40 protein-coding genes (2 of these 40 running past the window's edge) are annotated in these 57,671 nt (G+C 37.7%); 26 read left to right on the top strand and 14 right to left on the bottom strand.

Translation table 11 applies throughout. The features are described 5' to 3' along the window. The 7 genes from KEM10_RS07325 to KEM10_RS07355 form a co-directional block, all read right to left on the bottom strand. Positions 1 to 372, bottom strand: partial view of a RagB/SusD family nutrient uptake outer membrane protein gene (locus tag KEM10_RS07325; RefSeq protein ID WP_212215326.1) — the start only. The gene continues 1,374 nt to the left of window position 1, outside the view; the window shows 372 of its 1,746 coding nt (coding positions 1-372); it begins with the start codon at positions 370 to 372; its stop codon lies off the left edge, out of view. 21 nt (positions 373 to 393) lie between these two features. Further along, positions 394 to 3,579, bottom strand: a complete 3,186-nt coding sequence (locus KEM10_RS07330; RefSeq protein ID WP_212215327.1) for a SusC/RagA family TonB-linked outer membrane protein — start codon at positions 3,577 to 3,579, stop codon at positions 394 to 396. Between the two features lie 7 nt (positions 3,580 to 3,586). Further along, complete coding sequence (locus KEM10_RS07335) at positions 3,587 to 5,122, bottom strand: fasciclin domain-containing protein (protein WP_212215328.1); 1,536 nt, start codon at positions 5,120 to 5,122, stop codon at positions 3,587 to 3,589. A 34-nt stretch (positions 5,123 to 5,156) separates the two neighbouring features. After that, complete coding sequence (locus KEM10_RS07340; RefSeq protein WP_212215329.1) at positions 5,157 to 6,908, bottom strand: fasciclin domain-containing protein; 1,752 nt, start codon at positions 6,906 to 6,908, stop codon at positions 5,157 to 5,159. Positions 6,909 to 7,035: 127 nt separating this feature from the next. Beyond that, on the bottom strand, positions 7,036 to 8,550 hold the full coding sequence (locus KEM10_RS07345; protein WP_212215330.1) for a RagB/SusD family nutrient uptake outer membrane protein: 1,515 nt from the start codon (positions 8,548 to 8,550) through the stop codon (positions 7,036 to 7,038). 12 nt (positions 8,551 to 8,562) lie between these two features. Next, positions 8,563 to 11,838, bottom strand: coding sequence for a SusC/RagA family TonB-linked outer membrane protein (locus KEM10_RS07350; protein ID WP_212215331.1), 3,276 nt, complete (start codon positions 11,836 to 11,838; stop codon positions 8,563 to 8,565). A 6-nt stretch (positions 11,839 to 11,844) separates the two neighbouring features. Further along, the gene (locus tag KEM10_RS07355) at positions 11,845 to 14,115 is read right to left on the bottom strand and encodes a fasciclin domain-containing protein (protein ID WP_212215332.1); all 2,271 of its coding nucleotides are present in this window, start codon (positions 14,113 to 14,115) and stop codon (positions 11,845 to 11,847) included. 544 nt (positions 14,116 to 14,659) lie between these two features. Here KEM10_RS07355 and KEM10_RS07360 point away from each other — a divergent pair. The 6 genes from KEM10_RS07360 (at position 14,660) to KEM10_RS07385 (ending at position 22,924) form a co-directional block, all read left to right on the top strand. Further along, a complete protein-coding gene (locus tag KEM10_RS07360) occupies positions 14,660 to 15,805 on the top strand; it encodes a glycoside hydrolase family 88/105 protein (protein WP_244825619.1) in 1,146 nt (381 codons plus the stop codon). Positions 15,806 to 15,808: 3 nt separating this feature from the next. Next, positions 15,809 to 17,017, top strand: a complete 1,209-nt coding sequence (locus KEM10_RS07365) for a rhamnogalacturonan acetylesterase (RefSeq protein ID WP_212215333.1) — start codon at positions 15,809 to 15,811, stop codon at positions 17,015 to 17,017. 49 nt (positions 17,018 to 17,066) lie between these two features. Continuing rightward, a complete protein-coding gene (locus KEM10_RS07370) occupies positions 17,067 to 17,756 on the top strand; it encodes a DUF4450 domain-containing protein (RefSeq protein ID WP_212215334.1) in 690 nt (229 codons plus the stop codon). 89 nt (positions 17,757 to 17,845) lie between these two features. Continuing rightward, positions 17,846 to 19,303 (top strand): rhamnogalacturonidase, encoded by a 1,458-nt coding sequence (locus KEM10_RS07375; RefSeq protein WP_212215335.1) that lies wholly within the window; start codon positions 17,846 to 17,848, stop codon positions 19,301 to 19,303. Positions 19,304 to 19,307: 4 nt separating this feature from the next. Then, on the top strand, positions 19,308 to 21,533 hold the full coding sequence (locus KEM10_RS07380; protein WP_212215336.1) for a rhamnogalacturonan lyase: 2,226 nt from the start codon (positions 19,308 to 19,310) through the stop codon (positions 21,531 to 21,533). Positions 21,534 to 21,589: 56 nt separating this feature from the next. Next, the gene (locus KEM10_RS07385) at positions 21,590 to 22,924 is read left to right on the top strand and encodes a rhamnogalacturonidase (protein WP_212215337.1); all 1,335 of its coding nucleotides are present in this window, start codon (positions 21,590 to 21,592) and stop codon (positions 22,922 to 22,924) included. Between the two features lie 77 nt (positions 22,925 to 23,001). Here the strand turns inward: KEM10_RS07385 and KEM10_RS07390 are convergent, their stop codons facing one another. The 4 genes from KEM10_RS07390 to KEM10_RS07405 form a co-directional block, all read right to left on the bottom strand. Continuing rightward, positions 23,002 to 23,736, bottom strand: a complete 735-nt coding sequence (locus KEM10_RS07390) for a hypothetical protein (protein WP_212215338.1) — start codon at positions 23,734 to 23,736, stop codon at positions 23,002 to 23,004. Between the two features lie 55 nt (positions 23,737 to 23,791). Beyond that, positions 23,792 to 25,342: a DUF6770 family protein gene (locus KEM10_RS07395; RefSeq protein ID WP_212215339.1), complete on the bottom strand. Its 1,551-nt coding sequence runs from the start codon at positions 25,340 to 25,342 to the stop codon at positions 23,792 to 23,794. A 317-nt stretch (positions 25,343 to 25,659) separates the two neighbouring features. After that, positions 25,660 to 26,496 (bottom strand): class I SAM-dependent methyltransferase, encoded by an 837-nt coding sequence (locus KEM10_RS07400; protein WP_212215340.1) that lies wholly within the window; start codon positions 26,494 to 26,496, stop codon positions 25,660 to 25,662. A gap of 16 nt (positions 26,497 to 26,512) precedes the next feature. Beyond that, on the bottom strand, positions 26,513 to 27,004 hold the full coding sequence (locus KEM10_RS07405; protein ID WP_212215341.1) for a hypothetical protein: 492 nt from the start codon (positions 27,002 to 27,004) through the stop codon (positions 26,513 to 26,515). 365 nt (positions 27,005 to 27,369) lie between these two features. Here KEM10_RS07405 and KEM10_RS07410 point away from each other — a divergent pair, with 365 nt between their 5' ends. Beyond that, positions 27,370 to 27,642 (top strand): DUF2089 family protein, encoded by a 273-nt coding sequence (locus tag KEM10_RS07410; protein ID WP_212215342.1) that lies wholly within the window; start codon positions 27,370 to 27,372, stop codon positions 27,640 to 27,642. 114 nt (positions 27,643 to 27,756) lie between these two features. Here KEM10_RS07410 and KEM10_RS07415 read toward each other — a convergent pair whose 3' ends face one another. Next, positions 27,757 to 28,644, bottom strand: coding sequence for an AraC family transcriptional regulator (locus KEM10_RS07415; RefSeq protein ID WP_212215343.1), 888 nt, complete (start codon positions 28,642 to 28,644; stop codon positions 27,757 to 27,759). Between the two features lie 142 nt (positions 28,645 to 28,786). Here KEM10_RS07415 and KEM10_RS07420 point away from each other — a divergent pair, with 142 nt between their 5' ends. The 10 genes from KEM10_RS07420 to KEM10_RS07465 all read left to right on the top strand — a co-directional run bounded on the left by KEM10_RS07420 (position 28,787) and on the right by KEM10_RS07465 (position 44,087). Beyond that, positions 28,787 to 29,887 (top strand): L-rhamnose/proton symporter RhaT, encoded by a 1,101-nt coding sequence (locus tag KEM10_RS07420; protein WP_212215344.1) that lies wholly within the window; start codon positions 28,787 to 28,789, stop codon positions 29,885 to 29,887. 10 nt (positions 29,888 to 29,897) lie between these two features. Continuing rightward, entirely contained in the window at positions 29,898 to 30,212 is a 315-nt protein-coding gene (gene rhaM, locus KEM10_RS07425) for an L-rhamnose mutarotase (protein WP_212215345.1), read from the top strand. 465 nt (positions 30,213 to 30,677) lie between these two features. Then, on the top strand, positions 30,678 to 31,943 hold the full coding sequence (locus tag KEM10_RS07430) for an L-rhamnose isomerase (RefSeq protein WP_212215346.1): 1,266 nt from the start codon (positions 30,678 to 30,680) through the stop codon (positions 31,941 to 31,943). A gap of 295 nt (positions 31,944 to 32,238) precedes the next feature. Beyond that, positions 32,239 to 33,342, top strand: a complete 1,104-nt coding sequence (locus KEM10_RS07435; RefSeq protein ID WP_212215347.1) for a class II aldolase/adducin family protein — start codon at positions 32,239 to 32,241, stop codon at positions 33,340 to 33,342. Between the two features lie 261 nt (positions 33,343 to 33,603). Beyond that, a complete protein-coding gene (locus tag KEM10_RS07440; protein WP_244825621.1) occupies positions 33,604 to 35,013 on the top strand; it encodes an FGGY-family carbohydrate kinase in 1,410 nt (469 codons plus the stop codon). Between the two features lie 112 nt (positions 35,014 to 35,125). Beyond that, entirely contained in the window at positions 35,126 to 36,424 is a 1,299-nt protein-coding gene (locus tag KEM10_RS07445; protein WP_212215348.1) for a class II aldolase/adducin family protein, read from the top strand. A gap of 255 nt (positions 36,425 to 36,679) precedes the next feature. Beyond that, complete coding sequence (locus KEM10_RS07450; RefSeq protein WP_212215349.1) at positions 36,680 to 37,294, top strand: RNA polymerase sigma-70 factor; 615 nt, start codon at positions 36,680 to 36,682, stop codon at positions 37,292 to 37,294. A 76-nt stretch (positions 37,295 to 37,370) separates the two neighbouring features. Beyond that, positions 37,371 to 38,381, top strand: coding sequence for a FecR family protein (locus KEM10_RS07455; RefSeq protein WP_212215350.1), 1,011 nt, complete (start codon positions 37,371 to 37,373; stop codon positions 38,379 to 38,381). Between the two features lie 97 nt (positions 38,382 to 38,478). Then, positions 38,479 to 42,162: a SusC/RagA family TonB-linked outer membrane protein gene (locus tag KEM10_RS07460; RefSeq protein WP_212215351.1), complete on the top strand. Its 3,684-nt coding sequence runs from the start codon at positions 38,479 to 38,481 to the stop codon at positions 42,160 to 42,162. Positions 42,163 to 42,188: 26 nt separating this feature from the next. Next, a complete protein-coding gene (locus KEM10_RS07465; RefSeq protein ID WP_212215352.1) occupies positions 42,189 to 44,087 on the top strand; it encodes a SusD/RagB family nutrient-binding outer membrane lipoprotein in 1,899 nt (632 codons plus the stop codon). Positions 44,088 to 44,148: 61 nt separating this feature from the next. Here the strand turns inward: KEM10_RS07465 and KEM10_RS07470 are convergent, their stop codons facing one another. Then, a complete protein-coding gene (locus KEM10_RS07470) occupies positions 44,149 to 44,304 on the bottom strand; it encodes a hypothetical protein (protein WP_212215353.1) in 156 nt (51 codons plus the stop codon). Positions 44,305 to 44,468: 164 nt separating this feature from the next. Here KEM10_RS07470 and KEM10_RS07475 point away from each other — a divergent pair, with 164 nt between their 5' ends. After that, positions 44,469 to 44,702, top strand: a complete 234-nt coding sequence (locus KEM10_RS07475; RefSeq protein ID WP_212215354.1) for a hypothetical protein — start codon at positions 44,469 to 44,471, stop codon at positions 44,700 to 44,702. A gap of 321 nt (positions 44,703 to 45,023) precedes the next feature. Here the strand turns inward: KEM10_RS07475 and KEM10_RS07480 are convergent, their stop codons facing one another. Next, the gene (locus KEM10_RS07480; RefSeq protein ID WP_212215355.1) at positions 45,024 to 45,740 is read right to left on the bottom strand and encodes a GntR family transcriptional regulator; all 717 of its coding nucleotides are present in this window, start codon (positions 45,738 to 45,740) and stop codon (positions 45,024 to 45,026) included. A 161-nt stretch (positions 45,741 to 45,901) separates the two neighbouring features. Here KEM10_RS07480 and KEM10_RS07485 point away from each other — a divergent pair, with 161 nt between their 5' ends. From KEM10_RS07485 to KEM10_RS07520, 8 genes are all read left to right on the top strand, one after another. After that, positions 45,902 to 47,218, top strand: a complete 1,317-nt coding sequence (locus KEM10_RS07485; protein ID WP_244825624.1) for a dihydrolipoamide acetyltransferase family protein — start codon at positions 45,902 to 45,904, stop codon at positions 47,216 to 47,218. A 10-nt stretch (positions 47,219 to 47,228) separates the two neighbouring features. Beyond that, positions 47,229 to 48,587 carry a dihydrolipoyl dehydrogenase gene (lpdA, locus tag KEM10_RS07490; protein ID WP_212215356.1) on the top strand — a complete coding sequence of 453 codons (1,359 nt, stop codon included), beginning with the start codon at positions 47,229 to 47,231 and terminating at the stop codon, positions 48,585 to 48,587. Between the two features lie 30 nt (positions 48,588 to 48,617). After that, positions 48,618 to 51,086 carry an alpha-ketoacid dehydrogenase subunit alpha/beta gene (locus tag KEM10_RS07495; RefSeq protein WP_212215357.1) on the top strand — a complete coding sequence of 823 codons (2,469 nt, stop codon included), beginning with the start codon at positions 48,618 to 48,620 and terminating at the stop codon, positions 51,084 to 51,086. A 307-nt stretch (positions 51,087 to 51,393) separates the two neighbouring features. Next, on the top strand, positions 51,394 to 52,611 hold the full coding sequence (locus KEM10_RS07500; protein ID WP_212215358.1) for a hypothetical protein: 1,218 nt from the start codon (positions 51,394 to 51,396) through the stop codon (positions 52,609 to 52,611). Positions 52,612 to 52,614: 3 nt separating this feature from the next. Continuing rightward, on the top strand, positions 52,615 to 53,718 hold the full coding sequence (locus KEM10_RS07505) for an SDR family NAD(P)-dependent oxidoreductase (protein ID WP_212215359.1): 1,104 nt from the start codon (positions 52,615 to 52,617) through the stop codon (positions 53,716 to 53,718). A gap of 190 nt (positions 53,719 to 53,908) precedes the next feature. After that, a complete protein-coding gene (locus tag KEM10_RS07510) occupies positions 53,909 to 55,186 on the top strand; it encodes a zinc-binding dehydrogenase (protein WP_212215360.1) in 1,278 nt (425 codons plus the stop codon). A 9-nt stretch (positions 55,187 to 55,195) separates the two neighbouring features. Beyond that, positions 55,196 to 55,861, top strand: a complete 666-nt coding sequence (locus KEM10_RS07515) for a transaldolase family protein (protein WP_212215361.1) — start codon at positions 55,196 to 55,198, stop codon at positions 55,859 to 55,861. A 410-nt stretch (positions 55,862 to 56,271) separates the two neighbouring features. Further along, positions 56,272 to 57,671: the 5' portion of a T9SS type A sorting domain-containing protein gene (locus tag KEM10_RS07520; protein WP_212215362.1), read on the top strand. Its footprint extends 757 nt past the window's final position; 1,400 of the gene's 2,157 nt are visible here — the first part of the coding sequence; it begins with the start codon at positions 56,272 to 56,274; the stop codon falls past the right edge of the window.

The following is a 57,671-nucleotide window of genomic DNA, read 5'->3' on the forward strand; positions in this document are numbered from 1 at the left end:
TCCTTCATACATAATAGTCAGGTTCTTCATTACATCGTTACAGTTGTTTATAACCTTGTAAAAGGGTCTGGGATCGGTCCATGGATTATCTAATGCTGTTGTATGTTTACTTACATCTTCCAAGAAGTGATCAGCATTGAAAGTGATGTCCATTAAATCGGCTCTTAACTCATTCAATACAACTAATTGCGGAGATAGTTCCTGAAACAGAGCATAGGCCCCAAAAACAGCACTATTAGCGTCAGCAATGGTTTTATAATGCTCACTGTCTTTCAACACATCCATGTCCTCCACTTCCAATATGTCGTTACATGCAGAAAAAAGTGCGATGAATGCTAAAAAGAGGACTATTATAGGTGAATTCTTTTTCATAATCTTGACTGTTTCTGTTGATTAAAGTTTTAGTTTAAGACCCAGTAAAATAGATTGACTCTGAGGAACTAGACCAACATCAATACCTTTAGTTAAAGTGCTATTGCCAGCGCTGAAGTCAGGATCTAAGCCTTTGTATTTGGTAAATGTTAGTAAGTTGTTGCCTGTCACATAAATCTCAGGACGCTCCATGAAACCAGTTTTGATAGGCAGTTTATAACTCAGGGTAACATTTCTTAGTCTGATGTATGAACCATCTTCGATCCAACGGTCAGAAAAACGATTGTTCATCATTGGATCATCATAGGTGGCTTTAGGCATAGTTGTTACTTGTCCTTCATAACGCCATCTGTTTCTAACTGCCTTGGTTTGATTGTTGTATGAATCCATGTTTTCAAGTTGCGAACGCATGTAGTTAAATACATCATTACCATAAGAAAAACCAACGTTGGCAACCAGTGTGATGTCCTTGTAATTAACACGTGTATTTATTTCTCCAAAAAAGTCTGGAGTTGGATCTCCAATAACAACTCTATCATTTTCATCAATAATACTTGTGTATTCTTCTCCCTCTATATTATCCTTATGGTGGTCAACAAAAATTACATCACCAGCTTCAAAAGGAACAATAGATGTGTTTGGTAATAGGTTCCCCAAATTTGCATTTGATGCTGCTTCTGTGGTTGCATACACACCATTTGTTTCGTATCCGTAAAAAACACCAATCGGTTTACCTACTTCTGTTAAGATGGTTGCACCATACATCTCCGTTTCAAGTCTGTTATCATTTAGAGCTGTAACTTCTGTAGTGTACTTACCAATAGCAAGACCTAAGTCCCAATTGACTGTTCCGCTTATAATTTTACCTGTAATACCCAAATCAATTCCCTGAGTGGTGAAACTACCGTTATTGAAAAAGTAATTTGCTTCACCCGAATAAATTGAAGCAACTTTGTTTTCAACTAGGTTATCGGTTGTATTTTGATAAATATCAGCAGAAATGATTAGTCGACTTCTAAGCAACTCCATATCCATTCCTACATTTACTTTAGTGTTTGTTTCCCATTGTATAGCCGGATTTGGAATATTACCCCTAATAATACCTTGTTGTCCCAGGTAATTAATGGCAGAATAGTATTTGTAACGATGGTACAAACTGTAATCATCATTGCCGGTTAATCCATAGCTAGCCCTTAATTTAAGCAGGTTGACAAAAGATAAATTGGATAAAAAGTTTTCAGAAGATAGCAACCAGGCTCCGGATATCGAAGGAAAAACTCCATAGACAAAGTCTCCAATTTTTAAACCATCAGCTTCGGATCCAAAATGAGAAGCTCCATCTAAAGCTAAGCTGGCTGATAGGAAGTACTTTTTGCTAAAACCATAGTTTGCCATAGCGTAATAGGTAATAGAACTCCAATCGCTTAAGAAACCACCTGATTGATTAAAAATCGCGTTTCCTTGTCCTACTGTAGTATATTGATCACTAGGAGTGTTTGCTCCGGTAGCTCGGTCTTCTTCAATACGATTCATGTTAATACGCGCTCCTGCTACAGCATTAAAATCATGCACCCTATTAAATGTTTTGTCGTAATTAACTCTAAAATCGTTGTTGATAGTGAATTGTTTAACAGTTCGGAATCCATTTCGGTTATAAATAACTCCTAAATCGGTTGTGTCCGGAACAATCCCGTAAGAAGGAATAAAAAATGTTTCGCGGTCTTTATCAAATACAACACCAATAAGGTTATGCACTGTCAGATTTTTATTCACTTTAGCGTTAAAGTTGAATGATCCTACAAAACGATAGTTACGCACTTGTTGTTCAAGTGGATTATTACTTTGCATGATAGATGCTGGATTGGAATTACCAAAAACATCATAATCTTCATATACCGGGCTGTAAACACCAGTTGAAGTGCGGTTAAACATGGTAAGAAGAGGTGATTTTACCATGGTTTGGTAATATGGATTATCAAGGCTGGTTAAACCAGTACCACTCATATGGTTTTGTTGACCTTGCATAAAGCTGATATTAGAGTTAAGGCTAAAAACCTTACTTATATTAATATCAGAATTAAAGCGCATATTAAACTTGCTATAGTCGGTGCCAGTAACAGTACCTTCATTTTTCAGGTAACCAACAGATAAGGCATATAGAGCTACATCGTCACCACCCGTAATGCGAAATCCAACGTTAGTATTATAGCTCTGGGCAAATAATTCTTTTTGCCAATCAGTATTATTGTGATATCGATAATACTCTTCATAACCAGGAGTATTAATCATGTAAGGTAAACGTCTAATAGAATCGGTTGACAAACCTTGACTTTGCAACATCTCACTTAAGAATAGAGAAAAATCATCAGCTTCCATTAATGGATAACCCTGAGGGGCTAAGTTGATTCCACCTGACATATTAAATTCAATCTTATTCGATTGTTCTGTAGCATGATTAGTTCTAATATAAACTACTCCATTTGCAGCCTTCGATCCAAAAATGGATACTGCATCTTTTACAACAGATATATTCTCAATATCGGTAATGTCAATGGCTGTAAACTGATTCTTACGTTGCCCATTAATGATGCTTGTACCATATTCTCTATCATCATAAATCATCCCATCCACCACAATTAATGGTCGATTATTACCATAAAGAGATGAAAAACCTCTTAGGAAGATATCAGATCCAACACCCGGAACTCCAGAACGGCTTAAAACTTCCATTCCGGGAACACGACCTTTGAAAGTGCTTTCTCCAGATTCAGCTCCGGTAAGGGCTGCATTGTCGTATGGTGTATTTACCTGCAAATTTGTAACAGCCTGTGTTGAGTAGGCCTGTTTGGTAGAATAAAAGCCAGTATGGTAATCTCGTTGAAAAGAAGAGTAGCCAAGAGGTGCCATGTAAATGTTGATCTCTGATCTACCTGCGATAACAATGTCTTGTGAGATATAGCCAAATGCAGATACCTTTAAAACTCCCTGATATGAAATAACTCCTATTTCAAATTTTCCTTCAATATCAGAAAAGGTAGAAGCAATTGAGTCATTATCGATAGCAACGAATTCAACAGGCTCATTTGTTTGTATGTCAAAGACTGTACCTGTAATCTTTTGGAGTTCGCTCTCCTGCACCTGGGCAATGGCTGCAGAACCTCCAATAAAGACAAAGATGAGTAAGTATATAAATTTAATTTTCGTCATGGTGCTTTTAATTTTCAGATTGTTCGAAAACAGGTACTAGTTTTATGTAATCGGCTGTTACAGCTTTGTCGCCTTCGTTTTGAAGCCAGACATAGAGATCTCGCATATAGGTAAAGCTTCTCATTCCAACTTCTTCCTCCACTGCCTCGTCGTACGATAAGGCTGTTACATCTGTAAAGTCAGATACACCAGTCATCGGGTTGAAATTAAAGACCTCGTTTGTTTCGTCTATTAAGGTGGTATAACCTAGTCTTTGTCTTAATACAAAATCTTCCGAAGTATCGGGTAGTCTGTATGATCCATTAAAGTCATTTACCGCCTTCCAATAGAACTTATACTTAGTTGCTGCAACTGTTCCGGCATGAAGAATTAAACCTGATGCCTGAACTCCTGAAGACCAATTATCCAATACATAATCAAAACCACCAGATGCTTGAGGGCGGATTCTCAGATGACCGCCCGGTGATCCGGCTATATCATTACCATTTATTTTGTAATTGTCGATAAAACGATTAATAGATTCCGTTTCAACAATAATGGGTAGTATCTTATTCTCTAAAGGTACCGGGCAAGCTGAAATATGATGAACCCACCCGTTGCTTGCATAAAAAGATTCAGTAATCAAGTTCTTATCAATTGGTACCATAATTGAATCCACTGAAAGTACTAGAGAAGGAATATCAGAAGCAGTATAACTAGTGCTAAATGCGTAGTCTTTAGTTATTTTGGATAAACACATTGCAGTATCTAGTTTAAGGGCTTCTTCAGTGACACTTGGACTTACCTTGTAATAAGGCAGATACTTATTAAATTCAGTGTCGAATGCACTATCATCAATAATTAATAAGGTGAATGTTGAGTCTTCTGCTCTTAAATCAGCAACCTCATCCAGAAAAGCATTCTTCCAAACCATTCCTGATAGAGTATCATAAATGGCTTGTCCATCATTAGTATAACCAATAATTTCAGCTACTTCAGGATCAAATACTTCTCCTGAAAGAGAGTTAAGATATTCAATATGCTTGCTGGTGCCTGAATAATTTTCTACATACTCCCAAATATTCATTCTGGGTTCAAGTGTATTGTCAACTAACTGAAGAAAACCATTTTTAGCAGGTATATCTACTGTACTAATGGTAACTTGATCTACCTTATTACCTGAGCCATCGACTTCAACATATTTACCATTAACCATTGATAGCTTTTGTATCTCGGTTAACTGTTTAACCTGCACCGCACCATAATTAATATGGTTTCCAACCAGAATTTTTAACTCCTCTTTGTCATCCGGTATATTGGTAAAAGCTTCGTTGTCAGGAGCCCATACTGTTAGCATTATAGGCTGATTAATGATGCTATCTAACCCACTTGTTTTAATGGCTGAGACAAAATTACTGTATTCAGATCTGGATTCCAGTAATTCCATAAGTGTGGCAGAAGCAGTATTGTCGGCTATGTCGGCATGGTCCTCCCAAGCGTCCTGACACCCCATGGTGAAAAGAACCAGTAATATAGCAGTAATTAGATTAATATATTTTTTCATACTTGTGTTTTTTCTATCCATTAGTTTCGTTAGGTTATTCAGGTACAGTCATTGGAGGTAATCCCTCTTTGTAGATTCTGGAATTATCAACAACATTACTTTTGGGCCATATCTGATCCATATCAGTTGGAATAAAATGGATTTGGTCTAACCATAAATGTCTTCCGGCAAAGGCAGTAATTCCAACAAATCGTACTTTATGACGGCCGGTTGTTTCCACGTTAATTGTACCTGCTAACTGTCCGGTAAATCGTCCGGAACCAGAGCCATCCACGTAACGATAGGCAGTTGAATCGCGCTCAGGCCAGAATGAATACCATTTTAAACCTTGCAGTTCATACTCTTCTTCACTAACATCGCGGCTTAATGTTGTATTGGTATCAATAATAACAGGTAATACTTCATCATTGAAATACACAAAGAAGATCGGATTTCGATATCCGGAAGAAGGATAAACGTTACGAGTACAAGTCCATAGTTTGTATTGTCCTTTAACTAAAACGGGAGTTGTGAATTCAATCCATGGAGTTACTTCCGGACGTAAATACACATTTAAATAATCACCTAAAACATAAGGATAAGGTGAGTTGGATGTACCAACGGTATATTCAATATCTGTACCATCAGGCCATACAATATCTTCTAATTGCCCTGGAGAAAGAGTTACACTCTGTTTTCTGTATATTCCAGGCATCTTTCTAATCTCCAATTGGTCTGTTACCTCCCAATAAACAGGGAATGGTTGGCGTACTTTAATTCCATAGTCACTATCTACCACATGTAAAACTCCATTATTGGCAGTTACGTCTGATAAATCACGATTGATAGGATAACCGGGTTCGATTTCACCGTTAAAGACATCTTCGTTGATTAATACTTCACCATCTGCATTTTTAATAGTGATAACTTCAAGAGGAGCGTAGGTTAAATGAGCTGCCTGCTCCTGAAGGTCTGAAACGTACTTAAGCTGGTGGTCAAGTATATGATAAGCCATGTACAGATATAAGCTGTCGGTAGCGAGTGTTGGATCTCCGGTATCAGAATATTTCTCAACAAGATCATTATAACTTAAAATCTCATCTTTTGCATATGCTTCATCAGGAATAGCAACAACTGTGAAATGACGAGGGTTTTCATCCTCTCTGCTTACTTTTAAACTAAGTGTATCGGCAAGTGTTGTCTGTACTAGCGCCTCATGGAAAATGCTATAATTTTCATCATCGGCTATTATTTCAGTCAGAGTTCTGGTTTCTGGTCTTAAAACATCATTAACTGAATAGAAAACTCCATTTAATAAACGTTTGTCTTTAATATCTATTTCTGCATACTTATTAATTAGATATTGTAAGTCATCACCATTATTGATTGCTTGAGTGGTAAGATATTGTCCATACATGGAAGGAGTCTGCATTCTGCCATCTATAAACAGGGTAGAGGCAATGGTATCTCTTATGGTATGAAACCTTACCAGATCTTTCAATTCTTCTTCTGTGAAGTCATTAACTCCACTTTTTCCTTGTTCTTCAAAATACCTGCTAAAGGCTTCGTTGTTTGGAGCAAATACAGTGTAAGCACCGTAAGCCTTAAGGAATGAAATAGAGTTGCTTTGTTCAAGAACTTCAACGTAGGTTGAGAATTGATCAGGATTTGTCTCCAGATATTCACCAATTAATTGTTCGTAATTGGTTCTCTCTGTATATTCTTCATTTTGGCAGTTAGTAAACATCATGGATACAACAACTGTCAAAATAAGTGAGCTCTGCTTAAATAAATATGATTTTTTCATGATTCTTAGATTTTCAAAAACATTTTTAGCAAACCAAACAGATGAAAGTAAGTGACATAAAAACTGGCCTCTTATTTTTTGAGATATGTCTTTAGTGGTAGTCATCTGTTATAGGTATTAACTCAATTTAATTTCTGTAAAAAGGATTCTGCTCCAATATAGGATAGCCTGCATTTATATCATCTTGATTTATTGGAAAGTAATGACTCAAGGTATCCTGATATTTACTCAAAATAGTTTGCGTACGGTTGCTGGGTGAACCCAGCAGTACCATGGTTCTTATTAAATCCATGCGTTCGTAATTGTTACGACGAGCATTTCTCAGAACATCTAACCAACGTTTACCTTCGAATGCAAATTCGCGAGCTCTCTCGTTAACTATGTAGGATATTAATCCATAGGTAGTTGGGGATTCATTGTCTGATATCTCCTGTGTTTCTTTAGCAGCCTTGGATCTGTTTCTAATGACATTGATAAGTCTAAGAGATTCTTCTAAATCACCTTCATTAGCTCTCATTGCTAATGCTTCAGCTTTTAATAAAAGAACATCGGCGTATCTATAAACTATAAAGTTTGATGTGGATTGATCATCTGTTTTAGCAACACTGCGATTCACTCCAATATACTTCCACAATTTATATTGACGAGAAGAACGGTAAGAACCGCGATCACCTCTAATATCCAAACTATCCGGATCGAGATAAATATCAATTGGGAAATAGTTTTCAATAATGTCTGCATTAGCAGTGAATAGTGGATTGTTGTTAAACATGCTATAAAACGGATTCAGATACTGATCTGTATATTGCAACTCAAAAATTCCTTCTATCGAATTGGTTTCGTGAAACAAAGTGGTAAGCCAAAGTTGACCAAAAGGTACTAATCCAAATTTACCGGTATTAATAACCTTATCGGCTGCTTCAATACTTTTGTTATAGTCGTTGGTCCATAAATATAAATTGGCTTGCATTGCATTAATGGCTGCTTTGGTTATTCGGCCTTTATCGCTTTCAATGTCATCAAAATTAACTACTGCAGTTTGTTCAGCCCGGATAAAATCGGCTTCTATCTGAGCTAATACTTCAGACATTGGACTCTTTGGTATTCTTAATTCCTGATCATCAGATAAAGTAGCCTCTAACACAAGCGGTACTTCTCCAAAAAAGCGAACCAAATAAAAATACATCAGTCCTCTAATAGCATAGGCCTCTGATAAATATACATCCAACATTTCTCTTGTAAACGAATCATCAATATCCAGTACCGAAGGGGCTTTTTCTATAAAGTTGTTGCAGAAGTTAATGGTTCTGTATAATGGAGCCCATCGCACTAAACCAAGAGTTGGTAAGATATCACCGTTGTTCACAAAAATATAGTCTCCATAATTAAGGGAGGTAACCATTTCAGCTCTAACCTCACCCCATCTAATAAATAATGAAGGGTGGTCCTGTAGCATAGATGAATACATTCCCATAGCGGCACTGTGAACTTCTTCTTTTGATTGCCAATAGTCTTTTACTGTAATACTGTTCTGAGGCTCCAGGTGCAACCAGTCATCACATGACAGGCTCACAAGAGAGACAAGCAGAGCCATTGCAACTACTTTTATTGATTTAGTTTTATATTGAAATTTATATAACATGGCTACTTACTTTTAAAATTGAACACTTAAGTTAAAGGTGACATTTCTGGTAACCGGGGTTTGAGAGTTATCATAACCTACGGTATACATGGTTCCATCTTGAGACTTAATACTGATTTCAGGGTCTTGACCGCTATAATTGGTAAATGTCAAAAGGTTATTTACAGTGGCTGACAAACGTGCTGATTGCATGCCAAGTTTTCTACAGAAGGTCCTAGGTATGCGATAGGCCAGTGTAATATACTTAAGGCGTAAGAAGCTACCATCTTCAATAAAACGATCAGAACCCAGGTAGTTATATCCATAAAAAGTAGCACGAGGCATATCTGTAATATCTCCCTCTTTTCTCCATCTTTTTAGAACTGCTTTGGTCTGATTGTCGTACCCGTCCATACTCTCACCATTCATTTTGGTACTATTAATAATGTCATTGCCAACACTGTAATAGAAATAGTAGTTAAATGAAACATTTTTGTAGGTGATATTTTGACCAAATCCTCCTGTGAAAGTCGGGTTGGCATTTCCCAGATAAACGACATCGGCAGCGTTTATATTACCATCGTTATTGACATCCTCGTACATGGCATCACCCATCTGAAATTCATAACCAATATTTCCATAGTCGTAAATCATGTAAACAGGTAAGCCATTTGGATCGGTGATAATGTTGCCTGCTGCATCGCGTGCTATTAACTGATCAGGATTAGTGTAAACTCCTTTATACTTATAACCATAGAACGATCCGGCCGGATTATCTATCTGTGCAAATCTTATGTATTCTCCATTAGTAGGAGCTTGATCCATAACTCCTGAAAAATCATCAGCAATCTCGCGAATGATGTTATAATTTCGTGCTATATTAAAGTCGAAGGAAACTTTCCAGGTTTTATTTCTAACCGGCCAGGTTCTTACTTGTAAGTCCCATCCGTAATTGTCTAATGTACCAATGTTTTTAACTGATTGAGATCCATAACCTGATGTTGATTGTGTGGCAACTCTGTATGATAATAAATCCTCAGTTCGGGTTTTATAGAAGTCAATATCTGTGCTAAGGCGTCCGTCGAACATTTCAGCTGTAATACCCGCATTGGTTGATTGTATGCTTTCCCACTTTAGGTTTTGTAATTGCATATTACCTGGGTAAACACCTGTAGTTCCCAAATAAGAAAAATCATACGTATAATAGTTACTGTAGAACATAGACTCGTTACGTGGAGGGTGTCCGTTTTCACCATAACTGAATCGTAGTCGTACATCATCTAAAAATGTAAACTGCTGCATAAATGGTTCGCCGGATATACGCCATGCAGCTGATACACTTGGGAAATTACCCCAACGATACTTTTTATCAAATCTTGAGTTACCGTCACGTCTGATTCCGGCAGAAAGGATGTATCGATCAAGCAAGCTATAATGGAACATTGCCATAGCACCCACTGATCTGCCGTTGCCTTGTACCGTTCTACCTCCATATCCCGAGATATTGTCACGACCACTTCCTGATGCATCCGGAAGGGAAGATGAAATACCATTCGCTTTCGTTAAATAAGAACCATAACCTATGTATTCGTTGGTTTGGAAATTTAAGGTTGCCGTTAACTTATGTTTTTCTTCATCAAAGGTTTTGAAATAAGTTAATCGGTTATTTGTGTAAATGTTATATGAATCATCATCTCTGTCAATCATTCTGTTGGCTAAGGTGCTTGTCATAGCAACTCCGGTAGCTTCCTGAGGTAGAAACTGCTTAAGTTTATTAGAGTTAACGTCCAGAGATAAATCAAGTGCATACCTAAGGTCATTAGTGATGTTATATTGCAGGTTGAACTTTGAATTAACACGATCGTTAATGGTGTTTTGGACTCCAAGTTCTGCCAAGGCTACCGGGTTATACATTATTGGAAAAATACCTTGAGCATTACTTTCAGGAGCAAAATAGTTACCTGTTAATTCTCCAAATGCGTTGTACTCATATATCGACATGTTAGGCATCATGCGATAAGCCGTACTTCTGATACTGGTAGAATTTCGGATTAAACCATTTTCTGTATAATTACCATAGGTATCACCATGTGCATAAGAGAAATCGGCGCGTAGCTTCAGTCGTTCAGATATATAATAATCAAGATTCAGACGGGCTGATAATCTGTCCAGGCCACTTCCAATGGTCACACCTTGTTGGTCTTGATAGTTAAGCGAGAAACGATAGGTTGCTTTGTCTCCACCACCATCAATCGAAAGGTCGTGGTTATGGATGTAACCTGTTTGTGAAATGGCATCCATCCAATTGGTATTCTGACCGTAATTATAGAAATAATAAGGTTCAGTAGGAAGGTATAAAAACTCTTTTCTGATGCTAGTATTTAAAGGTCTGTTATAGGTATTTTGGTAAGCTTCTAAAATAAGAGTAGAATATTCATCTCCATTTAATACGGGTAGCGCTTCCGGTTTTTCAGTAAAAGTACCTCTGTAAGTATAGGTAACTCTTGGCGCACGTCCTCTTACACCACGCTTGGTTGTAACCATTAGCACACCGTTAGAAGCTTTTGGTCCCCACATAGCTGTAGAAGCAGCATCTTTTAGTACAGTAATTTCTTTGATATCACTAACCGAAATATTCAGCATCTGCGAATATCCTTCTTCGTTGGCTGTTGCAAAATCAAAGTCAGCTGAAATATTTGTTTCGTAAGGTACGTTATCAACAACAATCATAGGACGAGCGTCAGCTGAAAAGGAACTAACACCCCTGATTCGTATTGACATACCAGCTCCCGGGTCACCCGAGTTGGCTGCAATGTTTACACCAGCTAATCTACCTTGTAGGGCTTCATCAATAGAAGAGGCCTGAACATCATCAAACTCTTCAGCTGATATTTTAGAAACAGCTACTGCCATATCTCTGGCATCCAAATTCATAAAGCCGGTATTGGTTTTTTGAATCGCAGTTACCTGTACGCCTTCAATTTCAACTACTTCCTCTTTTAAAACAATATTATATTGTGTTTTCTCTGCAGAAAAAGGAACGATTTGCTCTTTAAAGCCGATAAAGGAAAATTTCAGTGTAGCTGTACTTTTGGGAACATCTATAACAAAGTCACCATTTAGGTTGGTTATGGTACCATGAAGCATACGGTCGCTTTTGTCTAGAGCAATAACTCCTACTCCTGGAAGGGGACCTTGACTAATTTCATCTGTAACACGTCCGCTTACCGTTATCCGGTCTTGCGCAAAAGAGACAGTGCTTATTAACGTAAACACATATAATGTGAATATTGTGAGTATCTTATTCATGAATGGTTAATTTTTTGGGAAGCGTAAAAAATCATCTGCCTGATGAAGGACAGCTCGGTTAGCTAATACATTACTTCTTGAATTAACTATGTTTACAGGAGCGTCACGACCTTCTACATAAATTTGCATTTCTCCGCCCTGGCATATTACTGAAACATAAGTGTCACCATCTACAGTTTTATAAAGCGTTTTTACCGGAGCACCAAAGTCATTACTTGGAACAATAATATTATTGGTAAGAACATGGTATTTTACAAAGTTGTAAACCATCTGTTGCTCATCCTGAGTGAAATTTGCAACTGTTATTTCAGGTAAATAACCTTCATCTACCGCTCTTTGCATAGCAGCATCATTAGGAATGATAATAGTGTTAGGTACCGATACTTTTACGTCTGTTATAGCTTGTGTTAGTATGCTGTAAATAAACCCATCGTTTGATTCACCTTCGGAGTTAGGGCTAGTTGCCGACTTATATAGGTACTGATAAAACATACCAAAGCTGGCAAGATTCTTAGTAATGTGATAGCCCACATTCTCGGTTGAAAATAAAATTGGTTCTGCTACGGTGTATGATTGTCCATTAGATGCTTCGTCTTCGATAGGACCTAAATATTCAGGACCACTGTTAAATCGTTCATTACCTGACGAAGTAAGGAAGTATCTGCCGCGGTATGTTGCCAATCTAACATATTCACCATTTTCGAATAAACCTGATTTATAGATGCCGGGAACAGCAAAGTCGATATCTTTATTTAAGAAGATATGTAAACTTAGTAAGCGTTCTAATGCTACCAGTGCGTTATTTCCTAATGGGTTATTGTCTGATATCTCCCATGAAGCCCTTCCATAATTATACCTAATTCCGGTTGCATCCATTTGATCGTTATCTAAAAGAATCATCTGAATGTTAATATCCGGACTGCTGTTTTTAAGCAGAGTTTTTATGGTAGGAAAGGTGTTGATAGCATTAAGCATATTAGAGTATTTGGGATTTAATGATACATCGCCAAAAACAGTATAATATAAGTCTGATCCCTGAACCACATTAGTGCCATAGAATAGCCCGTTGCTACACATGGTTTTATCATCAATTTCTGTATCAGGATCAAAACGAGCCTCTTCACCATGAATATTTTTGTACAAATTGAATTTACTTGGCCACATGGTATTTTTCCAAAGGTGAGCATTAACAAAGTCCGCAATCTGGTCTGTTGTCATTTGCTCAATTGACTCGTAGTATTTTAAGAATTTCTCGTTAAAGAAAGTTTCAATAGCTGCATTATTAGGAGCAAACATGGTAAAACCTTCCTTCTGGTCATCATACCACTCGCCTCCGCCTGTACCTTTTAGGTAGTTCTCAACATTAGGAGAAAAGTAAGCTTGAGGATAGCCTTTAATAAAAACATCTTCATAAACGCCGGTAACTTCTTCATTCCTGATTAAAAAGTAATCATCAGCTAATCCATATTGTAATAAATAATCGTTTAATATGTTTTTGAAAGTACTGTATTGGTCTTTCTCTGCTAATGCCTCTTCTATATTGGGTAAAGGTAAAATAACCTTATCAACCACGTGGATAATTCCATTTTCAGCATATAAATCCGATTCTGTTACCTGTGCATCCGCAACATTAAATTCTCCTAAAGTGGTGTTTGGGAAGAAGTAGTTGTAATCATATGAAGATAAGTTCAGGGATTGAAGAAATGGAGCCGTGAAATAGGGTATATTCTTAAAATTATTATCATCGTATGATATATCTGCACCGGTGTATTCCATTGGACCAACACGGTTAACATCTATAACCTTTTGACTTCCCAGTCCTTCAATTTCTTCGTCATAAGTCCATTTGTAATAAGCAGTTTTTCTTTTGAATGCCACGTCTGGCATTTCAATCTCTTCATTTGTAGTTTGATAGTCGTCTATCTCACTAACAGAATATCTGTTTTGAACCAATGCATAGGAAACAATATCATTTGCCAATTCTGCGGATATATCATTCACTGAAGATAGACCTTGTTCTTGCAGAAATGTTGTAAAAGCTTGATCGGTGGGAGCAAATAAAGTATAGAAACCGGCTCCGTTCAGAGTCTTAGAATAACCCGCTTTTTCAATGCATGTTAAAAAAGAGTTGAAATTTCCTTTTTCCTGAAGTTGAACAAGTATGTTTGACTCCAGCCAATCGGGTCTGTCGTAGTAGGTGTCTTTTTCATTTTCGCAACTCCATAAAAGAAGTACGGTAATGAAAAAACTCAAATGAAAGATTGATATTTTTTTCATAAAAATGTGATTTGTTCAGCTGTTGTTTAATCCTCTATTTATATTTGGGTTAACAAGTGTTAAGAAGATTAATCGAATGTAAAATTATAAGAAGGCTGTGCAAATAAAATGGAGAAATATACAAAGGCCTGTAATATAGTACTTCAAGGTGTTATCGGTTTGATAATCAATGTTTAAAAGATGTGAGAATGAGGATTGTGAAGTGAATATTTTTGTTGGTTAAAAATTAAAAAAGATTAAAATAATCATGAGTGAGTAAAGTTGCTATCGGAAATGTGGGCGGAAATACAGGTGGAGAATGTTCAATAAAAAGGTTGGATTAGTCGCAAAATATATTTGATGTTTTACTGTTTAATAAAATAGTAAGTTGTGATAAAGTATTTGTGTAAAAGCAGTAGCTGTAGTAGTTATTAAATCAGTTTTATAGAGTACTTTGGTTAAGTATGTCAAGTACAAACTTCTATGTCTTATGGAGAATTTTACAGGGGATGAATCTAATTACTGAACTATATTCGCAATATTTCATTGATTTAATTTCAACATTATGATACAAGCAATAGGAAAACAAACTTTACGCATACTATTACTAGCAGTAATATTGATCTCGCATGATGGATTAACTGCCCAAACAATACCCAACCGCGAAGAAACATTAAAGACCGTTGTTTCGGTTAATAATTATTTCATGACCAAATTTGAGGACTACAAGGCTCCTTCAAATGTTGGACGATTACGACCTAGTAATATATGGACACGCGGAGTGTATTACGAAGGGCTGATGGCTTTGTATTCTGTATTGCCTGAAGAAAAATACTATGCATACGCTTACGATTGGGCCGAATTTCACAAATGGGATTACCGTAATGGTCCGTCAACACGTAATGCTGATGACTATTGTGCAGGTCAGACTTATATTGATTTATACAGATTAAATCCCGAACCTCACATGATCAGAAAGGTAATTGCTAACCTGGATATGTTGGTAAATACACCTCAGAATGATGATTGGTGGTGGATTGACGCAATTCAGATGGGAATGCCGGTGTTTGCAAAATTGGGAACAACCTTGGGTGAGCCTAAGTACTACGATAAGATGTGGGATATGTATGAATACTGTCGTAACCAAATGGCAGGAGGTCTTTTTAATCCGGAAGATAACCTTTGGTGGCGCGATGGTGATTTTATCCCTCCTTATAAAGAACCAAACGGTGAAGATTGTTATTGGTCTCGCGGAAATGGTTGGGTGTATGCTGCCTTGGTGCGTGTGATGGATGAAATTCCATTGGATGAAAAACATTACAAAGATTATCAGAAAGACTTTTTGGCAATGACCGAAGCTTTAGTAAAATGTCAGCGTAAGGATGGTTTATGGAATGTGAGTTTACACGATCCTAAAAACTTTGGAGGCAAAGAAGTAACCGGAACATCATTATTTGTATACGGAATGGCTTGGGGAGTGAACAATGGAATTCTTGATAAGAAAACGTATTTGCCCATTATTAAAAAAGCATGGGATGCTATGGTAAAAGACGCCGTTCATGATAATGGATATTTAGGATATGTTCAAGGTACAGGTAAAGAGCCGAAAGATGGTCAGCCAGTAAAATACGATAGCGTACCAGATTTTGAGGATTATGGAGTAGGATGTTTCTTATTGGCCGGAGTTGAAGTATATAAGTTGGAGGAATAACAAATGAATATAAGATTAAAAGCCTACCTTAATTATATTGCTATTGTAAGTTTGCTTCTCTTGAGTATGTCGTGTACGTCTGAGAAGAAAGCTACTTACCGAATTGATAATCCATTGTCGGTTGCTGATAATGGATTTGTTACATTTAAAAATGTACCGGATGGAAACTATCGGGTTCATGTAAAAGTTGGATCAAAAAGTACAAATGGACATACTGTAATCAGAGGAGAATCGCGCAGGTTATTTTTTAATGGTATTGAAACCGAACCCGAAGAATTCAAAGACATTTCTTTTGTAATTAATAAACGCAATCTTCAAATTGATTCAACCAAGCAAGTACGCATAAAGAAACGAGAGATTGGTAAGTTGAATTGGGATGATGATATCACTTTTGAGTTTAATGGTGATTCTCCACAGGTTGAATATATTGAGATGGAACCTGCACCTGATGCCATTACAGTTTTCTTATGTGCTAATTCTACCGTGGTTGATCAGGACCATGAACCTTGGATTGGATGGGGGCAAATGTTTCCTTGCTTCTTTAATGATAAAGTAGCAGTTGCTAATTATGCCGAATCGGGTGAAACAGCTACCGGATTTATTGCTCGTGGTAGATTAGAGAAATTATTAACTCAGGCGAAAGAAGGTGATTATATCTTTGTTGAATTTGGTCATAACGATCAAAAAGAGAAAGGAGAAGGTCGTGGACCTTATCTTAATTTTACCGATCGCTTAAACGAATTTGTTGATAAAGCAAAAGCCAAGGGAATGCACTTGGTGTTTGTAACTCCAACGCAACGTCGTAGCTTCAATGGTGAGGGTAAAATTATGGATACCCATGGTGATTATCCGGATGCCATGAAGAAAGTGGCCGAAGCGGCTAATGTTCCATTGATTGACTTACATAGTTATACGCGAACATTGTACGAGGCAATGGGTGTTGATGAATCAAAAAAGGCTTTTGTACATTATCCGGCTAATACCTTTCCAAATCAACCAAAGGCACTGGCAGACAATACGCATTTTAATCCTTATGGCGGGTTTCAGATTGTGCAGTGCGTGGTGTATGGTATGAAACAAATTGATTTACCCCTTGTGAAATATTTAAGAAGCGATGTTCCTGATTTCACCCCGGAGCAACCCAATAATTTTGAATCATTCAAATGGTATCCAACACCATTTTTTGAAATAGAAAAACCAGATGGTAACTAAAATAAAATATCTAATTCTTAGTTTAATCTTCTCTATAAATGGACTGCTTTTGAAAGCGCAGCAACCTGATGTTACTTTTTTAACACCCAAATTGGCCGGCACTTTACGATTAGGCATTGAGGTGAATGGAGAAAGCAAATGGCTGGCTGATTTTTCGTCGGTTAAGAAGAAGGAAAAGAAAGAGGAAACTTATTATATTTTAAAAGATGCTTTTATCGGTAAAGGAGAGATTACATGGATGGTAAAATCACTGGTTGATAGTGAAGGAGCTGTTATGAAATGGTTCTCTGAAAAAATGCCGGATGGAGCAAAATTGATATGGGCATATGGTGGTGCTTCCAATGAAGAAAATGTGCTTCAGCCTAAAAAGAATATGTTGTTACCTGAATATTGTTATCAAAACGTGTTCAGTATAGAAGGGCATTCGTTCACTTTATATTACGGTACAAGCCGATCGTTAAGAATTCTGGAAGTTGAAACGCCACCTGGAGATAAACTAAGGTTGTGTGATGCTAACAAACAGGCAAATCCTTTGCAATTACTTAATTCAGGAAAGGATAATAATGCGCATGTGGTGGGGGCAAGTGTTCCTTTAAATACAACTGACGAGTTGTATTTCTGTGTTTATCATCTGAACCCTAAAGCTGATTATAATTATTTTATGCTTCCTCAGCTGTTTGAGGATGGATATTACAGGGTGAATGAAGAAACCGAATGGATGAAATCTACCCCAGATTAGATTTTAGTTTATTAGTTATTAGGCAGTAGTCAGAAGTAGATTATACCACAATGTAAGATTAAATTGAAACCAATTGAAGTCACATTCTCATGATAAAAAATAAACCATACTATATACTTTCTTTATTGGTAATCCTTGTGATAACACAGGGTGCTTTTGCTGAAACCTATAATATTCGTGATTTCGGAGCTGTGGGGGACGGAAAAACAATAGATTCTCCTGCTATAAATGCAGCTATTGATAAGGCGGTGGAGAATGGTGGTGGTCGAATATATGTTCCTGCCGGTACATATGCCTGCTATTCCATTCGATTGAAAAGTAACATTACTCTTTATCTCGAATCAGGAGCTACTATCCTGGCTGCTTTCCCAACGCAAAATGATGGTTACGATGCTGCTGAACCCAATCCGGATAATCCTTACCAGGATTTTGGTCACAGTCATTGGAAAAATTCATTGATGTGGGCCATTGGTGAAAGAAATATCACCATTGAGGGGCATGGTTTGATACATGGAGAAGGTTTAACCCGCGAGGAAAGTCGCTTGGCCGGGGTGGGTAACAAAGCAATCGCATTTAAGGAATGTCATAATATCACTCTTAAAGATTTCTCGATGCTGCATTGTGGTCATTTTGCATTGATTGCTACAGGTGTTGATAATTTACATGTTCTGAATTTAAAGGTGGATACCAATCGCGATGGTTTTGATATTGACTGTTGCAGAAATGTCCGCATCACCGATTGTTCGGTTAACTGTCCCTGGGATGATGCCATTGTGTTGAAATCGAGTTATGGACTGGGGTATTTTAAAGATACAGAAAATGTAACCATCAGTGGGTGTTTTGTATCGGGGTACGATAAAGGAACCGCTTTAGGAGCAACGTGGGAGACCTATGAAGATGTGGCACCTGATCATGGAACCAATACAGGCCGCATTAAGTTGGGAACAGAGAGTAGCGGAGGTTTTAAAAATATAGCCATCACCAATTGTATTTTCGAACGTAGCCGTGGTTTGGCAATCGAGGCTGTTGATGGCGGACATCTGGAAGATATTGTTATCTCTAATATTACCATGCGTGAAGTGGGTAACTCACCTTTTTTCTTCCGTTTGGGAGCCCGTCAGCGCAGTCCTAAAGGAACACCGGTTGGCAAAATGCAGCGTATTCTGGTGCAGAATGTAAATGTATATGATGCCGAATCGCAATTCTCGAATATCATTAGTGGTATTCCCGGTCATGCTATTCAATCATTAACATTCAATAATATCAATATTTATTTCAAAGGAGGACATCCGGCAGAGGATGGCTTGATTTCGCCTCCGGAGAATGAGCGAACTTATCCCGAGCCGTGGATGTTTGGAATTATTCCGGCTTCTGGTTTTTACGTCCGTCATGCCAGGGATGTAGTATTCGATAATATTCGTTTTTATTTTGAGGAACCTGATGGTCGTCCACTTTTTAAGTTGGATGATGCTGAAAAGATTTATATCGATCGTGTTTATGTAGAAGGAGAACTGGTTAAAGATCCCTATTCTGCAACTGAAAAATAAAATCATGAAGAGAAAACTTCTGACAATAGCACTTATTTTGACTTTTGGTTGGATAGGTGCTTTTGCACAAAATAATAGTCAGCTTAAAGGATCGGCTTATTCGTCAAGTATTCAAAAAGAAAAATTAGGTAGAGGCCTGATGGCGATTCGGCAAGCCGATGAAAAAGTAGCTGTAGGCTGGCGTTTTTTGCCTGAAGATGATGTGAAAATGAGTTTTGATCTTTACCGTCAGGATGGGAATAAAAAGCCAAAGAAGCTGAATGAAGATGGACTTTTTAAGAGTACCTATTTTATCGATTCTTCTGCTTCCAATTCTAATGATATCACCTATATACTGAAGGAGGCAGGTAAGAAAGAAGTATTGGCACAATACAAGTTAGATGCAAAGGCTGTAAAACCTTATTTGACTATTTCAATGAAAGAAATACCAGGTGATCCTGATTTTCGCTACTCGCCCAATGATGCCTGTATTGGTGATCTAACTGGGGATGGAGAGATGGAGATTATCATAAAACGCTCAAATAGCGGTAAAGATAACTCGCACCGGGGTGTTTGTAACGGTGGTCCAATCATTGAAGCTTACAAGATGGATGGTACTTTTTTGTGGCGTGTTGATTTGGGTGTGAATATCCGTCAAGGTGCGCATTATACGCAGATGATGGTGTATGATTTTAATGGTGATGGAAAAGCGGAACTGGCTGTTAAAACAGCAGAAGGAACCGTGTTTGGCGACGGAACAAACATAGGAGATATTAATAATGATGGAATTACCGATTATGTTGATAGAGATGAAAACTCCAGAACATACGGTAAGATAATGTCGGGCCCTGAGTTTTTATCAGTAATAGAAGGGGCTTCGGGTAGAGAATTGGCCCGCGCTGATTATATCGAACGTGGAGCACCGGATAGTTATGGTGATCGTCATGGTAACCGGGTAGATCGTTACTTAGGTGGAGTTGGTTATTTCGATGGTGAGCGCCCCAGTATATTAATTTGCAGAGGATATTATGCACGAACCGTGTTGGAAGCCTGGGATTATCGGGATGGAAAACTGACCAAACGCTGGCGTTTCGATTCGCATAGTGGCGATCCAAAAGACAGAGAATACGCCGGGCAGGGAAATCATAATCTGAGTATAGGAGATGTTGATGGTGATGGGAAGGATGAAGTGACTTACGGTGCTTGTTTAATCAATAATGATGGAACTCGTGGCTATAATACAAAATTAGGTCATGGTGATGCCATTCACTTAACAGATATCGATATTGATCGTCCGGGACTGGAAGTGTGGGATTGTCATGAAGAAGTACCCACCCGTGCCGGAAGTGAATTGCGCGATGCAGCAACCGGTGAGTTGCTTTGGGGTATTCCGTCATATGAAGATGTGGGGCGTGCTTTGGCAGCCGATATCGATCCTCGTTTCAGAGGGTGCGAGGTTTGGACAACTCATTCGCACGGCGTATATACTGCCAATGGTCGTTTGATAACCGAGCGCACTCCATCTATTAATATGGCCATCTGGTGGGATGGTGATTTAAATCGTGAGTTGCTGAATGGTTCCGGTGTGCCTCGTCGCCCGTTTGTGCGCATTGAAAAATGGAATGGCGATGGAGTTGACCGATTGTCTCTTCCTGATGAAGAGGATTTAATTGCCAACAATTGGACCAAGGGAAATCCGTGTATCAGTGCTGATATTTTTGGTGACTGGCGCGAAGAGTTAGTGGTTCGAACCAAAGACAATAAAGAAGTTCGAATTTATATGACACCTTATGAAACAGAGCATCGTTTTTATTCACTTTTGAGCGATGTGATTTACAGAAATAGTGTGATCACTCAAAATATAGCCTATAACCAACCAACGCAGGCCGGCTTTTATCTGGGGTCTGATCTAGGGCGTTTCTGGCCTGAATATTATACCAGAGGTAGTCAGGTTCATTCTAAATCCGGTCATGGAGAAGGTGGTCGTCCCAACGGGATGCATATGCGATTACAAGGCTCAGAACGAAAAGTAGTAAAAGAATTTACTTGTGATGATGAAGTGTTTGAATTAGATGCACGATACGACTATGATAGTTATAGCTGGAAGGTAAACGGAAATGAAGTAAGTAATCAGCGAGTTTTGAAACTCAACGCAGCAGATTATCCAAAAGGAGAGTCTTTAAAACTGGAGTTGGAAACGGTAATTCACGGAGGTGTGTTTAAGGATGAGGCTAGATTGGTTTTTAAGTAATAAGTATGAAAAGCCTCTGCGGCTTGAGCGGTGAACTCGAATAAAAAAAAGTGAGCATGAAAAAACATAAATCTTTATTCATGATATTGGCAGTGATGTTATTATCATCCTGCGCTGTAGAAAAGAAACAAAATGTAGATACCTTCCCCGATGGAACTGAAATTCCTGCATGGTTCTCCGATGCTTCAAAAATTAAACTCGATGATCAGGGTAAGCAATATAATATTCTGGATTATGGAGCTATAGCAGATAGCTCTGCACTACAAACTGAAATCATTCAGAAAACAATTGATGAAGCTTCTGCAAATGGAGGAGGAGTAATTGTAATTCCAGAAGGCACTTTTTTAAGTGGAGCTTTGTTCTTTAAGCCTAAAACTCATCTGTACCTAGCAGAAGGAGCTACATTAAAAGGTTCTGATGAAATTGAAAATTATCCTTTTGTAAACTCTCGTATGGAAGGGCAGAGCATTGATTATTTTGCTGCTTTGGTGAATGCATACGAGGTGGATGGTTTTTCTATCTCGGGTAAAGGAACCATCAACGGTAATGGATTAAAGTATTGGGAGGCATTCTGGCAACGAAGAAAAGAGAATCCTAAATGTACCAATTTGGAGGTGTCACGACCTCGCTTGGTATTTATATGGAATTGCGACAGTGTGCAGGTGCAGGATGTAAAGTTGGTGAATGCAGGATTTTGGTCGAGCCATTATTATCAGTGCAACTTTGTAAAGATATTAGATCTTCATATTTTCTCGCCTCATCAACCGGTTAAGGCTCCTAGTACCGACGCTATTGATTTGGATGTATGCTCCAATGTGCTGGTAAAAGGTTGCTATATGTCGGTGAATGATGATGCCATTGCCTTGAAAGGCGGTAAAGGTCCCTGGGCTGATCAGGCGGATGAGAATGGTGAAAACACCAATATCATTATCGAAGATTGTGAATTTGGTTTTTGTCATTCTGCTCTGACTTGCGGTAGCGAATCTATTCACAACAAAAACATAGTGATGCGCAACTGTAAGGTTGATGAGGCAAAACGTTTGTTATGGTTGAAGATGCGCCCCGATACTCCACAGAAATATGAATACATAACAGTTGAGAATATCAAAGGACAGGCTCATAGTATGATTTTTGTAAAGCCCTGGCGTCAGTTTTTTGATTTAAAAGGGCGGGAAGAAGTGCCGCTTTCTTATTCCGATCATATTACCATGAAAAACATAGAGCTGGATTGCGAGATATTCTTCGATATCAATATTACAGAGTACGACAAGCTTTCGAATTTTACTTTTGAAGACCTGGCCATCACAGCCGCTAAAGCCGATTATGAGAAAGGGCTTATCGATGGAGTTACTATCTCGAATGTGTTGGTTAATGGTAAGGAGATTGAGTAATAGACTGATTTATAATTTAAAAAATAAACCTGGGTAGTTATTCTCTATCCAGGATTTTTTTGAAAGAATTTTTCTTATTAGAAGATGGATCGGAAATCAGAATCGATAAACATTTGGTCTTGTGCTTCTTTGATGGCTTTTTTCATGGTTTTAGCCATTAACTCGCCCACTACAATACCCTTTGTTTTATTAACTTCTGCCATGTAGGCTCCATTAGTGGTTTTTCGAAATGCAATTGTGTTATTTTTAATATCCAAAAGTGTCCATCTGATTTGAATGGATGCGGCAACAAATCTAGGCTTGGTATAAACCGATCTGATTTGATTGCTATTTAAAATTTCAGCAGCCAGTTTGTATCTTATGTCTTCTTTTTCAGAAATATCCACCTGGAATAAATTCAGATCTTGTCCAATGATGAAATTATTATTTCTGAAATTCGTGTTCATTACTTCCACTAATTCTTTTCGGGTGAAGTTGGTTACAGTTTTAGTAATAACCAAAGTGTCAGGAATCAGGAATTGTTCCTTTTCTTGTTTGGTGTTTGAATCGATGGGTTTTAGATCAATGTTTAATGATGCATATGGTCGGTCTGAATCAACTATTACTGTTTGACTGTAATAACCTCTTTTTATAAAGTACAGAACCTTATTGACATCAAAATTGATTTTGACATCGCTTGGGTTACTTTTTAGATACGTGTTATCTAAAATCACAGAAACATCATCTTGTTTATAATTTACTTTTACTTTAGTTGTTTGTGCGATTGTGCTAATTGAACAAATTAATAATGTAACGAGTAAATATTTTTTCATTTGTACCAGATATTGAAGAACCCACCCTAAATTAAAGGGTGGGTATATTATTGTTCTATATAGATTCGAGGGTTAAAGTGATTTTATTCAGCTTACGTTGATAATAGACATTGACCATCTTACCTTGATCATTTTTCATCACATCAAAATAACTCACCTTTCCTTTTTCTAAATTAAGTTTTGACTGATGTTTGAGGTCAATTGTATTCTTAAGGTAGTTTTGGGTCAGGTTGAAAGAATAAACAACAGGCTTATCTCCACTGGAATTATCTTTACAAATTAGAATTACCTCGCCATTATCATCCAGAGTGTTAAATGCATAGTCAAACCATCCTGCCGAGTGTAGTTGTTTTGCTAATACCATTCCAGGCAGATTAACGTAAGGATACCAACAGGTTATTTTATTGTTATCCTCTTTTAAGCCAGGTTGTATTTCCTCCAGTTCTCCTTCCTTATTAAAAACAAAGAAGATGTAATCCCTGATATCCATAACTACTTTCCCTTTTTCGCTGGGTTGAGATCCACCACCGGCATAACCAACGTATTTACCTGTTATTAGATCCCTGGTAGCTTGCACTGCAGCTGGTGTAATATTTGTGTTTTTTCTGAACATTTCAGAAACTACTATTATTTTGTCATCTTTTAGAATCAAATCTTCCACCAGTACTTTATCCTTGCTTCCTAAAGAAAAGCTGGTGTTGGTCTTTTTTAGTACCTCTTGAATGTTTTCTTTGTTATTAACTTTTGTGTATAAGCCTTCTTTTCCAGTGTTTGTCAATTTTAATAAGTAAACTCCTTCGTTATTAACACCGTTTATCTTTTCTCCTTTTACATAGGCACCCCCGGCAAAGACATTGCCCTCCTCATCCAGTCTGATATTGTTATATAATAGAGTGTTTGTTCCATCATAACATTCATATTCAAATCTTTTGTCGCCATTGGATGGATCGAAGGAGATAATTGTTGGCTTAACTTTGTTTCCATTTTCAAAGTTTTCCCAAACCACCAATTGATTTTTAGTGCTAATAATGTCGCTTACTGTTTTGAGTCCTTTGGGAACTGTTTGTTCTATTCGCCAGATATTTTCCAGTTTGTTATCTACCTTCGAAAGTGTATAGCCATTTTTCTTTTTTTCATCAATTGGACTTACCACATAAAATCCTTCTCCTGTTCTGTCTGCAAAAACCGTACTGGCTGCCAATCGTTTTTTGTCCGTTTCAATTGTTTTTTCGGTTACAATTTTGCCCGCCTTATCAAGGATGTATAATTTAATTTGTTTGTTTTTTCTGTCGTCCACCGATACCAGTGAATATTGTCCGTTAAAAATAACATTGTTGACCTCTGCATTTTTATGAATAGAGATGCTGGTTTGGTTGCTGGAAGATAGGTCTTTACTTATGATGTTAAATTCAAATAAGCGGTTCCCCTTGGATTCTTTTTCAAGCATGTAAAAAGCACAGTAGCCTTCTACTTCTCCGTCAATGCCACTTAAAATTGGGTTGATGTCTGTAAATCGCGAAGTAACAATGTCGTTTATTTCAATTGTTTGAGAATAAACACAGTGATAGCATAAAAGCAATGAAATTGCTAAGACAATTTTTTTCATAGTTGTTTTCAAATATTAATTATGAGTCTTGTTTAAACAGGTTGTTAAATTGTTTAAATCGAAGTTCAAAATAAGTAATTAATATTTTTATTTACTAATGATAATGATAGTACATGTTATATGTGTGTTGGTTAAATAATTGTCTTAGAGTAATTAAATATGTAATATAAATGTTTTAAAATATTATATTCTGTATTATAAATAGGTAATTTTAAAAATGTGATTTCAGTTTAATGTAAAATAAGAATAGATTATTAGGTTGTCTGCAACCTTTTGAAATATATTAAGATGATGTGAGTACTATACTGGAAGGTATTCTATTTTCTTCTGCTATCAATCACAACAAAAGGTACACTTAATTTTAAAACGCCCTCTTGTTCTGCTTTTTTATTGAGAGCTTCTTCAACTTTAGAAAACACCTGCTCGTATTGCTCTGGTGGAACCAACTCCTTCCATGAATCAATAAAGGCAAGACGGATAAAGAAATGGTTAAACATAGCAGTGGCATCGGCAAAATGGTAATTGAACTGATCGTGGGTGACTGATTCAACTGTAAAACCAGCATTTTCAATCATCTTTAAATACTTATCCAGCGGTTTGCGCTTTTTGTAGATGTGTTGATGCATCTGTTCAATAGAGTCTGTCAGATTCAGTTGGTTAAAAACTTTTTCCAGGGCTGAATAAAACTCCATCATTGTTTCATGCAGGTTAACCGTCTGAATAAACTGAGCACCCGGCTTGCTGATGCGAGCACATTCCATCAATGATTGCTCCAGATCTTCCACATTGTTTAATCCGTTATTGCTAACCACTAAATCGATGCTATTGGATTCGAGTGGAATATTTTCGATATCACCATGTATGATTTCAATATTGCTGATGCCAAAGATTTTAATCTTTTTCTCCGCTCGTCTGATGGCTGCTTCCCACGGATCAATACCATATACTTTTGAGGTAGTGCCCAAACGCATGGCCAGTTCTGTAAGAGGGAAGCCGGCTCCAAAGCCAATGTCCAGTGCTTTTATTCCTTTTTTATATTTAATATCTTCCAATAATTTTAATCCGAATGGTGCCGACCATAGTGGTGTCTCATCAAATACCTCAATTAGTTCATCAGATTCAAAATCCCAGTTGGTTTGCAGATAGGTTTTCATCAGAAAGGTATTGGTTCTAGTTTATGGCAGTAGTCCAAATGGGTACCATGGCAGCTACAATAATAACTGTCATTTGCAATAAATAATTGGTAATGAATAAGCCGCACAGTATAAGAGCATCGTTCTCAGAGTTAAATTCTATCATGCCACTGCTCGTTTTGGATTGGCTTTGAAGAGCAATCCCATCAGGTCCCAGTATAGACCATTTAGTATTCCATGCATTGTCGTACTGCCAATGGTAAGTTTTGCCTGATAAACTAATGGTTGCTTTTGTCATCCAGGTTCCGTACGAAATATTTCCAATTAATTTTTGACTGTCGGCATCAATAATATTGGTTTGTGGCTTAAATAAACTGGTTGTTTGAAATATATATTTATGGTTGTTGATAATTCCGTTTGAGGTTTTACAAAAAGCTTTGTCTTTTAGGGTGCCAACTAGGCGGTTGTTTGTATAAATCTCGTAGGTGGACGAGAATAGTCCTTTTTTCCAATTGTAAAGGGTTTTCATAGATAACAGATTAAGTTGCCTAAAGATAATAATACCTATGCGATTATCGATAACACCCCCAATAATTAATGATATTCATTACAAAACGATTCTTAATCATTAAAGAGTGCTTCTTGTTACTTCAAAGTGACTTCCTGATGATGCAAAATAATTTAGTATTTATTTAAAAGCAGGTAGCAATGCTTCAAAGCAGATGAGCGACCCTTCAAAGTGGAAGAGCGACCCTTCAAAGTGAAGGAGCGATGCTTTAAAGTAAAAGAGCAATATTATAAAGTAAGCTAGTAGTTATTAAAAATTAAATAGAACGATATTAAAATTAATAACATTAATTATTAACTTAACAATGCGTTAAAATCTAAAATGCTATGAGTAAAAATCCAGTGCCCATTAATTGTCCCAGTTGTAAAGAAGTTCTTCAGGTTAAGCAAATGATATGTCCGGCTTGCGAAACAAGGGTAGAGGGGCAGTTTGCCTTTTCAACGCTACTGCAATTGCCTGCTGACGAACAAGAGTTAATAGTCAATTACTTTAAGCATAAGGGTAACCTTATTAAACTGCAGGAAGTGTATCAAATTAGTTATCCGCCTTTGCGAAAAATGCTGGATAAGTTACTTAAGAAGTTTGAGGAAGAGGAATAGCAAATAAGGCAAAAGTTAAAAGCCAAAAGGTTAAAGTGAAGGATGTAAGCTGCTCAAACGATAGATACTGATAGCTTCGACCGGCCTTTATTCCTATTGCCCTGTAGACTTACGTCATCGGTCTTCCGACTTCTTAACAGTGCTTCTTATTTCCGAAGGATTTTGTCCCACTTTTTTCTTAAAAAGCCTGCTGAAATAATGGATGGATTGAAATCCTAAATCATAACTAATTTCCTTAATACTTTTATCGGAGGTTAAAATAAGCTCTTTTGCCCGCATCAGTTTTAAGTCAAGGTAATACTGGTGAGGCGATATGCCAGTATACTTTTTAAACATCTTTCTGAAATACGAGTAACCAATGCAACTATCCTGAGCTAGTTTTTCCAGGTCTACTCCGCCTTCAATGTTTTTGCGCATTTGAAAACGTGCATCTTGTATTAGTTTTTCAATCTGTGTTCCGGCAAAATTGCGGTGCTTCTGGCGTGCTGCAATATAACCTAATAGTTTAATAATAAAGCCTGAAGCAATATGCTGGTTACCCGGGGCTTCGTTTTGGGCTAATTCAAAAATTCGAAAATAAGTATCAATAATGTCTTCATGGTCACCACATTCAATCAACGATTGTCCTTGTAGTACCTGGTTGTCTAATAAAAAATGCTTGGCCAATGTGCCGTCAAAACCAATGTAATGTTCCTGCCAACCCGAGTTTTTAGCCGGACGATAGCGATGCCATTCGCCTTTTCGTATAATCATTAACGAGCCTGGCTTTACAGTAAATTTACCCCGGCCGTTTTCGAGTGTTCCTCTGCCTTCGGTAATATAATTGATTTGATACTCGTTTAGTACACGGCCGTTTTCCCAGGTAAAGTAATAACCGCTAGGATGTTCGTTAGGTGGGTAGGCTGAACCTGATTTTATATTCGATTTTCCGGCAACGGTTAAATATAGTCCCCAGGCTCTGTCTTCCGCTCCTGCTGTGAGGTATTTGAAAAAGTCTTTCATAATTGGTCCAAAAAGTGCAAATCAAATGCCAAAAAGTGTATTGATGAATTTGATTATGACGTTTATTTTTGGTTTCATAAGCAACTAAATTTATTGAATAAAATTATTCAATTTTCCCTTAAATCAAATTAGTTATACTATTATGCAAGTTATTTTAGGAATTCTTTTTCACTCGCTGGGAGGAGCCTCTTCCGGGAGTTGGTACATGCCTTATAATCTGGTTAAAAAATGGAGATGGGAAGTTTACTGGATTGTAGGCGGTTTGTTTTCGTGGCTCATAATGCCATTTATCGCTGTTTTATTAACTACCCCCGGATGGAGTGATATTATTGGAGCTACCGATAATTCGGTTGTTCGTCTTACTTATATATTAGGTGTTTTGTGGGGAGTAGGAGGACTTACTTATGGTCTGGGAATTCGTTACCTGGGCATGTCTCTCGGAAATTCAGTTTTACTGGGAATTACCTCATTGGTTGGATCCTTAGGTTTACCCATTCTGCGTAATATTGGCAACCTGGCTGATGTATTGCCTGCAGGCGATTCTTTTACCGATATGCTTAGTAGTACTAGTGGCAGAATCATTCTGTTTGGTATTCTGGTTATGATGGTTGGAATCATTTTAAGCGGAAAGGCCGGGTTGATGAAAGACAAAGAACTGGCAGACGTAAAAGAAGGAGTGAATAGTGAGTTTAAACTTACCAAAGGTTTAATTATTGCGGTAATTTCGGGTGTTTTGAGTGCTTTCTTTAGTTTTGGTATTGATGCCGGAAAGGAAATGGGAGAAGCAGTTCGTTCTATTGCAGTAGAAAATAATTTCTCCTTTGTAACCGATGGAGTTTACCTGTTTGAAAATAACATTATATTTCTGGTAATTCTTTGGGGTGGATTAACAACTAACCTTATTTGGAGTTTGGGGCTTATCATTAAAAATAAAACGGGTAAAGATTTTGTTGATGCAAAAACTCCGTTACTGAAAAACTACCTGTTCTGTGCACTGGCTGGAACTACCTGGTTCTTACAATTCTTCTTTTATGGAATGGGCGAAACAAAAATAGGTAATGGTGCCAGTTCATGGATTCTGCACATGTCTACTATCATTCTTACAGCTAATTTTTGGGGCTTCTATCGAAAAGAATGGGCCGGAGTTTCCAAAAAAACCAGAACCACTATTTTCCTTGGCATTGGTTTAATTCTGTTGTCTGTAATTATTATGGGTATTGCCAAAAGTGACTTTGTAAATTAAATTATCTACCATGACTAGATTAGCATTTAAGATGCACCTCAATGAGGGGCAGAAACAAGAATACATAAAGCGTCATAACGAAATATGGCCTGAACTAAAGAAACTCTTGAAAGATGCCGGAGTGTCGGAATATTCCATATTCCTGGATGAAGAAACTAATACTTTATTTGCTTTTCAAAAAGTAAGTGGTGACGGAGGATCGCAGGATTTAGGTAAAACAGAAATTGTAAAACAGTGGTGGAATTTTATGGCTGATATTATGAAAGTTAATCCTGATAATTCTCCGGTTACTATTCCTTTAGAAGAAGTGTTTTATATGGAGTAAAGACAAGTCAAAAGTGAAATTTTAAAAGTCAAAATACCGAAGCTCGATAAGGAACGGTTCTCTATTTGAGAGATAAAAATAAAGAACCGTTCCATAATAAAATTTTAAGTAGTCCCGTAGGGACGTTTGTAAGAGCATGGCATGTGAATGCTATGTGAATTAGAAGATAAAAATCCAGTCCCGAAGGGACGTCTTTGCCAACATAGTATGTAAATGCTATGTAATGCGAAAAGTAAATCATAGTCCCGAAGGGACGTTTGTAGCAGCATAGTACGAGAGTGCAATGTGAATTAGAAGATGGGAAACCAGTCCCGCAGGGACGACTTTACCAACATAGTATGCAAATGCTATGTAATACGAACGGTAAATAACAGTCCTGTAGGGACGTTTGTAAAAGCATAGTACGTAAGTGCTATGAGAGAGAGAGAAAAAAACAAAAAAGAAACAACATTAAAAAATTATACAATGGCTAACGAAATCATTAAAAAAGCATACGAAGTTGCAAAAGAACAATATGCAGCATTAGGAATCGATACCGACAAGGTGATCGAAAAAATGAAAGATGTGGTAATCAGTTTACACTGTTGGCAAACTGATGATGTTGGAGGTTTTGAAACACCAGACGCTGAGTTGGGCGGTGGCGGTATTCAAACCACAGGTAACTATCCTGGTAAGGCAGGTAGTATTGCTGAGATGCGTCAGGATTTAGATAAGGCAATGTCCTTATTGCCAGGTAAACAAAGATTAAACCTACATGCAATATACGGTGACTTTGCTGGAGAATTTGTTGAGCGTAACGAGATTGAAGTGAAGCATTTTCAGGGATGGATTGATTGGGCTAAAGAACGTGGTATGGGATTGGATTTTAACGCTACCTTCTTTTCTCATCCTAAATCAGATGATGGATTTAGCTTATCAAGCAAAAACGAAGAGCATCGTCAGTTTTGGGTTGAGCATTTGAAGCGTTGTCGTGCCATTGGTGCTGAAATGGGTAAACAGTTAGGTACTCCTTGTGTACACAATACCTGGGTGCACGATGGATCAAAAGACACCCCTATCGATAGAAACGGATATCGCGAAATTCTTAAGAAATCATTAGATGAGGCGTTTTCTGTTGAATATCCTAAAGAACATTTGAAAGATGCGGTAGAAAGTAAGTTATTCGGTATTGGTGCTGAAAGCATGACTGTGGGCTCGCACGATTTCTATTTGGGATATGCCATCAAAAATAATAAACTGATTTGTTTAGATAACGGTCACTTCCATCCAACTGAGCAGGTGGGTGATAAAATATCAGCATGTTTAAATTTTGTTGATGAGGTATTGTTACATGTTACTCGTCCGGTGCGTTGGGATTCTGATCATGTGGTGACCTTAAATGAAGATATTCAATTAATAGCTTCTGAAATTGTTCGTAACGAATTTCTGAATCGTGTTAATATTGGTCTCGACTTCTTCGATGCTTCAATCAACCGCATTGGTGCTTATGTAACGGGTACTCGTGCAGCTCAAAAAGCCTTTATGATTGCTATGTTGGAACCAACAGCAACGCTGGTTGAATACGAAGAAGAAGGTAAGAACTTTGAACGTTTGGCATTGTTGGAAGAGTTGAAAACGAAGCCTTTTGGTGCTGTGTGGGATTATTATTGTATGCAAGAAGGTGTGCCTGTAAGTGAGGCTTACATTGCCGATATCCAACAATATGAAAAAGACGTTTTGAGTAAAAGATAAGAATGACTAAAATCCCTTAATTCAAATGATTTTGTTGCACTAGGGTGGCCTCATTAAAGATGTTTGAAGCGAAGAGGAAGAGTTTTAGAAAGACCGGGAAGCTGAGAACTTGTTCGAAGATCACCCGGCCGCACTTAAGCTCTTCAAATAAGCATCAAGCATCTTTAATGTAGCCTTGATTTTCTTTGTTTCGTTTCTTGTATCAAGACAAGAAATGAAAAGCCTCGCGGCTAGAGCGAAGTAATGAAAAGAAAATTATCTGGGTGTAATAAATAATCATTCAAAATCAGTTATTATGAATCCAAGTCTGAATGATTTAATTGAAATATCCCAGCAATACGGAAAAAATCCCCTTTATGTGATTGCCGGAGGTGGTAATACCTCTTACAAAGACGAAGAAAAACTTTGGATCAAAGCTAGTGGAACGTCACTGGCTGTAATCGAAGAAGATGGTTTTGTGTGTCTTTCACGAAGTAAACTCAAAACCATAGCTGAAAAATCGTATAGCACCGACAGTTCAAAGCGAGAAGAAGAGGTGAAAAACGATTTGCATGCAGCCATATTATTCCCGGTTGATAAGCGTCCAAGTGTGGAAACATCAATGCATGAAGTAATCGATTATGCATACGTTGTTCATACGCATCCAACCTTGGTAAATGCTTTGATGTGTTCAGTTAATGCCAAAGAAAAATGTGCAGAGTTGTTTCCCGATGCATTATTTATTGAATATACCGATCCTGGTTATGTGCTTTTCAAAAAAGTATATAATCGCATTAACGATTATAAAGCAGAAAAAGGAGAATCGCCAAAGGTAATTTTTCTTGAGAATCATGGGATTTTTGTAGCAGCAAATAATGTTGATGAAGTAAATACAATATACGATAATGTAAACGAAGTGTTATTAGCTCAAATTGAAGAAGAACTTCCTTTTTCCAATGCATTAGAAGTGATGGATTTTGATTTGAATGCTATTAAATCTGTTGTTGATCCTGCCAGTCAGATGATAGTAAAGTTCTTTAGCAGCGATTTGATACAATACTTTGTGAATGATGAGCAGATGTTTCAAAAGGTGGCCGCAGCTTATACGCCCGATAACATTGTTTATGCCAAAGCTTACTATCCGTTTTTACAATCAGAAGAAAATGCTGATGTGTTAAAGGAATTTATTGCTCAAAAAGGATATGCTCCCAAGGTTATTGCTATTAAAGGCAAAGGGATTGTGATAGCAGAGGAAAGCGAGAAATCAGTTGCTACGGTTTTGGAGGTTTTTACCGATATGTTGAAGATTGGTTTTTATGCCTCGGGTTTTGGTGGCCCAAAATCAATGACAGCAGAGCAAATTGCGTTTATCGATAATTGGGAAGTGGAAAATTACCGTCGAAAGATGGCTAAAAAATAAAATATTATTGGGTAAAGTTGTACAGATTGGCCTAATTGGAAATGAGGAATGTTTTGAAGTTGAACATTAGTAAGACCGGGAAGTTGAGAGCTTTGCTCGAAAATCACCCGGCCGCACTTAGGTTCAATAAAGAAACAAGAGTCATTGCCAATTCAGCCTTGATTTTCTTTGTTTCGTTTCTTGTATCAAGACAAGAAATGAATTGAAAATCGGCGAAGCCAAAAGCTTCCGCGGCTTGAGCAGCGAAAAGCAGGTGAGAGGATGTCTCAAGATTACAACGAAGATTCATTAAATAAAAAAGGAATGAGTATACCTGTTATTGCCGTTTTTGATATAGGTAAGACAAATAAAAAAATATTGCTCTTTGACGAAAAGCTGCAGATGGTTTTTCAGAAAGAGCAGAAAATGCCAACCATTGTTGATGAGGATGGATTTGAATGTGATGATATTGATCTGATTGAAGATTGGATGAAATCGACCCTCAAACAATTGGTTGATGAAAAAGATTACGATGTAAAGGCGGTTAATTTCTCAACCTATGGAGCTAGTCTGGCTTTCTTGGATGAGGCAGGAAAACGTTTGACGCCTATTTATAATTATCTGAAGCCGATTGATGAATCGATTCATCAGGCATTGTATGAAAAGTATGGTGGCGAAGCGGAATTTTGTCGCCAAACAGCCAGTCCGGCTTTGGGTGTGATGCTGAATTCGGGCATTCAAATATTGTGGTTGCAAAAAGAACAGCCTGAGTTGTTTGTAAAGGTGAAGGATATACTTCATTTTCCACAGTATCTATCGTACTTGCTAACGGGTAATGTTACTTCGGAAAGTACTTCTATTGGTTGTCACACTTTTATGTGGAATTTTGATGATAGTAAGTATCATCAATGGTTGACTGACGCTGGAGTAAAGCTCCCTGATCCTGTTTCAAACCAGCTTTGTTTAGATAGTAAGCTGGATGGTGTTGATATCAAAACGGGCATTGGCATTCATGACAGTTCATCTAGTCTGGTGCCTTATTTTAAGGGCAGCGACGAAAAGTTTGTGTTGGTATCTACTGGAACGTGGTGTATCAATATGAATCCTTACAATTATAGTCCGCTGACTGCCGATCAGTTGAAACGCGATTGTTTGTGTTACATCAGTAGCGAACAAAAACCGGTGAAGTCATCGCGTTTATTTATGGGGCACATTCATGATGTGAATACCGAGCGATTGACCAACTTCTTTAAGGTTGAAAGTAATCAATACAAAAAAGTAAAAGCTGATGAGGCATTGATGAATCAATATCTTTCAAAAGGCAAGGAAAGAATGTTCTTTAAGGATGAGATGTCGGCTGATTATATTGATACTTCGATTGATCTGTCTCAATTTTCATCGTTTGATGAGGCCTATCATCGCCTGATGTTTGATTTAACCTTGTTGGATGCTGAATCGCTGGATTTGGTAATGAGTGATGATGTTAAAACGATTTATATCTCAGGAGGGTTTGCCCGAAATGAGATGTTTATTCGATTGATGGCAAATTTCTATCCGCAATGTAAGGTTTATACATCAGAGGTAGATAACGCCAGTGCATTAGGAGCTGCACTGTTGGTATACGATCAACTGGACTCGAAAGAAAAGCCATCGGTTGATTTAGGTTTAAAATATTGGAAAGCATTTGGATAAAAAGGGGTAATACTCCTAACTTGCATGTTTAAATAATTAGTTTTTGAAGTGAGCTACTGCCTACTGTCTAAAAACTAACAAGCTAAATTTTGGATTTTTTGATTTAAGGATAATGAAACAAATTGACACAAAGTTGATGCACCCCAAGGTGCAGATTGTAAAAATTATTAGTCGTATCTACAAAAGTGGAATGACGACTACTTCAGGTGGAAATATTTCCATCTGTGACGAGAATGGAGATATTTGGGTAACTCCATCGGCTATTGATAAAGGTACGCTTACGGAGAAAGATATTATCTGTGTGAAGCGCGATGGAACCATTGTTGGACCTCACAAGCCGTCATCTGAGTTTCCGTTTCACAAGGCGATTTATGATTGTCGTCCGGATATTAAGGCGGTGATTCATGCGCATCCACCTGCATTGGTTTCTTTTAGTATAGTTCGCGAAATTCCGAATACCAATATCATTCCTCAGGCAAAAAATATTTGCGGACCAATTGGTTATGCACCTTATGGATTACCGGGTAGTGATGAGTTGGGTGATTTGATTGCAGCTGAATTTAAGAAGGGTGATAGCATGGCTGTTATCATGGAGAATCACGGAACTGTATTAGGTGGTAGCGATATGCTGGATGCATATGCCAGATTTGAGACTTTGGAATTTTGTTGCCGAACAATTATCAACGCAAAAGCCATTGGTGAGCCAAAATTCTTAAGTGATGATCAGATTGATGTGTTTGAGAAACAGGTGCCACATGATGTGCCGCGTAATACCGATGTATCTTATCCACCTGAGGAAAGAGCTATTCGACAAGAGATTTGCGATATAGTACGTCGTGCTTGTGATCAGGGATTGATGATTAGTACTTACGGTACGGTATCGGTGCGTTGGAAAAATGATGATTTCTTGATTACACCACCAGATGTGGCCCGTTGGGATATTTCACCGGAAGATATAGTGCAGATCAAAGGAGGTAAAGCAGAGCCGGGTAAAACACCTAGTCGTTCTACTTTCTTGCATCAGAAGATCTATCAGGAGAATCCGCATATCAATTCAATTATTCTGACTCAGCCACCAAACCTGATGGCTTACGGAACTACAGGAGTTAAATTTGATGTTCGTACTATTCCTGAAAGCTGGATTTTCTTACAAGATGTACCTTGTTTACCATTTGGTGTACATTTCCAGGGAGATGAAACAATTCCAAAGTTGCTAAGCGAAAATGTTCCTGCCGTACTAGTGGCGAATGATTCATTTATTGTGACCGGAGATAAGCTTCTGCAAACATTTGACCGTTTGGAAGTAGCTGAATTTAGTGCTAAATCGCTGGTGATGGCTGCTCCAATGGGTGATTTAGTACCCATCAACGACGAGCAGGTTGAAGATTTGAGAAAGAAATTCTTGTCTTAATACTTACAATGAGGTTTAATGATAATGCTGGTTTAATAAGGCATAGTTTTTAAATCAGTATAACTTGCATAGATTTGGATCCCCGCAATCAAAGGATTGTGGGGATTTTTTTATCATATAAAGATTAATTTTGCTACATGTAAGTTTCGTAACCTTTTTAGAAGGTGTAATATAAGCCTCCATTTTTTAATATTTTATTTTTTTATACTTTCGTATTCAATCTCTGACTATTTCCTGGTGAATTTAAACACAGTTATGGATAATTTTCTTGCAGAAATATCCGATGAAGCTCTTCTTAGAGGAGTGAGGATGGGTAATGAAAATGCATTTGGTTTAATTTTTAAGACATATTTTCCTCGTTTGCTTGTTTATGCAAAAGGGATGATTGGCGACCAGGAAGTTGCAGAAGATTTGGTTCAGGAGTCCTTTGCTTCTGTTTGGGAAAAACGTTATTTGTTAAAAGATAAGGGGAATCTCAAATCTTTCTTATTTCGGACAGTTAGAAATATCTGTTTAAATTATTTGGAACATAATCAAGTGATTAATAAATATGTTGATGCTTTTAAGTGTGAAAATGCATCTCAGGGCTTGTATATGTTTAATTTTATGGATGAACAAGAATACGAAGATGCTTGTAAAGATATGATGAAGGAGGTGTATCGTATATTGGATACCTTGCCACCTACTGTAAAAGAAGCTTTTGTGTTAAGCAGACTCAAAGAATTAAAAAATAAAGAAGTTGCTGAACGGATGGGGCTAAATATTAAAACCGTTGAAAAACATATTTCAAGGGCGCTAAAAACACTTAGAGAGGTTTTGAAAAGTAAAGATCTTCGACTTTATACCCTGTTTATATTGATGTTTTTCTGAAAAAATAGAAAAAAGTAAAAAATCTATGCGGGTTTTTTACACTACTCCCTGTATTACTTATATCATTTAAATTACAATGGAAGATAAACAACTAAAAGATTTAGTTGAACGCTTTTATAATGGTACCATTTCGGCTAGAGAAGAAGAGGTGCTGTTTAAAAAGGTAAAAACTGATAAAGGGTTTGGACTGTACTTTAATAAGTATGATGACCAATATTTGTTGTTGCAAAATAACGAGAATGAGGCAGATGTCTATTGGAAATCATTTAAGAGTAAGTACTTAAAACGGACAAAAGACTCAAAAGAGAAAAGAATTTTACCATGGATTAAATATGTTGCAGTTGCAGCTGTTACGTTAGTAATGTTTAATGTCGGACAATATTTTTACAATAAAGCATGTGAGGTTGATACTTATGCCAATTGGTGTGAGATGATTGTGCCAAAGGGTGAAAAATCTCAAGTGATTTTGCCTGATGGTACACATATTTGGCTCAATTCAGAGAGTTATCTAAAATATCCGACTCACTTTGGAAGTAAAGAAAGAAAAGTGGTTTTGGAAGGTGAGGCTTATTTTAAGGTGGCCAAAAATAAGGATGTACCTTTTCTTGTTAAGACAAAAGATTATGTAACAAGAGTGTTGGGAACTGAATTCAATGTGATGTCATATTCTGATTTTGATAGAACAGAAACTACATTGAAGGAAGGATCTGTTTCTATTGAAGTAGAAAGAGGTGAGAAGATAGCTAAGGTAGCGGTTTTGAGGCCGGGTCAAAAAATTTCTTATTCAAAGCTGACTAAAAAATACAGTGTAATTGAAACTGATCCGGATCAGGTTATTGCTTGGAAAAACAATGTGTTTGAGTTTGATAAAATTACGTTGAAAGAGTTGGTGTTGAGGTTGGAAAGATGGTATGACGTAAATATAGAATTACAGGATGCCGAGCTGGCTGTTTTGCGTTATACTGGAAAATTTAAAAATGAGGAATCAATCAGGCAAGTGTTGGATATTATTAAAATCACTACGCCTATCAACTATGTTTTTAAAGATAGAAAAATGATAATAATAAAAAAGAAAACGCCTATGTAGCATTTGTTCTCTACAAATAAACCCAATCTCAGATGCATAGTTATCTGAGGTAATTATGAAATTAAATTAATTCTATTAACCTAAACGGAAAGAATCTATGAAAAGATTGACCTTTTTTAAGAGAGGTTCTGTATCTCCTATGATCCAACAATACATAAAAGTAGCTAAGATGCTTGGTCTATTTTTATTTGTTGGTTGTTTGCAGATTAATGCTGCAAGCTATGCAAGTAATAAACGATTAAGTTTTGAGCTTCAGAATGCATCATTAAAAGATGTATTTGAAGCAATTGAAGAACAATCAGAGTTTACTATTTTTTACAAAGAAAATGATGTAAATCTTGAAAATAGATTTAATTATCAGGCTCAGGAAAAATTGGTGGATGAAGTTCTGGATGAAGTTTTGGATAAAAGTGAAGTTACCTATGAAGTTAAAGATAAGGTGATTGTTATTTATTCAAAAGAAATGGCTAACAATTCGATGCAACAAGAGGTAACAGTAACTGGTAGAGTTATAGATACTCAAGGCTTTGCCTTACCCGGAGTTAATGTATTTGAAAAGAATAATCCTACCCATGGGGTAATTACAGATATAGATGGCAATTATTCTATTAACTGTTCCTCAGAAGGATTGTTGGTGTTCTCTTTTATTGGGTTTGACACACAGGAAGTTGCAATAGCTGGTCAAACTACCATAAATATCACCATGGTAGACGAAGTTACAGATTTAGATGAAGTAGTAGTTACGGCTTTGGGTATTAAAAGAGAGACCAAAGCTTTAGGTTATGCTGTTACTGATCTAAAAGGTGATGATTTAAATAAAAATGTCATTAATCCTGTTAATGCGTTACAAGGTAGGGCTGCCGGAGTTGATATTAGCCAATCAGATGGTGGTATGTTTGGATCATCTAGAATTTTGATTCGTGGTGCATCTACATTAAAACCAGATAACCAACCCATCTATGTTATTGATGGAGTGATTCTGGAGAATAATCATGCCGATGTTGGCGATGCTGACTGGTCATCCACTGCTGGTGATTTTGGTAGTGAACTAAAAAACTTAAACCCTGATGATTTTGAATCAATTTCTGTATTGAAAGGTGCTGCAGCAACAGCATTGTATGGTTCTCGAGGTTTAAATGGTGCCATTGTAATTACCACAAAAAGTGGAGAGAACTCTCAAGGATTAGGTGTTTCTGTTAATCAAACATTTGGAATTGATTACGTTTATCGTCAACCTGATTTACAAAACGTATACGGTGATGGTGCGTTATCTGGTTATGTTGATTATGGTGAAACCAATAGTAGTGGTAGCTATTATCAATGGCAAAACCAGGAGCAGTTCTACTTGAATACAAATGGTGATGCTAAATTTAATAATTGGCAAATGGGTTTTGGACCTCGCTTCGATGGTCGTTCAATATTAGGATATGATAATAAACTTACCAATTATAATGCTGTTGATAATAACTATCGCGACATGTATGATCTTGGTTTTAATTCAAACACTAATATTTCGGTACAGGGAGGAAACGAAAAAACTACTTTTTATACATCAATGTCATACCGACATGCAAATGGTACATTAGGTAAGAATGAGTTTGATCGTTTGTCTTTTTTAGCCAAAGCGTCTCATCAATTAAATGATCATGTTTTGGTTGAAGCATCTATTAACTTTGCTAATTCAACACCAAAGAATCCGCAACCAAATATTGGTGAGTATTTTACAAGTGGAGTATTAGGAAGAGAATATGATCCTGATTATTATAAAGATAAATACAAAGGAACGCACGGTGGCTTAGCTAATGGTAACTATGGAGACGAATATGCAAATGTTCCAGGTATTGGTTTATGGTGGGCTTTAAACGAAAATTCAGATATTCAGCACGAAACGTCAGTACGCCCTTATTTAGGTTTAACAGTTGATTTAACATCTTGGTTAAAATTAAAGGCAGAAGCTAATTATAACTACTATTTTACCGATCGTGAAATAAAAAATCCAAATAGTGGATATGGTCGTACCTATGACTCCGGTGCAGGACAATATGCCATGATTCAAACTACCAAAAAGCAAACCAATGCGAGTGCTTCTTTCTTGTATAACAAGAATTTAACTGATGATATAGTATTGTCTGGTTTTCTAAGAGGCGATTATTATGATAACAAACAAACTTACATGAGTAATTCAACAAATGGAGGATTGGTTGTTCCTGATCAGTACTTTATTAATAACTCTGTAAATTCAGTATCTTATAACTCGTATGTTACCGGATATAAACGTATTCTTTCTACTTCTGCAGCCATAAACTTAGCATGGAAAAGTCAGATATATTTAGATATTACAGGAAGGAATGACTGGTCTTCAGCTTTGGTTTATGCCGATGGAACAGGTAATAACTCTTATTTTTATCCATCAGTTAGTTTATCAGGTATTGTTAGCGAAATGGTAGACTTACCAACGTGGATTTCATTTGGTAAGGTGCGTGCTTCTTGGGCGCAGGTAGGTAATGATACTAACCCTTATGATATTAATACTGCTTATTCTCTGAATACATCTAGTCAAAATGGTTCCAATGTAAATTCTTTGGTTTTAGATAGTCAGATGACATCTTTAGATCTTAAACCTGAGAGAAAGAATTCATGGGAAGTTGGTTTAGATTGGAGGTTTTTCTCTAGTCGTATTGGTATAGATGCTACTTATTACAAGGAGAATACCAAAGATCAGATCATGACCATTGATGTACCAAGTGTTTCTGGTGTTAGTCAGCAATTGGTTAATGCTGGTAACATTCAAAATCAAGGGGTTGAGATTGCTTTAAATACAACTCCAATTAAAACAGCTGATTGGCGATGGGACGTAGACTTTACTTATACACGTAATGAAAGTAAAATTATCTCATTACATGAAAATGTGGCGGATTATATATTGTTAAGTGGTTATACTAACTATGGTAACTATCGTATTGGATCAGTTGCCAAAGTGGGTGGAGAATATGGGATGTTAATTACAGACTCTAAACCTATGATTGATGATGCAACCGGTTTACCTGTATTGACTTATTCCGATACACGTAGAATGGCGTTTCAGCAACGAAGTGGTGAAGAGGAAGAATTAGGCTCTATTCAACCAGATTTCTTAGGTGGTTTAAGAACAACCCTTAGTTATAAGAATGTGAGTTTAACAGCTGGATTCGATATGCGTTTTGGAGGAATGGTTGCTTCATATGGTGCTAAGTATGGTACCGCTTATGGTTATACCGAAGCTTCTTTACGTTATTCAGCTCCTGAATACGGCGGTATTACCTGGACTTCTGCTTATGACGGTATTCAATACCAAGATGGTTATGTTCCAAATGGACTGTTAACAGCCGGTACTAATATCACTCAGGCAAACGGAACCGTTTATACTGTAGTTGAAGGAGGCGAAAGTTATCAATCGTTGTATGAAAGAGGAATTCTTGAGCCGGTTCATGCTTCTGCATGGCAATATTGGAATAATAGTTGGGGTTACGGTACCACCAATAGCGATTGGGTAAAAGATCTAAATTATATAGCATTACGAGAAGTAACAGTTAGTTATCGTTGCCCAGGTTTAGCTGATAAATTAAGCCTAAAAGGTTTATCATTTAGCTTGTCGGGTTATAATTTAGGATACTTACTAAATAATGCTCCAGCAGGTGTTAATCCAGAATCTGTTAGAGGAACAACACCATCTAACTTCCGTATGCGTTCATTTGCTGCTTACACTGCAAACTATATGTTCTCAATTAATGCGAAATTCTAAGACCTAATTGTTTGAAAAAGATGAATATGAAATATAATAAAATAGCATTATTGCTTCTTGTTGCCATATCTATTTTATCGATAAATGGTTGTAAAGAAGACTTTGCTGAAATAAATACCGATCCGGCAGCTGTTGTTGTTGGTAATGTAGACTTTTTGTTTACACAAGCAGAATTGGAATTTGAACCTTCTGATTATACATTTTGGTTTTATAATGCGCCTATGATGTATAAATGGGGGCAAGTAGGAATTGGTTCAGGTGGTTTTTCGCCAACCTATCAGGAAACAACTGAGTATGGTGGACAAGGTGAGCAATTTATCAACGTATTAAAATATACGCGTGAGATTGAATATTTGGTAAGTCTAATGTCTGAAGAAGAAGCCGCCGGATATCAACAACAAGTTGCAGCATCTCGTGTATTGTGTATATATCTGGGAATATTCGATTCAGATATGTACGGTGATATTCCATTTAATGAAGCGGCTATGGCACGATATACTTCACCTTCATTATTAACTCCAGAGTATGATTCTGTTGAAGGTTTATATACGCAATGGTTAGAGGAATTAGAGGAGTATATGACTATTTTAACAACAGCTCAAAACCAAAATTGGATTGCAAAACAAGATTTAATCTATGGAGGCGATGCTACCAAATGGGCTAAGTTGGCGAACTCTTTACGCTTGAAAATTGCTGTTCGTTTGTTAAGTCAGGATCAAGCTAAAGCTTTTGAAATTGCAAGTGCAGTAGCAACAAGTTCGGTAGGAGTATTAGATGGAGCTGATGACGATTTTCTTTATAATAAGTCAAGTGCTATTGTTTCTAATGACGGTGATAAAGTGTATCATTTTGGTAGTTCTGTATTAGGATCCTATATTTATCCAACTCAATTAGTTACTGATTTTATGATGGAGAATGAAGATCCTCGTATACGTTTCTTCTTTTCGAAAAACAGTTATAACTCAAAAGTAGTTCAGGCTTTTTTTGATCAAGGAGTGGATCTTCCTTCATTTATTGCAGATAATGTTGAATATACTGAAGATGCCGAAGGGCATAAAACATTTGCAGGTTGGGCTGGATTAGGTGAGCCTTGGGTTCGCTATTATGGTTTGCCTGTTGTAATGAATGCAAATCAGGATAGTCAATATGATGGATACTTTAAAACAACTCCATTTACTATTACTAATAGCGACGGTGTCGAGTATACCTATCGTGCAACTTCTCAGTTTAGCGAAGAAATGGTGAAAGGAAGAGTTGACTACACCATTCCTTCAGCTCCGGATGATACACCGGTTACCGATACTGAAGATTATCCTTGGTATGGAATGTATATGTCAACTGCAGAGGTTAATTTTTACTTTGCCGAGTTAAAATTGCTAGGTGCTAATTTGCCATTGACAGCTCAAGAGTATTATAATCGTGCAGTAGAGACTTCTGTCCAAGAATATGACCGCTTGGCTTCATTAAATCATATTCCTTATTATGGAACAACCTATGGTTATGACCCTTTTGAGGCAACTATTGATTTGAAAGAAGGTGAAATTGAAGCAATGATGGATAAGCCAAATGTTGCATTAACAGGTTCAACTGCCGAAATGCTTGAGAAAGTATATGTTCAGGAAATGCTTCACTTTATGTATTATCCGACCGATCAGTTTTGTGTAGTCCGTCGTTCAGGTGTTCCATCAAGGGTAAGTTCATTTTTTAAGTGGACTGACTTTAGTGAACCAACATATAATGAAGTTCCGAGAAGATTTGAAGTGTTGACTCCTTCTGTAACAGATATCATGTTTGAAATCAAAACAGAAGCTTATAATCGTCAGGGGTATACCAGTGGTACTGGAATAAACACTGAATTATTAAACACTGAAAGAGTTTGGCAAGATAAAGGCGCACCAAATTTTGGTGAAGGTCCCCAACAATAGTAGTGATATTGTGAATTTTTAGATTTAAGTGAAAAGAGGCTGTCAAATGATAGTCTCTTTTTTATGTATATAATGTGATATAGACAAAGGCATCAGGTGAATTCTGGGCCATATCGACAATTGCTTCCCATGGTTCTTTGGGTAGTGCGGTTTTTTCTTGTGCCCAATTGAATTGATAAACTAGTACAAAAAGAATTAAAATTAGGTTTGATTTCATTGCAGTAAATTTAATGGTTTTACACTGCAAATAAAGGATGGCTATTTTTAGTTATAAAGGTTTTTCCGACGAGGTGGTCAATGGATTGAATGAATGGGTAATTAGAAGTTAGGGGCTGGAAGTTAGAAGAAAGCTGATGGCTGCTAGCTTCTGGCTCACGAACTATGGACTTTGCACTTCGGACATCGAACTTTTCGTTAAATAATTTAACATCGCAAATCAAACATCCCACAAGCCGGGCAATTTCCATTTGGTTCCGCAGATGGGGTACCCGCAGAATGAATGAAGGAAGAGAGAAATTTGGTTGGGAGCTGTCATCATTAAATTTCTACCGTAATGAATTCGTAGCGGGTCATCGAGGAGCCATGGCTGCTTTCTTTGGTCCTTTCTGTAGCTGAAGACAGAAAGGACGGAATAAATTTCTTTATCCTCTTCCTTTTTGGGAAAAAGGAAGCAAAAATCTTTCTGATTGAGGGGCTTGCTATGCACCGTTGACGAACTTAAGGCTTCAGGTACAACTTTTCGTACCTCAAAGCCACCATTCCGCCTTGTTCGCAACTAGCTCTGGCAATCAGAAGTTCGAAACTTCGTTTCGAGTGGGGAGTTATTGCTCTTGTTAGTTGTAGTTTATAACTTCAATCTTTATACTTTTAACTTCATGTTGTTCGGATCGTATCTTTAATTGACATGATTGATAGTAAGATGCGATCCGAAAAGGATTAAAATGTTCCATACAACCCATAATCATTAGTATTACAAAATACCTGACTGTACAAGAAAAAGCCTTCTTTTGAAGTTTCCATTTTTCGGTCTAATTGTAAAATGGGATGACCAGGTTTTACATTGAAATATTGCTGCATGGTTTCGTTGGCTGTAATGGCCATTAATTTTTGTTCGCCACCAACAATCTCAATCTGATAATTGGTTCGCATTATTTCAAATAAAGAACGGTTCTCGAAATTTCTGCTGGTAAATCTGGGCAGATTAATGTTGGGAACCATCGTGATATCATAAAATACCGGTTGTTTATTTATAATTCGCAGGCGTTCGAGTTTGTAGCATCCTACCTCTTTCTCGTAATTCAATAGAGGAAAACCAAAAGCATCTTCCCAGGTTGTTAAGTAGGGTTTGATTATAATTTTTGTTTCCAGATTTTCTTTACCAATAGCTGAAGTTGTACCTGATAGAGAAAGAATGCCAACACCCTGAGGTTGACCTTGTACAATGCTTCCTTTCCCTTGTTTTTTTCTGATATAACCTTCATGAACCAGTCTGTCCAGAGCTTTTCTTACGGTTGGACGGGTAACATTGTGAGTAGTGCACAGTTCGTTTTCAGAGGGAAGGATGTCTCCTTTTTCATATAAGCCATCGGTAATGTGTCTTCTAAGTTGTTCGTAAAGTACTTTATAGGGAGGTAATCCTTTTTTGTCTGTCATCTTTGTAAATTTTTTGTAAAGATAAGTTGTTTTAGATGTATATACAAGTAACTTGTAAAAGGTCTAAAGAGGTTAATAAACAGCGATTTGATATAAAATGCAATATTAACTTGTATATACAAGTATGTTCAAATAGATTTGTAAAAAAAACTAACTAAATCATGGCTAACGCAATTATAATGCCTCGCCAGGGGCAATCAGTCGAATCCTGCATATTTACCCAATGGTATAAAAATGTGGGCGACGAAGTAAAAACAGGCGATATACTCTTTGCCTACGAAACCGATAAAGCATCTTTCGAACAAGAAGCTGAAGCAGATGGTATTTTGTTAGCAGCTTTTTGTGAAGAAGGAGATGAAATTCCCGTTCTACAAAATATTGGCGTAATCGGTCAGGCTGGTGAAAGTATCGATGAATTCCAGTCGGGTGAAGCTGTTGAAGCATCATCAACCGAAACAGTAAAAGAAGAAAAGGTAGAAGTGGAAGCTGAACCAGTAGCTGAAGTAGTTCTTAAAGAAAGAGCTGAAGGCGAAAAGGTGAAAATTTCGCCGAGAGCTAAAAAGCTGGCAAAAGCAAAAGCGGTTCCTTATGCAAGTTTGGAAGGTTCAGGACCAGAAGGACGAATTATTGTAAGAGATGTGGAAGCTTATCTGGCTTCAACTCCGAAAACAACTCCACTGGCAAAAGAAATAATGAAGCAGGAAGATCTTCAGCCGGCTGAAACAGGAACTGGTTTGGCAGGAACTGTTAAAGCATCGGATCTTACAGCTACCAATCCTGTTTATAGTGGTGATTTCGAGGTTAAGAAATTACCTAATATCCGCAAGCTGATTGCAAAAGCAATGCATGCATCGTTGCAGAACTCGGCTCAGCTGACTCACCATTTGGGTGCCGATGCCCGCCAATTGCAAGCTTTGCGCAAAAAAGTAAAAGCAACAGAAGGAGCGCCTAATATTACCATTAACGATATGGTTTGTTTTGCAGTTATCAAGGCTCTGAAGCAGTTCCCTGATGCAAATGCTCACTTTTTAGGCGATAGTGTAAAATATTTCAATAAGGTTCATTTAGGATTGGCGGTTGATACCGATCGTGGTTTGATGGTTCCGGTAATTAAAAATGCCGATGATCTATCAATCACAGGTTTATCAAACCAATTTAAAGAAGTGGCTGAATCTTGTCGTGCAGGTAGTATCGATCCTGAATTATTATCATCTGAAGCGGCATCTTTTACCGTATCCAATTTGGGTAATTACGGTGTGGAAATGTTTACGCCTGTTATCAATTTACCTCAGGTGGCAATATTGGGTGTAAATACCATTGTGCCTCGTCCTGCTGATTTAGGCGGAGGTGTTTATGGCTTTGTTCCTTATATGGGCTTGAGTTTGACTTACGATCACCAGGCTATCGACGGAGGTTTGGCAACCCGCTTCCTGAAACAAATAGCTATTGAAATTGAAAATCTAACTATCGACTTCTAAAAATAATTACATGTACGATTTAGCAATTATAGGAGGAGGTCCTGCAGGATATGTGGCAGCTGAACGAGCAGGTGCCAAAGGTTTGAAGGTGGTCCTTTTCGAGAAAAAAGATTTAGGCGGAGTTTGTCTGAATGAAGGATGTATCCCAACAAAAACATTGTTGTATAGTGCTAAGCTGTATGATAATGCCAAAGGTGGAAGTAAATATGGAGTCGAAGCCAATGATTTGTCTTTCAGTTTTGATAAGATGATGGCGCGCAAACAAAAAGTGGTAAAAAAACTGGTTGGCGGCGTTGGTTTGAAGATGAAACAGCATAAAGTAGATGTGATAAAGGAATCTGCGTTAATACAAGGACGTACCCGCGAGGGTATAGAAATTTCAATTCAAGATGGAAAAATTCAAGCTTCGAACCTGTTGATTTGTACAGGTTCTGAAGCTTTTGTTCCGCCGATTCCGGGGTTGACCAATAATGACGCAATTCTTACTAATCGTGAAATATTAGATTTAAAAGCACAGCCCGAATCATTGGTGATTATTGGAGGTGGTGTGATAGGAATGGAGTTTGCCAGTTTCTTTAATAGCTTGGGAACAAAGGTTACAATCATCGAAATGTTGGATGAAATTCTAACAGGTATGGACGTAGAAATGAGCGCCATGCTTCGTCAGATGTACGCTAAAAAAGGAATTGAATATCATTTATCATCAAAAGTAACAAAGGTTGATGGTCAAACCGTGACATTTGAGAAAGATGGTAAATCAACTGAAATAAAAGGCGATAAGATTTTGGTAAGTGTGGGACGTAAGCCTGTGGTTACCGGTTTTGGTTTGGAGAACCTTGGAGTGGAACTTTTCCGTGGTGGCATTAAAGTAGATGAAAAGATGAGAACCAACATCCCGAATGTGTATGCCGCAGGTGATGTTACAGGTTTTTCACTGTTGGCTCATACTGCCAGTCGCGAAGGTGAAGTGGTGGTAAATAATCTGGCAGGAGGAAATGATCAGATGCGTTACAACGCTATTCCGGGGGTAGTGTACACCAATCCTGAAATTGCAGGAGTGGGGTTGACAGAAGAAGCTGCCAAAGCAAAAGGCATCGAATATAAAGTTGCCCAATTGCCAATGGCTTATGCAGGCCGTTTTGTTGCCGAAAACGAAGGTGGAAGCGGACTATGCAAAGTTTTGGTTGGCGCTAAATATGGTGAAGTGCTCGGAGTCCACATGTTGGGTAACCCATCAAGTGAAATGATCTACGGAGCCTGCATGGCTATCGAAGCCGAAATGACCCTGAAAGAGATGGAACAAGTAGTGTTCCCTCATCCTACTGTATCAGAAATATTCAAAGAAACCGTTTTTAGTTTCGCCCATTAATCAGAACAATAATCTCTTAAATATAGAAAAATGCCTAAGTCACAATTTATAGATCCCGTAAAAGTTAGAAAAGCAGGAGTTGTTAAAATTCAAGATATTCCTGTTAATCAGTATGACAAATCAATTGAAGATGAAAAAGTAAACTTCTCGAAAGAGCAGTTTATAGATATATATCACGATATGGCTTTGATCAGAGAGTTCGAAACCATGTTGAATCTTATTAAAATTAAAGGTGAATACGAAGGAATAGAGTATAATCATCCGGGGCCTGCTCACTTGTCAATCGGACAGGAGTCAGCTGCAGTTGGTATGGCTTATAATTTAGGAGTTGAAGATTTTATCTTTGGTTCGCACCGTTCGCATGGTGAAATTCTTGCTAAAGGAATGTCTGCCATTCATAAAATGGATGATGAAGCCTTAACCGAGGTGATGAAGAATTTCTTCGACGGAACCATCTTGAAAATTGTTTCAGAAAATCATAAAGGCGATTTGAAATCATTGGCCCGTCGTTTCCTTGTTTATGGAACACTGGCTGAGATCTTCGCCCGCGAAACCGGTTTTAACAAAGGTTTAGGTGGTTCGATGCATGCTTTCTTCACTCCGTTCGGTGTGTATCCTAACAACGCCATTGTTGGTGGTTCGGGTGATATTGCAGTTGGTGCAGCTCTCTTTAAAAAAGTAAATCAGAAAGATGGTATTGTGGTTGCCAATATAGGTGATGCTTCTATGGCTTGTGGTCCTGTTTGGGAAGGATTATCTTTTGCTACCATGGATCAGTTTGAACAATTGTGGGAAGGCGCTTATAAAGGTGGATTGCCAATCATCTTCAATATAATGAATAACCAATACGGTATGGGGGGGCAGACTTGTGGCGAAACCATGGGTTATGATGTTGCAGCTCGTATTGGTGCAGGTGTCAATCGTGATAACATGCATGCTGAGCGTGTAGATGGTTACAATCCGTTGGCTGTTATTGACGCATACAAACGCAAAATGGAGCTGATTAAAGATAAGAAAGGACCTGTTTTGTTGGATGTACTTACTTATCGTTACAGTGGTCACTCTCCATCTGATGCTTCATCATACAGAAGTAAAGAAGAGATTGAAGCTTGGGAAGCTCAGGATTGTATTGCAAGCTATGCTGCAGAATTAGAAAAAGCAGGTGTGGCTTCGGTAAAAGAGTTGGAAGCAATTAGTACAGATATTAAGGAGTTGATGAAATATGCCATGAAGCTGGCTATTGACGAAGAAGTTTCGCCACGAATGGATTTGGTGAAGCATCCTGAAATCATTGGTGATATGATGTTCTCCGAAGGTAGTGTTGATAAAATGGAAGATCGTCCGGTTGAAGTGAATCATCCGATGGAAGAAAATCCACGCGTTCAGCAAATTGCCAAAAAAGAGCGTTTTGCCTTTGATGCCAATGGTAAGGCCTTCTCAAAAATCAAACAATATCAATTGCGCGATGGATTGTTCGAAGCCATTGTAGATCGTTTCTATAAAGATCCAACTTTAGTTGCTTACGGTGAAGAAAACCGTGACTGGGGTGGTGCTTTTGCTGTGTATCGCGGATTAACAGAAGCTCTTCCTTATAACCGTTTATTTAACTCGCCTATTTCAGAGGCTTCTATTATTGGTACAGCCATAGGCTATGCCATGTGTGGTGGTCGCGTTATTCCTGAAATCATGTATTGCGATTTCTTAGGTCGTTGTGGTGATGAGGTATTCAACCAGTTACCTAAGTGGCAGGCCATGTCGGGTAATGTAATTAAAATGCCGGTTGTTATTCGTGTGTCGGTAGGTTCGAAATACGGTGCTCAGCACTCGCAAGACTGGACTTCATTGGTGGCACATGTGCCTGGCTTGAAAGTTTGTTTCCCAGTAACTCCATATGATGCAAAAGGATTGATGAATGCTGCCCTTCAGGGAACCGATCCGGTTGTGTTCTTCGAGAGTCAGCGAATTTATGATATAGGTGAGCAATTCCACGAAGGTGGTGTGCCAGAAGAATATTACGAAATTCCTTTTGGTGAGCCTGATGTGAAAAAAGAAGGTAAAGATGTTACCATTTTAAGTATTGGAGCAACTCTTTATCGTGCTTTGGAAGCGGCGAAAGAATTGGAAGAAAAGTACGGCATGACAGCAGAAGTGATTGATGCCCGTTCGATTGTACCGTTCAACTATGAGCCGGTTATCGAAAGCTTGAAAAAGACTGGTCGAATTATTCTTACTAGTGATGCAAACGAGCGTGGTTCGTTCCTGAAAGATATGGCTCAACGATTAACCGAACTGGCATTCGACGAGTTGGATGCACCTCCTGTGGTTGTTGGATCGCGCAACTGGATTACCCCTGCATATGAGTTGGAAGATTACTTCTTCCCGACTAAAGAATGGATTTTAGATGCTATTCACGAGAAAATTGTGCCTTTAAAAGGACATACTGTGAGCAACAACTTTACCAATGCAGAAAATATCCGCAGATCGAAATTAGGAATCTAAGAAAAGAATATGCTTGATCTTAATTGTACCGGAATAGCCTCATTAGGGATGATGAATAATATGAAGATGAACTTTAGTAAGACCGGGAAGCTGAGAGCTTGTTCGAAGATCACCCGGCCGCACTTAAGTTCAGCAAATAGAATGAGATCATCCATAATGCAGCCTTGATTTTCTTTGTTTCGTTTCTTTTATCAAGAAAAGAAATGAATTGAAAATCGGCGAAGCCAAAAGCCCTGGGGCTTGAGCAAAGTAAATTCAACATGATTCTGGCTAAAGAAAGAAAAAGCAAAAACTAAATCCAGGTTTTATGAGTTTTATAGATAATTTAAAAGATTTTTCACCACAAATCACAAGCGGCGATTTAAAGCCGCTTAAGGTGAATAATCACTTACATACACCACATTCATTCAGTGCATTTCAATCGGTTGACGAAGCTTTGGATCAGTCGGCAGAAGAAGGTGTAAAAGTAGTTGGAGTCAACGATTTCTTTAGCTTCGATGCTTATGCTGATTGGAGTGATGGTGCTTTTAAAAGAAATTTATTTCCTCTTTTTAATGTTGAATTCATTGGTTTGAATGAAGCCTATCAAAAAGAGGGTTTGAAAGTGAATGATCCGGGTAATCCCGGTCGTACCTATTTCAGCGGAAAGAGTTTAGCTTATCCACTGACTTTATCGACTGATACGAAACAGAAGATAGACGATTTGGTAACCAATGCCAACGACTATGTTCGCAAAATGACAGAAAAGGTAAACGAGCTTTTTGCAAAGAAGCAATTTGGTTTCCGATTGGATTACAATCAAATAAAAAAGGATTTGGCAATGGGGCAGGTTCGCGAACGTCATTTAGCTCGTGCAATTCGCCAATTAGCTGAAAAGCATTACAAAGATGCCAACCGTTTGTTGGCTTTTTATAACGAATTATTAGATGTCAACGGAATGTCGTGCAGTCTGACAGATGAAGCCGGTGTTGAAAATGAAATCCGGAATGCTTTGTTGAAAGCAGGTAAGCCGGCTTATGTGCCTGAAGATCCGAATGGATTTTTAAGTGTGGCAGAGATTCGTTCTATTATTCTGGAAGCAGGTGGGATACCAACTTATCCGTTTTTGGCTGATGCAGTAAAGGGATACACCGATTTTGAGCGGGAGTTGAAAAAAGTATCTGCCGAATTAAAGGATTTAGGTGTGTGGTCGGTTGAATTTATCCCAACCCGAAACAATCATGCTATTCTGAAGGAATATTCGCAATATCTTAAAAAAGAAGGATTTGTTGTTTCATTCGGAACGGAGCATAACAGTCCGGGCAAGCAGCCCATTGAAGTAGAGGCGAAAGGAGCAACAAAGCTTGATAAGGATTTGATGGAAATCAATTACGAAGGTGCTTGTATTTTAGCTGCTCATCAGTATTTGTTTGCCAAAGAGGGGGTGGGTGTTTTGGATAATAAAGGAGTTTTTAAAGCTGAAAAAAGAGACGAGTTTACTAAATTAGGTGATTCTCTGATTCAGTTTGTAACAAATAAAAATTAAGAAATGAATTTTACAGATTTAGTGCCCGTTGTACGCATTCTCTTTTCAAAAGAAGGCTTAGTAACAGCTAAGGCACTTCTGAATATTGATAATATTGAAGGATTAAGAAAGGTGGGATATGATTTGTCGGATGATGAATGTATTACCATTTTACCTGGTGACGATAAAGCTGATTTAGTTGCTCTTTTGAAAGAGCAGGTTAAATCAAACACCAAAGCGGTTGTTTTTGATGGTTTAGGTGCAGTGGTTAAAGGTAAAAAAGTTGATAATCCGAATCCTTACAATCCGGTTGAAGGACGAATTGTTATTGTTACCGGTGGTGCACAAGGCTTTGGTGGTGGTATTGCCGAAGAGTTGTATGCAAAAGGTGCACATGTTGTGGTGGCCGATTTAAATCACGAAGTAGGAAGAGGTTTGGTTGAAAAACTGAAAAGCAGTAAGCAGATGAATAAGGCTGTTTTTATTCCTGTTAATGTGGGCGATTCTGATTCGGTGAAGAGTATGATTGAAACAACTGTTCTGGAACTGGGTGGTTTGGATGTCATTATAAGTAATGCCGGTATTTTGCGAGCAGGAGGATTGGACGAAATGGATCCGGATACTTTTGATCTGATGACCAAAGTGAATTACGCCGGTTATTTTTATTGTGCCAAACATGCTTCAAAAGTAATGAAATTACAGTCGCAGGTTGATGAGAATCATTATATGGATATTATCCAGATTAACTCTAAATCAGGTCTGAAAGGAAGTAATCGAAACTTTGCTTATGCAGGTGGTAAATTCGGAGGAATTGGCTTAACCCAGTCTTTTGCACTGGAGCTGATGCCAAATAGAATTAAAGTGAACTCAATATGTCCGGGTAACTTTTTTGACGGACCTTTGTGGAGCGATCCTGAAAAAGGATTGTTTGTGCAATACCTGAATGCAGGAAAAGTTCCTGGAGCCAAAACCATTGAAGATGTGCAGGCGCATTACGAGAAGCAGGTTCCGGCCGGAAGAGGATGTCGTGTTGCTGATGTTGCTAAAGCAATTGTATATGTAATTAATCAGGAGTACGAAACAGGTCAGGCAGTTCCTGTGACTGGTGGTCAGGAGATGCTGAATTAATTTAAAAGAAGTTAGAGATTAGATGTTAGGTTCTGGATCGATTTATAAACAATAATAGCCCAGTACGGAGCACGGGGTAAACGTATAAATAATGATACAACCACGGAGTGGGTTGAATTAGATTTGCATAATATTAACTGTATTGTAAATAGTCTTGATACTCATGTCTTGCTACTAAATACTTAAAAATATGAAAACAAAAGCGGTACGATTATACGGAGAAAAAGATCTTCGCCTGGAGGAATTTGAATTGCCTGCCATTAAAGAAGACGAGATTTTAGCAAAGGTTATTTGCGATAGTATCTGTATGTCGTCATATAAAGCGGCCAATCAGGGAACGGCTCACAAACGTGTTCCAAATAATGTGGCTGAAGAACCTATTATTATCGGGCACGAATTTGCTGGTGAGATAATTGAAGTAGGTTCAAAATGGCAAAGTAAGTTTAAGCCTGGACAGAAATATTCTATCCAGCCTGCTATTTATTACGAAGATGGACCGGTAGGTGTATTAAGTGCTCCCGGGTATTCATACAAATACATTGGAGGAGATGCTACTTATGTTATCATTCCTAAAGATGTGTTGGAACAGGATTGTCTGTTGTCGTACGATGGACCGGGTTTTTATCCGGCTTCGTTGGCAGAGCCACTTTCTTGTGTAATTGGTGCTATGCATGCTAATTATCATACAACACCCGGCTCGTATGTTCATAAAATGGAGATAGTGGAAGGTGGAAAAATGGCTATTCTGGCAGGTGTTGGTCCTATGGGATTGGCTGCCATCAACTATGTAATTCATCGGTCAGATCGCAAGCCTTCCATTTGCGTGGTAACGGATATTGATCAAACCAGACTGGACAGAGCAGCTGAGATATATCCTGTTGAAGCGGCTAAAGCAAATGGTATTGTGTTGATATATCTGAATACCGGCGAAGGCGATCCGGTTGCCAAGTTGAAAGATCTTTCAGGAGGTACGGGGTATGATGATGTGTTTGTTTTTGCTCCGGTTCCGGCTGTAATTGAGCAGGCTGATGATATCTTAGGTTTTGATGGCTGTTTGAACTTCTTTGCAGGGCCATCAAACCCTCAGTTAAAAGCGCAGATGAATTTCTATAACGTACATTATGCCTACACGCATATAGTAGGTACTTCCGGAGGAAATACTGATGATATGAAAGAAGCTTTAGAGGTGATGACAAAAGGTTTAGATCCTGCAGGTTTGGTTACTCACATTGGAGGAATCGATGCTGTTATTGATACAACACTTGATTTGCCGAATATTCCTGGTGGGAAGAAGTTGATATATAACCATATTGAAATGCCATTGACTCCAATTGCTGATTTTGCTGAAAAAGGAAAAACGAGTCCATTCTTTGCTGAACTGGCAAATCTTTGCGAAAAGCATAATGGCTTGTGGAATATTGAGGCAGAAGAGTATTTATTGGCTAACTTTGAGGACTTAAACCAATAAGTTATAATCATGATATATTTAGCTGATACAGCCGATATAGACGAGCTAAAACAGTTGTTTTATTATTTCCCAATCGAAGGAGTAACAACCAATCCAACGATTATTGCGCAGGCAAAAAAGCCAATGTCGGTAGTTTTGCCAGAGTTGATTGAGATTGTGGGGGATAAGATGTTGCATGTACAAATGATTAGTAATAAAGCAGAGGATATGTTACGCGAGGCCAAGGCTTATAAAGCAAAATATGGCTTAGGAGATAATTATTTTGCAAAGATACCGGTAACTGCCGAAGGTTATAAAGCAATGCCGATGATTAAAGATGCGGGTATTAAAGTTACGGCAACGGCAATTTTTACCCAGCAGCAAGCATTGGTAGCTGCCAGAGCAGGAGCAGATTGGGTGGCACCTTATGTAAATCGTTTGGATAATATTTCATCACACGGTATTGAGGTGGTTGGTAATATTGTTGAGAATATCGAATGCTTTGGTTTGGATACTCAGGTATTGGCAGCCAGCTTTAAAACAGTCGATCAGGTGCATCGTGTCAGCATGATGGGAAGCCAGGCGGCAACGGTTAACTTTGAGATACTTGAACGTTTAAGAAGTCACCCAATGACTGATATGAGTGTGGAGTGGTTCGAAAAAGATGCAGAAGGACTATACGATATTGAATTTTAACTATTATAAACAGTAGATTTTAGTATTTAAACCGAAAAGCATTCTTAGTATTTACTGAGAATGCTTTTTTTGTGATTTATTTGGCTCTCTTACATGTTTAAGTAATAGCTTGGTTTTCTCTCACCTGTCTTATAGTCATTCTATAGATTAAAGGAAGTAGTGTTTGGCTTAAAATTACCAATCAGTTTTTATTTGCTGCACAGGTGAACTACAAATAATAAGTTAAATGTGTCAATGCCCAGCTGAAAAGGTTTTTATGATGTTTTCAAATCTTTAATTGACATAGTAATATTACAGCTAATCGACGAATAGTATGATTTCGTCAAAACACTAACTGTTCTCATATATAAAAGGTATACTTTAGGGTAATCTTTTCGTTTTACGAATATAACCCAAAAGTATATCAAATTATGAAGTGCTTCCAAAAGAATGTAATAACATTCGTTTTATTGTTTTTTATAGGCATTAATCTTGTAAATGCTCAAACCGATTTAATTGTTTATAATGGTGAGGATATTGAAGAAATTGGAACTTCTTATACTTCTATTACAGTTAATTCAGGTGGTAAAGTAACCTTTACATCAGAGGTGACTACCGGTCTGTTAACAATTAATGAAGGCGGTGTAATGGTTGTAAATGGCAATTTAAATGTTGTTACAAACGGAGCGGCTAAATTGGTAATTGATGGTACTCTGATTGTTACCGGGTCATTAGATATCAGTAGTAGTGGAAATAGTGAGAGTATAACTGTGGAAACAAGCGGTGTTTTGGTTGTTGGTGGTAGTTATACCTACGGCGGGAAAGATAATAAGGAAGTTAACTCTGGAGATGTTTATTTAAGTGATCCTACGGATTGGGATGGTGGTAATGGAATTGAGGGATCAGGTGGCGATATTGCTGATCTGATCGATTCAGGCGTTCTACCAGATGAAATACTGGAAGATTTTATAGATAATTATGATGGTAGTGGATTGCCAGCATATGATTGGAATGGATCTGCTGGTGAAGATTGGGATGATGTAAGCAACTGGAGTGATGGACAAATTCCGGCTACAGCTGATAATGTTACAATAATATCAAGTGCAAGTAACTGGCCTAAACAGTGTACTGGTAAGGTTTATTATATGTGGAATCTGACCCTTGAACCAAATTCTCAAGTTGTTATACCAGAAGGTAGTCGAGTTACAGTTTATGGAGATATTACTATCCCTTCAAGTGCGTCGCTTACTGTAATTAATTCGGATAGTTCGCCAAGTTCATTTATACACTATGGTGATGTTTTGGATGAAAATGACAATCCTGGAGAGATAACTTATTCCTGGACATATGCATCAAGAAGATATTGGTATGTTGGACACTCAATTCAATCAGCTGATATAAGTAGTTACGAGGATATTGTTACCAGGGATGCGAACGCTTACTTTCTATATAAGTTTGAAAATGGTTCGTGGGTTAATGTAAATGGAGGTGCTTTGGAGGCAGATCCGCTAACAGGATATTCTTTAATAGTAAAAGACGATGGATCCTATATTAATCATACCGGAACACCCAATTATACCGATCTTTCAACGACTCTGTCCGATGGATGGCAGCTTATTGCAAACCCATATCCGGCATATTATCAATTGGCAGTAGAAGATCCTGCAACAGGAGATTTTAGAAACACGAGTGGTTCGGTATATGTTAGAACCGGTGCTGATGCTAATAGCCGAGACTTGGCTACCTATAATGTATTAACAGGTATTAGCACTCCGGCAACTTTTGATGGCGTGTTGGCACCTGGTCAGTGTTTTTGGGTAAAGAAAGCTCA

Origin of the sequence: Carboxylicivirga linearis, assembly GCF_018271995.1 — a bacterium.
GTDB lineage: Bacteria > Bacteroidota > Bacteroidia > Bacteroidales > Marinilabiliaceae > Carboxylicivirga > Carboxylicivirga linearis.

Bases quoted from the DNA above. Each gene is read 5' to 3' on its own strand.
- KEM10_RS07330 (WP_212215327.1), bottom strand. From the start codon at position 3,579: ATGACGAAAATTAAATTTATATACTTACTCATCTTTGTCTTTATTGGA.
- KEM10_RS07335 (WP_212215328.1), bottom strand. From the start codon at position 5,122: ATGAAAAAATATATTAATCTAATTACTGCTATATTACTGGTTCTTTTC.
- KEM10_RS07340 (WP_212215329.1), bottom strand. From the start codon at position 6,908: ATGAAAAAATCATATTTATTTAAGCAGAGCTCACTTATTTTGACAGTT.
- KEM10_RS07345 (WP_212215330.1), bottom strand. From the start codon at position 8,550: ATGTTATATAAATTTCAATATAAAACTAAATCAATAAAAGTAGTTGCA.
- KEM10_RS07350 (WP_212215331.1), bottom strand. From the start codon at position 11,838: ATGAATAAGATACTCACAATATTCACATTATATGTGTTTACGTTAATA.
- KEM10_RS07355 (WP_212215332.1), bottom strand. From the start codon at position 14,115: ATGAAAAAAATATCAATCTTTCATTTGAGTTTTTTCATTACCGTACTT.
- KEM10_RS07360 (WP_244825619.1), top strand. From the start codon at position 14,660: ATGATACAAGCAATAGGAAAACAAACTTTACGCATACTATTACTAGCA.
- KEM10_RS07365 (WP_212215333.1), top strand. From the start codon at position 15,809: ATGAATATAAGATTAAAAGCCTACCTTAATTATATTGCTATTGTAAGT.
- KEM10_RS07375 (WP_212215335.1), top strand. From the start codon at position 17,846: ATGATAAAAAATAAACCATACTATATACTTTCTTTATTGGTAATCCTT.
- KEM10_RS07380 (WP_212215336.1), top strand. From the start codon at position 19,308: ATGAAGAGAAAACTTCTGACAATAGCACTTATTTTGACTTTTGGTTGG.
- KEM10_RS07385 (WP_212215337.1), top strand. From the start codon at position 21,590: ATGAAAAAACATAAATCTTTATTCATGATATTGGCAGTGATGTTATTA.
- KEM10_RS07390 (WP_212215338.1), bottom strand. From the start codon at position 23,736: ATGAAAAAATATTTACTCGTTACATTATTAATTTGTTCAATTAGCACA.
- KEM10_RS07395 (WP_212215339.1), bottom strand. From the start codon at position 25,342: ATGAAAAAAATTGTCTTAGCAATTTCATTGCTTTTATGCTATCACTGT.
- KEM10_RS07400 (WP_212215340.1), bottom strand. From the start codon at position 26,496: ATGAAAACCTATCTGCAAACCAACTGGGATTTTGAATCTGATGAACTA.
- KEM10_RS07405 (WP_212215341.1), bottom strand. From the start codon at position 27,004: ATGAAAACCCTTTACAATTGGAAAAAAGGACTATTCTCGTCCACCTAC.
- KEM10_RS07410 (WP_212215342.1), top strand. From the start codon at position 27,370: ATGAGTAAAAATCCAGTGCCCATTAATTGTCCCAGTTGTAAAGAAGTT.
- KEM10_RS07415 (WP_212215343.1), bottom strand. From the start codon at position 28,644: ATGAAAGACTTTTTCAAATACCTCACAGCAGGAGCGGAAGACAGAGCC.
- KEM10_RS07420 (WP_212215344.1), top strand. From the start codon at position 28,787: ATGCAAGTTATTTTAGGAATTCTTTTTCACTCGCTGGGAGGAGCCTCT.
- rhaM (WP_212215345.1), top strand. From the start codon at position 29,898: ATGACTAGATTAGCATTTAAGATGCACCTCAATGAGGGGCAGAAACAA.
- KEM10_RS07430 (WP_212215346.1), top strand. From the start codon at position 30,678: ATGGCTAACGAAATCATTAAAAAAGCATACGAAGTTGCAAAAGAACAA.
- KEM10_RS07435 (WP_212215347.1), top strand. From the start codon at position 32,239: ATGAATCCAAGTCTGAATGATTTAATTGAAATATCCCAGCAATACGGA.
- KEM10_RS07440 (WP_244825621.1), top strand. From the start codon at position 33,604: ATGTCTCAAGATTACAACGAAGATTCATTAAATAAAAAAGGAATGAGT.
- KEM10_RS07445 (WP_212215348.1), top strand. From the start codon at position 35,126: ATGAAACAAATTGACACAAAGTTGATGCACCCCAAGGTGCAGATTGTA.
- KEM10_RS07450 (WP_212215349.1), top strand. From the start codon at position 36,680: ATGGATAATTTTCTTGCAGAAATATCCGATGAAGCTCTTCTTAGAGGA.
- KEM10_RS07455 (WP_212215350.1), top strand. From the start codon at position 37,371: ATGGAAGATAAACAACTAAAAGATTTAGTTGAACGCTTTTATAATGGT.
- KEM10_RS07460 (WP_212215351.1), top strand. From the start codon at position 38,479: ATGAAAAGATTGACCTTTTTTAAGAGAGGTTCTGTATCTCCTATGATC.
- KEM10_RS07465 (WP_212215352.1), top strand. From the start codon at position 42,189: ATGAAATATAATAAAATAGCATTATTGCTTCTTGTTGCCATATCTATT.
- KEM10_RS07470 (WP_212215353.1), bottom strand. From the start codon at position 44,304: ATGAAATCAAACCTAATTTTAATTCTTTTTGTACTAGTTTATCAATTC.
- KEM10_RS07475 (WP_212215354.1), top strand. From the start codon at position 44,469: ATGGACTTTGCACTTCGGACATCGAACTTTTCGTTAAATAATTTAACA.
- KEM10_RS07480 (WP_212215355.1), bottom strand. From the start codon at position 45,740: ATGACAGACAAAAAAGGATTACCTCCCTATAAAGTACTTTACGAACAA.
- KEM10_RS07485 (WP_244825624.1), top strand. From the start codon at position 45,902: ATGGCTAACGCAATTATAATGCCTCGCCAGGGGCAATCAGTCGAATCC.
- lpdA (WP_212215356.1), top strand. From the start codon at position 47,229: ATGTACGATTTAGCAATTATAGGAGGAGGTCCTGCAGGATATGTGGCA.
- KEM10_RS07495 (WP_212215357.1), top strand. From the start codon at position 48,618: ATGCCTAAGTCACAATTTATAGATCCCGTAAAAGTTAGAAAAGCAGGA.
- KEM10_RS07500 (WP_212215358.1), top strand. From the start codon at position 51,394: ATGAGTTTTATAGATAATTTAAAAGATTTTTCACCACAAATCACAAGC.
- KEM10_RS07505 (WP_212215359.1), top strand. From the start codon at position 52,615: ATGAATTTTACAGATTTAGTGCCCGTTGTACGCATTCTCTTTTCAAAA.
- KEM10_RS07510 (WP_212215360.1), top strand. From the start codon at position 53,909: ATGAAAACAAAAGCGGTACGATTATACGGAGAAAAAGATCTTCGCCTG.
- KEM10_RS07515 (WP_212215361.1), top strand. From the start codon at position 55,196: ATGATATATTTAGCTGATACAGCCGATATAGACGAGCTAAAACAGTTG.